The sequence below is a fragment of the Rhodovarius sp. genome (genome assembly GCF_040399605.1).
Taxonomy (GTDB): Bacteria; Pseudomonadota; Alphaproteobacteria; order Acetobacterales; family Acetobacteraceae; genus Rhodovarius; species Rhodovarius crocodyli_A.
In genome coordinates this window covers 1-56863 of sequence record NZ_JBBARU010000001.1, presented here as the reverse complement: position 1 = coordinate 56863, position 56863 = coordinate 1, and the positions used below count along the sequence as shown (strand labels likewise).

General features: G+C 66.2%; 50 protein-coding genes (1 of these 50 cut by a window edge). 32 read left to right on the top strand and 18 right to left on the bottom strand.

From position 1 onward, the window contains the following. A protein-coding gene (mutS, locus tag ABWP84_RS00250; protein WP_353209976.1) for a DNA mismatch repair protein MutS crosses the window boundary here: on the top strand, positions 1–2484 show its 3' portion. 126 nt of this gene lie to the left of the window's left edge; 2484 of the gene's 2610 nt are visible here — the last part of the coding sequence; its start codon lies off the left edge, out of view; it ends in the stop codon at positions 2482–2484. Here mutS and ABWP84_RS00245 read toward each other — a convergent pair. Then, positions 2442–2726 (bottom strand): PGPGW domain-containing protein, encoded by a 285-nt coding sequence (locus ABWP84_RS00245; RefSeq protein ID WP_353209975.1) that lies wholly within the window; start codon positions 2724–2726, stop codon positions 2442–2444. The genes mutS and ABWP84_RS00245 overlap by 43 nt on opposite strands. A gap of 120 nt (positions 2727–2846) precedes the next feature. On the opposite strand from ABWP84_RS00245, the gene ABWP84_RS00240 reads away from it, so the two are divergent. Genes ABWP84_RS00240 through trpS form a run of 3 tightly spaced genes read left to right on the top strand, consistent with a single transcriptional unit; the run spans position 2847 to position 8205 of the window. After that, on the top strand, positions 2847–5612 hold the full coding sequence (locus ABWP84_RS00240) for a [protein-PII] uridylyltransferase (RefSeq protein ID WP_353209974.1): 2766 nt from the start codon (positions 2847–2849) through the stop codon (positions 5610–5612). After that, complete coding sequence (murJ, locus tag ABWP84_RS00235; RefSeq protein ID WP_353209973.1) at positions 5612–7153, top strand: murein biosynthesis integral membrane protein MurJ; 1542 nt, start codon at positions 5612–5614, stop codon at positions 7151–7153. Before ABWP84_RS00240 ends, murJ begins: the two co-directional genes overlap by 1 nt. Positions 7154–7203: 50 nt before the next feature. Beyond that, positions 7204–8205 carry a tryptophan--tRNA ligase gene (gene trpS / locus ABWP84_RS00230; protein ID WP_353209972.1) on the top strand — a complete coding sequence of 334 codons (1002 nt, stop codon included), beginning with the start codon at positions 7204–7206 and terminating at the stop codon, positions 8203–8205. Here trpS and ABWP84_RS00225 read toward each other — a convergent pair whose 3' ends face one another. After that, complete coding sequence (locus ABWP84_RS00225) at positions 8206–9729, bottom strand: bifunctional UDP-sugar hydrolase/5'-nucleotidase (protein ID WP_353209971.1); 1524 nt, start codon at positions 9727–9729, stop codon at positions 8206–8208. It lies immediately after the preceding gene. Positions 9730–9872: 143 nt separating this feature from the next. Between ABWP84_RS00225 and ABWP84_RS00220 the strand changes: the two genes are divergently transcribed. From ABWP84_RS00220 to ABWP84_RS00210, 3 genes are read left to right on the top strand one after another with little or no spacing between them, the layout of a single operon-like run. Further along, positions 9873–10778 (top strand): sulfite exporter TauE/SafE family protein, encoded by a 906-nt coding sequence (locus tag ABWP84_RS00220; protein WP_353209970.1) that lies wholly within the window; start codon positions 9873–9875, stop codon positions 10776–10778. Next, positions 10778–11515, top strand: a complete 738-nt coding sequence (locus tag ABWP84_RS00215) for a TIGR02186 family protein (RefSeq protein ID WP_353209969.1) — start codon at positions 10778–10780, stop codon at positions 11513–11515. Before ABWP84_RS00220 ends, ABWP84_RS00215 begins: the two co-directional genes overlap by 1 nt. After that, entirely contained in the window at positions 11516–11995 is a 480-nt protein-coding gene (locus ABWP84_RS00210) for a universal stress protein (protein WP_353209968.1), read from the top strand. It abuts the gene before it with no gap. Positions 11996–12222: 227 nt separating this feature from the next. Here the strand turns inward: ABWP84_RS00210 and ABWP84_RS00205 are convergent, their stop codons facing one another. From ABWP84_RS00205 to ABWP84_RS00170, 8 genes are all read right to left on the bottom strand, one after another. Beyond that, entirely contained in the window at positions 12223–12846 is a 624-nt protein-coding gene (locus tag ABWP84_RS00205; protein ID WP_353209967.1) for a glutathione S-transferase N-terminal domain-containing protein, read from the bottom strand. A gap of 5 nt (positions 12847–12851) precedes the next feature. Continuing rightward, complete coding sequence (locus ABWP84_RS00200) at positions 12852–13838, bottom strand: tripartite tricarboxylate transporter substrate binding protein (RefSeq protein ID WP_353209966.1); 987 nt, start codon at positions 13836–13838, stop codon at positions 12852–12854. A 129-nt stretch (positions 13839–13967) separates the two neighbouring features. Continuing rightward, complete coding sequence (locus tag ABWP84_RS00195) at positions 13968–15035, bottom strand: OmpA family protein (RefSeq protein ID WP_353209965.1); 1068 nt, start codon at positions 15033–15035, stop codon at positions 13968–13970. A gap of 302 nt (positions 15036–15337) precedes the next feature. Continuing rightward, positions 15338–16498: an OmpA family protein gene (locus ABWP84_RS00190; protein ID WP_353209964.1), complete on the bottom strand. Its 1161-nt coding sequence runs from the start codon at positions 16496–16498 to the stop codon at positions 15338–15340. A gap of 423 nt (positions 16499–16921) precedes the next feature. Next, positions 16922–17989 carry an OmpA family protein gene (locus ABWP84_RS00185; protein ID WP_353209963.1) on the bottom strand — a complete coding sequence of 356 codons (1068 nt, stop codon included), beginning with the start codon at positions 17987–17989 and terminating at the stop codon, positions 16922–16924. 535 nt (positions 17990–18524) lie between these two features. Further along, positions 18525–19622 (bottom strand): OmpA family protein, encoded by a 1098-nt coding sequence (locus tag ABWP84_RS00180; RefSeq protein WP_353209962.1) that lies wholly within the window; start codon positions 19620–19622, stop codon positions 18525–18527. Positions 19623–19821: 199 nt separating this feature from the next. After that, entirely contained in the window at positions 19822–21906 is a 2085-nt protein-coding gene (locus tag ABWP84_RS00175) for an acetate--CoA ligase family protein (RefSeq protein ID WP_353209961.1), read from the bottom strand. Positions 21907–21916: 10 nt separating this feature from the next. Continuing rightward, the gene (locus ABWP84_RS00170; protein ID WP_353209960.1) at positions 21917–23008 is read right to left on the bottom strand and encodes a M20/M25/M40 family metallo-hydrolase; all 1092 of its coding nucleotides are present in this window, start codon (positions 23006–23008) and stop codon (positions 21917–21919) included. Between the two features lie 47 nt (positions 23009–23055). Between ABWP84_RS00170 and ABWP84_RS00165 the strand changes: the two genes are divergently transcribed. The 15 genes from ABWP84_RS00165 (at position 23056) to rutA (ending at position 37239) form a co-directional block, all read left to right on the top strand. Further along, a complete protein-coding gene (locus tag ABWP84_RS00165) occupies positions 23056–24159 on the top strand; it encodes a pyridoxal-phosphate dependent enzyme (protein WP_353209959.1) in 1104 nt (367 codons plus the stop codon). Beyond that, on the top strand, positions 24156–25652 hold the full coding sequence (locus ABWP84_RS00160; RefSeq protein ID WP_353209958.1) for a M81 family metallopeptidase: 1497 nt from the start codon (positions 24156–24158) through the stop codon (positions 25650–25652). Before ABWP84_RS00165 ends, ABWP84_RS00160 begins: the two co-directional genes overlap by 4 nt. Beyond that, positions 25649–26719, top strand: a complete 1071-nt coding sequence (locus tag ABWP84_RS00155; protein WP_353209957.1) for an alanine racemase — start codon at positions 25649–25651, stop codon at positions 26717–26719. Before ABWP84_RS00160 ends, ABWP84_RS00155 begins: the two co-directional genes overlap by 4 nt. After that, entirely contained in the window at positions 26695–27126 is a 432-nt protein-coding gene (locus ABWP84_RS00150; RefSeq protein WP_353209956.1) for a hypothetical protein, read from the top strand. The genes ABWP84_RS00155 and ABWP84_RS00150 overlap by 25 nt, the downstream gene beginning before the upstream one ends. Then, positions 27123–27941, top strand: coding sequence for a heterodisulfide reductase-related iron-sulfur binding cluster (locus ABWP84_RS00145; protein WP_353209955.1), 819 nt, complete (start codon positions 27123–27125; stop codon positions 27939–27941). The genes ABWP84_RS00150 and ABWP84_RS00145 overlap by 4 nt, the downstream gene beginning before the upstream one ends. A 69-nt stretch (positions 27942–28010) precedes the next feature. Next, positions 28011–28691, top strand: coding sequence for a 3-oxoacid CoA-transferase subunit A (locus ABWP84_RS00140; protein WP_353209954.1), 681 nt, complete (start codon positions 28011–28013; stop codon positions 28689–28691). Between the two features lie 210 nt (positions 28692–28901). Then, the gene (locus ABWP84_RS00135; protein ID WP_353209953.1) at positions 28902–29543 is read left to right on the top strand and encodes a 3-oxoacid CoA-transferase subunit B; all 642 of its coding nucleotides are present in this window, start codon (positions 28902–28904) and stop codon (positions 29541–29543) included. Continuing rightward, the gene (locus ABWP84_RS00130) at positions 29540–30595 is read left to right on the top strand and encodes an acyl-CoA dehydrogenase family protein (RefSeq protein WP_353209952.1); all 1056 of its coding nucleotides are present in this window, start codon (positions 29540–29542) and stop codon (positions 30593–30595) included. Before ABWP84_RS00135 ends, ABWP84_RS00130 begins: the two co-directional genes overlap by 4 nt. Further along, the gene (locus ABWP84_RS00125; protein ID WP_353209951.1) at positions 30595–31365 is read left to right on the top strand and encodes an enoyl-CoA hydratase-related protein; all 771 of its coding nucleotides are present in this window, start codon (positions 30595–30597) and stop codon (positions 31363–31365) included. The genes ABWP84_RS00130 and ABWP84_RS00125 overlap by 1 nt, the downstream gene beginning before the upstream one ends. Before the next feature lies 1 nt (position 31366). Beyond that, positions 31367–32533, top strand: coding sequence for an acyl-CoA dehydrogenase family protein (locus tag ABWP84_RS00120; RefSeq protein ID WP_353209950.1), 1167 nt, complete (start codon positions 31367–31369; stop codon positions 32531–32533). Next, entirely contained in the window at positions 32530–33273 is a 744-nt protein-coding gene (locus tag ABWP84_RS00115) for a fumarylacetoacetate hydrolase family protein (protein WP_353209949.1), read from the top strand. The genes ABWP84_RS00120 and ABWP84_RS00115 overlap by 4 nt, the downstream gene beginning before the upstream one ends. A gap of 53 nt (positions 33274–33326) precedes the next feature. Next, the gene (locus ABWP84_RS00110; protein ID WP_353209948.1) at positions 33327–34724 is read left to right on the top strand and encodes an amidase family protein; all 1398 of its coding nucleotides are present in this window, start codon (positions 33327–33329) and stop codon (positions 34722–34724) included. Continuing rightward, entirely contained in the window at positions 34724–35050 is a 327-nt protein-coding gene (locus ABWP84_RS00105; RefSeq protein WP_353209947.1) for a hypothetical protein, read from the top strand. The genes ABWP84_RS00110 and ABWP84_RS00105 overlap by 1 nt, the downstream gene beginning before the upstream one ends. 125 nt (positions 35051–35175) lie before the next feature. Further along, positions 35176–36153: a tripartite tricarboxylate transporter substrate binding protein gene (locus tag ABWP84_RS00100; RefSeq protein WP_353209946.1), complete on the top strand. Its 978-nt coding sequence runs from the start codon at positions 35176–35178 to the stop codon at positions 36151–36153. Between the two features lie 3 nt (positions 36154–36156). Further along, a complete protein-coding gene (gene rutA / locus ABWP84_RS00095; protein ID WP_353209945.1) occupies positions 36157–37239 on the top strand; it encodes a pyrimidine utilization protein A in 1083 nt (360 codons plus the stop codon). Positions 37240–37260: 21 nt separating this feature from the next. Here rutA and hpxZ read toward each other — a convergent pair whose 3' ends face one another. The 4 genes from hpxZ to ABWP84_RS00075 all read right to left on the bottom strand — a co-directional run bounded on the left by hpxZ (position 37261) and on the right by ABWP84_RS00075 (position 41303). Then, positions 37261–37653, bottom strand: coding sequence for an oxalurate catabolism protein HpxZ (hpxZ, locus tag ABWP84_RS00090; RefSeq protein ID WP_353209944.1), 393 nt, complete (start codon positions 37651–37653; stop codon positions 37261–37263). 71 nt (positions 37654–37724) lie between these two features. After that, a complete protein-coding gene (gene clpA / locus ABWP84_RS00085) occupies positions 37725–40088 on the bottom strand; it encodes an ATP-dependent Clp protease ATP-binding subunit ClpA (RefSeq protein ID WP_353209943.1) in 2364 nt (787 codons plus the stop codon). A gap of 81 nt (positions 40089–40169) precedes the next feature. Next, complete coding sequence (gene clpS, locus ABWP84_RS00080; RefSeq protein WP_353209942.1) at positions 40170–40514, bottom strand: ATP-dependent Clp protease adapter ClpS; 345 nt, start codon at positions 40512–40514, stop codon at positions 40170–40172. Positions 40515–40742: 228 nt separating this feature from the next. Then, positions 40743–41303 (bottom strand): phasin family protein, encoded by a 561-nt coding sequence (locus ABWP84_RS00075; RefSeq protein WP_353209941.1) that lies wholly within the window; start codon positions 41301–41303, stop codon positions 40743–40745. 337 nt (positions 41304–41640) lie between these two features. On the opposite strand from ABWP84_RS00075, the gene ABWP84_RS00070 reads away from it, so the two are divergent. Next, complete coding sequence (locus ABWP84_RS00070; protein ID WP_353209940.1) at positions 41641–42807, top strand: serine hydrolase; 1167 nt, start codon at positions 41641–41643, stop codon at positions 42805–42807. Between the two features lie 3 nt (positions 42808–42810). Here ABWP84_RS00070 and ABWP84_RS00065 read toward each other — a convergent pair whose 3' ends face one another. Continuing rightward, positions 42811–43914, bottom strand: a complete 1104-nt coding sequence (locus ABWP84_RS00065) for a DSD1 family PLP-dependent enzyme (protein WP_353209939.1) — start codon at positions 43912–43914, stop codon at positions 42811–42813. A 34-nt stretch (positions 43915–43948) separates the two neighbouring features. Here ABWP84_RS00065 and ABWP84_RS00060 point away from each other — a divergent pair, with 34 nt between their 5' ends. Continuing rightward, positions 43949–45178 (top strand): NAD(P)/FAD-dependent oxidoreductase, encoded by a 1230-nt coding sequence (locus tag ABWP84_RS00060; RefSeq protein WP_353209938.1) that lies wholly within the window; start codon positions 43949–43951, stop codon positions 45176–45178. A 40-nt stretch (positions 45179–45218) separates the two neighbouring features. Here ABWP84_RS00060 and ABWP84_RS00055 read toward each other — a convergent pair whose 3' ends face one another. Together ABWP84_RS00055 and ABWP84_RS00050 are read right to left on the bottom strand one after the other, a co-directional pair. After that, on the bottom strand, positions 45219–46184 hold the full coding sequence (locus tag ABWP84_RS00055) for a tripartite tricarboxylate transporter substrate-binding protein (protein ID WP_353209937.1): 966 nt from the start codon (positions 46182–46184) through the stop codon (positions 45219–45221). A gap of 111 nt (positions 46185–46295) precedes the next feature. After that, positions 46296–46898, bottom strand: a complete 603-nt coding sequence (locus ABWP84_RS00050; RefSeq protein ID WP_353209936.1) for a M35 family metallo-endopeptidase — start codon at positions 46896–46898, stop codon at positions 46296–46298. A 154-nt stretch (positions 46899–47052) separates the two neighbouring features. Here ABWP84_RS00050 and ABWP84_RS00045 point away from each other — a divergent pair, with 154 nt between their 5' ends. From ABWP84_RS00045 to rfbD, 8 genes are all read left to right on the top strand, one after another. Next, the gene (locus tag ABWP84_RS00045) at positions 47053–48048 is read left to right on the top strand and encodes an aspartate-semialdehyde dehydrogenase (RefSeq protein ID WP_353209935.1); all 996 of its coding nucleotides are present in this window, start codon (positions 47053–47055) and stop codon (positions 48046–48048) included. 87 nt (positions 48049–48135) lie between these two features. Continuing rightward, complete coding sequence (purH, locus tag ABWP84_RS00040) at positions 48136–49701, top strand: bifunctional phosphoribosylaminoimidazolecarboxamide formyltransferase/IMP cyclohydrolase (RefSeq protein ID WP_353209934.1); 1566 nt, start codon at positions 48136–48138, stop codon at positions 49699–49701. After that, positions 49698–51164, top strand: coding sequence for a DNA recombination protein RmuC (gene rmuC, locus ABWP84_RS00035; protein WP_353209933.1), 1467 nt, complete (start codon positions 49698–49700; stop codon positions 51162–51164). The genes purH and rmuC overlap by 4 nt, the downstream gene beginning before the upstream one ends. Beyond that, positions 51161–52402, top strand: coding sequence for a nucleoside transporter C-terminal domain-containing protein (locus tag ABWP84_RS00030; protein WP_353209932.1), 1242 nt, complete (start codon positions 51161–51163; stop codon positions 52400–52402). The genes rmuC and ABWP84_RS00030 overlap by 4 nt, the downstream gene beginning before the upstream one ends. Before the next feature lie 8 nt (positions 52403–52410). Beyond that, positions 52411–53739: an aspartate aminotransferase family protein gene (locus ABWP84_RS00025; RefSeq protein WP_353209931.1), complete on the top strand. Its 1329-nt coding sequence runs from the start codon at positions 52411–52413 to the stop codon at positions 53737–53739. An 87-nt stretch (positions 53740–53826) separates the two neighbouring features. Further along, positions 53827–54702 (top strand): glucose-1-phosphate thymidylyltransferase RfbA, encoded by an 876-nt coding sequence (gene rfbA / locus ABWP84_RS00020; protein ID WP_353209930.1) that lies wholly within the window; start codon positions 53827–53829, stop codon positions 54700–54702. Next, a complete protein-coding gene (gene rfbC / locus ABWP84_RS00015) occupies positions 54699–55256 on the top strand; it encodes a dTDP-4-dehydrorhamnose 3,5-epimerase (RefSeq protein WP_353209929.1) in 558 nt (185 codons plus the stop codon). The genes rfbA and rfbC overlap by 4 nt, the downstream gene beginning before the upstream one ends. 4 nt (positions 55257–55260) lie before the next feature. After that, positions 55261–56133, top strand: coding sequence for a dTDP-4-dehydrorhamnose reductase (gene rfbD, locus ABWP84_RS00010; RefSeq protein ID WP_353209928.1), 873 nt, complete (start codon positions 55261–55263; stop codon positions 56131–56133). Positions 56134–56249: 116 nt separating this feature from the next. Here the strand turns inward: rfbD and ABWP84_RS00005 are convergent. Then, positions 56250–56863: hypothetical protein (locus tag ABWP84_RS00005; protein WP_353209927.1), on the bottom strand; the 614-nt coding region annotated here is incomplete at its 5' end.

The window sequence follows — 56863 nt, the reverse complement described above, 5'->3', positions numbered from 1 at the left end:
GCTCTGATCTTCTTCCGCATGGGCGATTTCTACGAAATGTTCTTCGAGGATGCCGAACTCGGCTCCGAGGCGCTCTCCATCGCCATGAGTTTCCGCGGCGAGCATCAGGGCCAGCCGGTGCCCATGTGCGGCGTGCCGCATCACAGCCATGAGGCCTATCTGGCGCGGCTGATCCGCCGTGGCTTTCGCGTCGCCATTTGTGACCAGTTGGAAACGCCCGAGCAGGCCAAGGCCCGCCGCGCCTCCATCATCGCCCGCGGCATCGTGCGCGTGGTCACCCCCGGCACCGTCACCGAGGACAGCCTGCTGGAGGCCTTCCGCCCCGCCTGGCTGCTGGCGCTGGTCGAGGGGGGTGCTGCCTGGCTGGATGTGACCTCCGGCGCTTTCGAGACCGAGGCCGGGGCCGATATCCCCGCCCTGCTGGCCCGGCTGGAACCGGCCGAGGTGATCGCCACCGACGGTTTATGGCCCGACGCCACACCCGCGACGCCCCCGCGCGATGCTCCCGCCCGCCTCGCCGCCGCCTTCGGCGTCTCCACCCTGGAAGGCTTCGGCAGTTTTTCCGCCCCCGAGATCGCCGCCGCCGCCATGGTGCTGGATTATGTCCGCGCCACCCAGAATGGTGCCCTGCCGCATCTCATGCGCCCGGTGCCGCGCGGCACAGCGGGCGTGCTGGCGATGGATGCCGCCACAAGGCGCAGCCTGGAATTGCTGCGCAACGAACGCGGCGACACCCGTTCCACCCTGCTGCACGCGGTGGACCGCACGCTGACCGGCGCCGGCGCGCGCGAATTGGCCGCGCGCATCGCAGCCCCCCTGGCCGAGCGCGCGGCCATTGCGGCGCGGCATGACGCCGTCTCCCACCTCAGCGCCCAACCCGATTTGCGCGCCCGGCTGCGCGCCGCGCTGAAGGGCGCGCCGGATATGGCCCGCGCCCTGGCCCGCCTCAGCCTGGACCGCTTTGCCCCGCGTGACCTGGCCGCGCTGCGCGATGGCCTCGCCCGCGCCGATGCGATGGCCCAGGCGCTTTGCCCCCCGCTGCCGCATCTGCTCGCCCCCGAGGCCCTGCGCCCGCAGAACAGCCCCGCCGCCGAATTGGCCCGCGCCCTGGCCGAGACCCTGCCCGCCCGGCTGGAAGATGGCGGCGTGGTGGCGCCTGGCTATGATGGCGAATTGGATGCGCTGCGCCGGCTGCGCGATGATGCCCGTGGCGCCATCGCCGCCATGCAGATGGAATTGGCCCAGGCCTGGGGCGTGGCCTCGCTGAAAATCCGCCATCATCAGCAAATGGGCTATCTGGCCGAAATGCCGGCCGCCGCTGGGGAAAAACTGCTGCGCGACCCGCCGAAACTCGCCGGCGAATACGCCCCCCAGCACCGCCAGACCATGTCCAGCACCCTGCGTTTTACCTGTGGCGCGCTGGCGGATCTCGACCGCAAGCTGAATGCGGCGGCGGAGCAGGCGGCGTCGCGTGAGCGGGCCATTGCCCAGCATTTGCGAAAACTCTGCCTTGCGGCGGCCCCGGGCATCACCGCCGCCGCAGCTGCCATGGCTGCCATCGATGTCCATGCCGCCGCGGCTGAGTTGGGCTGGACCCGGCCTGAGATGACCGATGGGGTGGATTTCACCATCACCCAGGGCCGCCACCCGGTGGTGGAGGAGGCGCTGCGCCGCGCCCGCGGCCCGGCCTTCGTGCCCAATGACAGCGAGCTTTCCGCCGGCAGCCGCGTTTGCCTGCTGACCGGGCCGAACATGGCCGGCAAATCCACCTATCTGCGGCAGAATGCGCTGATGCTGGTGCTCGCCCAGGCCGGGCTGTTCGTGCCCGCCGAATATGCCCGCATCGGCGTGGCGGACCGGCTCTTCTCGCGCGTTGGCGCATCCGATGATCTGGCCGGCGGGCGTTCCACCTTCATGGTGGAAATGACCGAAACGGCGGCCATCCTCAACCAGGCCGGGCCGCGCAGCTTTGTCATTCTCGATGAGGTGGGGCGCGGCACCGCCACATGGGATGGCCTCGCCATCGCCTGGGCGGTGCTGGAGGCGCTGCATGACCGTCTGCGCGCCCGCACCCTCTTCGCCACCCATTTCCATGAACTCACCGCCCTTGCCGGCAAGCTGCCCGAGCTGCGGCTGGCTACCATGCGGGTGCGGGAATGGAAGGGCCAGGTCGTGTTCCTGCACAGTGTGGGCGTGGGCGCGGCCGAGCGCAGCTGGGGCGTGCATGTGGCCCGACTGGCTGGTGTGCCCCGCACCGTGCTGGCGCGGGCCGAGGCGGTGCTGGCGGCGCTGGAGGCCCGCGCCCGCCAGGGCGGCGGCGCGCTATCGGATGAATTGCCGCTCTTCACCCCCCGCAAGCCGGAACCCGAACACCCCGTGCTGGACGCGCTGGCCGAGATCGACCCCGACGCACTCTCCCCGCGCGACGCGCAGGAGGCGCTCTACCGGTTGCGGGCGCTGCTGGATGGCAGCCGGGCGAGCTGACGCCGGCCCCAGGCGATGAACCTCGTCTCCATCCCATCCATCTTGGCCATCATGGCCGGAAAGCGGCGTTGCAACGGCCCCAGCGCGTTATGCGCCCAGATATATTGTTGCCTGAGCATGAATACCCCCAGCAGCAGGAAAATCATGCCATGCAGAAAAGGCAGGATGACCCCCAGCACGCCAAAGGCAATCAGGCCCCAGCCTGCCAATTTCCGCTTGAAGGAAGGACGAAGATCAACCACACTCCATCACATGGCGGAAATGTGACAATTATGCAATATGGTCATCTTCGTGGCGCAGAACAAACCCATCATGCAAAAATCGCCTATCGCATGGCGGGGTAACGGTTTAATTATCGTAATATGAGGAATACAGCGGCCGAAGCGGTCGCCGCCAGCGGGCCATCCCCTGCGATCCGTGCCGAGGAGGCCGCGCTCATCGCGCGGTTGATCGACACCGCGCCTTTGCCCCGCGATGAGGCACTGGGCGTGCTTCGCCGTGAATTGGGCGCGGTGCAGGCCCGCGTGCAGCAGGCTTTTGAAAGCCGGGAGACCCATGGTCTGGGCGCCGCCCGCCGCCTTTCTGGCCATATGGACGCGATCATCCTCGCCATCCACGCCTATGCCGAGGCGGTGATCCCGCGCGGCCCGGGCGGGCGGGAGGAGGCCTTCGCCCTCGTCGCCACCGGCGGCTATGGCCGCGGCGTGCTGGCGCCCTATTCGGATATCGACCTGCTCTTCCTCACCGGCACCCAGGTGGGCGCGCGCACCGAGCGGCTGGTCGAGTTCATGCTCTATCTGCTGTGGGATCTCGGCCTGAAGGTTGGCCATGCGACGCGCAGCGTGAAGGATTGCCTGGCGCATGCCCGCCGCGACGCCACGATCCAAACCGCGCTGGTCGATGCCCGCTTCATGGCGGGCAATGAGCGCGCCTTCAACAAGTTCAGTGCCGAATTCGGCAAGATGCGCGCGACTGACGGCTTAGGCCCCTTTCTGGCCGCCAAGCGCGCCGAACGCGCCACCCGCCATGCCCGCTATGGCGAAACCCCCTTCATGGTGGAGCCGCATATCAAGGAAGGCCGCGGCGGCCTGCGCGACCTGCAAACGTTATACTGGCTGGCCCGCCACGCCTTCGGTGCGCTGAAAATGCCTGATCTGGTGGGGCCCGAGAGCCCTGGCGGTGGCCTGCTGGTGGAGGGCGAGGCGCGGGCCATCCGCCGCGCCTGGGATTTTCTGTGGACCGTGCGCTTTCACCTGCATTACGTCACCGGCCGGGCGGAAGAGCGCCTGACCTTCGACCTGCAGCCGGTGGTGGCCGCGCGCATGGGCTATGCCCGCCACGGCGCCCAGAACGGCGCCGAGCGGTTCATGAAGCACCTCTTCCTCAATTCCCGCGATGTGGTGCGGCTGAGCAGGGTGCTGGAGCCGGCGATCGAGCGCGCCGCCCTCGGCCCCCCCGCCATCCGCCGCGAGGGTGATGAGAGCCTGGAAGAGGCCGGCTTGGCCTTCGCCGATGGCAAGCTGGTGGCCGCCCCGCCGGATCGTGATTTTTCCCGCGAGCCTGTGCTCATGCTGCGCATCGTGCTCGCGGCGCGGGATAGGGGGCTGGATATCCATCCGCTCGCCATCCGCGCCCTGATCCGCCATGCCCGCCAGGCCGAGCGCCTGCGCGGCGATGCCGAAGCCAATGAACTGTTTCTCGAATTACTGACCGGCAAGGATGCGGCGAAATGGATGGGCCTGCTGAATGAGAGCGGCTTCCTCTCCCGCTTCATGCCCGATTGGGCGCGCATCGTCGGGTTGATGCAATTCGACACCTACCATGTCTTCACCGTCGATGAGCACACCATCCAGGCCATTGGCGTGCTGCAGGAGCTGGAGGCGGGGCTGCTGGAGAATGTGGCCCCGGTGGCGAGCGAGCTGGTGGGCCAGTTGCAATCCCGCCGTGCGCTCTATGTCGCCACCATGCTGCATGACATCGCCAAGGGCCGCGGTGGCGATCATTCCGAACTTGGCGCGCGCATCGCCACCGAGCTTTGTCCCAAGATCGGCCTCTCACCCGAGGAGACCGAGACCGTCTCCTGGCTCGTGCTCCACCATCTGCTGATCAGCCAGACCGCCTTCAAGCGCGACATCGAAGACCCCAAGACCATCCTCGACATTGCCGATGTCGTCCAATCGCCCGAGCGGCTGCGGCTGCTGCTGGTGCTGACGGTGGCCGATATGCGCGCTGTCGGCCCGAAAGTCTGGAATGGCTGGAAGGCCACCCTGCTGCGTGAGGTCTATTGGCGCGTCTCTGAAGTGCTGGCCGGCGGTCTCACCGTGCCCGAGCACGATGTGCGCGTGGCCCGTGCCAAGGAGGCCGTGGCCGAGGCGCTGCTGGGCTGGCCGCAGGCCGATATCGAGAAATACCTCTCCCTCGGCTATCCCGGTTATTGGCTGAGCTTCGATGCCGATACCCATGGCCGCCACGCCAGGATCATCCGTGAGGCCGAGGCGGCGGGCGCGCCGCTCACCGTGCGCTCGGCTGTGCTGGAGGCTCGGGCGGTGACCGAGATCACCGTCTATGCCATCGACCATCCTGGGTTGTTCTCCCGCATTTCCGGTGCTTTGGCGGTGGCCGAGGCCTCAATCGTGGATGCGCGCATCCACACCCTCACCAATGGCATGGCGCTGGACACTTTCTGGGTGCAGGACAGCGCCGGCGGCGCCTTTGACCAGCCAAACCGCCTCTCCCGGCTGGCTCTGCTGATCGAGCATGCGCTGAATGGCCAACTGAAACTGACCCAGGAAATCCGCAAGGTGCGGCGCGAGCCCGCCCGCCTGCGCGCGGTGACGGTGCCCGGCCGCGTGGTGGTGGACAACCACGCCTCAAACACCCACACCGTCATCGAAGTGAATGGCCGCGACCGGCCAGGCCTGCTGCATGATTTGACGGCGGCAATTTCCGAGCAGGGGCTGCAAATCGCCTCGGCCCATATCACCACCTATGGCGTGCGGGCGGTGGACGTCTTCTATGTGAAGGACGTCTTCGGCCTGAAGGTGGATAATGAGCGCAAGCTGACCCCGCTGCGTGCGGCGCTGCTCGATGCGCTGACGCCGCCGGAGCCGGCCATCCCCGCTCACTGATGTTTCGCGCCATCGCCACCGTTGGCGGCTGGACCATGGTCAGCCGCGTGCTGGGGTTTTGCCGCGATATCCTCATCGCCGCCTATCTCGGCGCCGGGCCCATGGCCGATGCCTTTTTCGTCGCCCTCAAACTGCCCAACCTGTTCCGCCGGCTCTTCGGCGAGGGCGCCTTCAACGCCGCCTTCGTCCCCGCCTTCGCCGGCGCGCTGACCCGCCAGGGGCCGGCCGTGGCGCGGCAATTGGCCGAGCGGCTGGCCACGCTCATGGCGCTGTGGCTTTCCGCCATCACCCTAGCCGGCATGGTGTTCATGCCGCAGCTTCTGGCGGTGCTGGCGCCGGGCTTTGCCGGCCGAGGGGCGGAGCAGATGGTTTTGGCGGTGGAGCTGACGCGCATCGTCTTTCCCTATCTCGTCTTCATTTGCCTCACCGCGCTGGTTTCGGGCGTGTTGAATTCCATGGGGCGCTTCACCGCTGCTGCCGCCGCGCCGGTGTTTTTCAACCTGCTTTCCATGGGCGCGCTCTTCGCTCTCTCGCCGTTTACCGCCACACCGGCGCATGCGCTGGCCTGGGGGGTGATGGTCTCGGGCATGGTGCAACTCGCCCTGGTCTGGTGGGCGGCGGCGCAGGCGGGGATGGTGATTTTGCCCGTGCTGCCCCGCCTCTCGCCTGCCGAGACATTGGTGCTGCGCAAAATGGTGCCGGGGCTGCTGGGGGCGGGGGTCACCCAGCTCAATCTGGCGGTGGATGTGATCATTGCCTCGCTGCTGCCGGTGGGCGCGGTCAGCCTGCTTTATTATGCCGACAGGGTGGCGCAATTGCCGCTGGGGGTGATTGGCATTGCCATTTCCACCGCCCTTTTGCCCATGCTGGCCGCACAGCTTTCGGCGGGGAAATCACTCTCGGCGCATCGCTCGATGAATCGTGGCCTGGAGATCACCCTGGCGCTCTGCGTGCCGGCGGCGGTGGCGCTGGCGGTGCTGGCGGCGCCGATCATGAGCGTGCTGTTCCAGCGCGGCGCCTTCACCGCCGCCGATGCCCGCGGCGCGGGCGCTGTGCTGGTGGTCTATGCCCTGGGCCTGCCGGCCTTCGTGCTGGTGAAGGCTTTTGCGCCGGGGTTTTTCGCCCGGGGGGATACCCGCACGCCGGTTGTCATTGGCCTGCTTTGCGTGGCGCTGAACCTCGCCCTGAACCTGTTCTTCCTGGCCACTGGTTGGCTCGGCGCGCCGGGCATAGCGCTGGCCACCGTGGCCTCGGCCTGGGTGAATGCCGCGGCTATGGCCTGGCTGCTGGCCCGGCGCGGGCTTTGGGTGGCGGATAGGCGGCTGCGGCGCGCGGTGCCGCTTGTGCTTGGCGCCTCCGCTGCCATGGGCCTGGTGCTGGGCGGGCTGAGTGCCCTGCTGCCCATGGCGCCGGGGCTTTCCGGTACGCTGCTGCTCGGGCTGGTCTGCGGCCTGGGTGCTGCCACGTATTTCGGCCTCGCCCAGGTCACCGGTGGGCTGGATTTGCGCGCGCTGCGCCGCATGATGCGCCGGACTGCTTGACCCCCGCGCCCGCCTGGGCGAACCCTCTGCCACCAACACATGGACGTATCATGGCGCGAGTCTTTTCCGGCATTCAACCTTCGGGCGTGCCCACGCTAGGCAATTACCTCGGCGCCATCCGCAACTGGGTGCCGATGCAGGACACCGATGAGTGCCTGTTCTGCGTGGTGGATTTGCACGCCATCACCCAGCGGCAGGAACCGGCCGAATTGCTGCGCCAGACCCGCGAAATGGCCGCAGCCCTGATCGCCTGCGGCCTCTCGCCCGATAAATGCGTGCTCTTCGTCCAGAGCCATGTGCCGGCGCATGCCCAACTCGCCTGGGTGTTCAATTGCATCGCCCGGCTGGGCTGGCTGAACCGGATGACGCAGTTCAAGGACAAGGCCGGCAAGGACCGGGAGGCCGCCTCCACCGGCCTCTACGTCTACCCCAACCTCATGGCGGCGGATATTCTCGTCTACCACGCCACCCAGGTGCCGGTGGGCGATGACCAGCGCCAGCATCTCGAACTCGCCAACGACATCGCAGAAAAATTCAACCATGATTATGGCGTTGATTTCTTCCCCCGCATCGAGCCCCTGATTCAGGGCGTGGCCGCCCGCGTGATGAGCCTGCGCGACGGCACCCGCAAAATGAGCAAATCCGACCCTTCGGACCAGTCGCGCATCAACCTCAATGACGATGCCGACACCATCGCCAACAAGATCAAACGCGCCACCACCGACCCTGAATTGCTGCCCGACAATCTGGCCGCGCTGGAGAAGCGGCCAGAGGCGCGCAACCTGGTGGGCATTCTGGCCGCCATCACCGGCCGCACGCAGGAGGACGTGCTGGCCGAGCATGCCGGCCGCGGCTTTGGTGCCTTCAAGCCGGCGCTGACCGAGGCGCTGGTGGCCCATCTCGGCCCGATCCGCGCCGAAATGCTGCGCCTGCTGGAGGACCCCGCCGCGCTGGATGCCGCCCTGCATCAGGGCGCCGAAAAGGCCGAGGCCATCGCCGAGCCCATCCTCAAGCGCGCCTATGAGATTGTGGGTTTCCTGCCCCGCCGGTGACTACCGCCGCGCAATCAGCCAGGTCACCAAGGCTTCCTCCAGGCCCGGGCCCTGGTCATAGGCTTCCAGCGCCTCGTCGCGGAACATGGTGAAGCCATCGCCACCGCGGCGGAGGAAATTATTGGTGGCCACCACATAGGCGCGGGAGGGGTCGATGGGCCGCCATTGGCCGCCCTCCTCCACCTCCACCGCCCCCACACGGCTGCCGGCAGGCGCGCCCTGCAACAGGGTAAAGCGCAGCCCCGCCAATTGCGGGAAGCGCCCGGCCACTGCGGGCCAGCGCGCCACGCCAATCTCCAAAGCGGCCTGGATGGCATGGCCGCGCAGCACCATGCGCGCCACGGTGTTCTGGAAGGGCAAGCTGGTCAGCACATCGCCCCAGGTGACGCTGCCGGCGGGCAGGCCGGCGCGAATGCCGCCGCCATTCATCCAGCCGATCTGCGCATCGGGAATGGCCTGGCGCAGACTCTGCGCCACCAGGGTGCCAATCTCGCAGGGGGAGACGCCACAGGGCGCAGTGTCCAGCATGCGCGGCAATTGCGCCACCGGGCGGCGACGCAACTCTTCCAGCGGCGCGCCCAGGCTGGCGACGAGCGCGGCCACGCCGGCATCCTCCGGCAGATCGCCATGCAACTCGCGCACCGCGCCGCCATGGCCCAGCACCCGGCCATCGGCGGCGATATCAAGGTCAAGCCGGCCCAGATAGCGGCCATGCGCCCCGGCCTGGGCGATGCGCACGCCCCGCGCCATGACGGGATGCGGCCCGGCGGCATCGGCCAGGCCATTGGCCAGCAGCGTGTGCGAATGCCCGCCCAGAATCACATCCACGCCGGGCAGGCTCTCCGCCAGCCGCCGATCGGCGTTGAGGCCCAGATGGCTGAGCAGCACCACGGTGCATGGGCCGCTGCGACGGGCCTCCCAGATCGCCCGCTCGGCGGCCTCGGCGGGGTCGGTGAAGCGGATATCGGGGCCGGGGGATGATATATTCGCGGTATCAGGCGTGGTCAGCCCCACCACGGCCAGGCGGGCACCACCCAGGGCGAATTCCACCCAAGGGCGCACCCGGCCGGCCAGTGCGGCCGAGCGGCTGGCATCCATATTGGCCGAGAGTAACGGGAAGGGCACGGCTTCGGCATAGCCGGCCAGGGTTTCGGGCCCATTGTCGAATTCATGATTGCCAATGGCCATGGCGGCGGTGCCAATGGCGCGCTGCACCGCCGCCTCGGCTAGGCCGCGGTGATGGGTGTAGAACAGGCTGCCCATGAATTGGTCACCGCCATCGAGCAGCATCGCGGCGCGGCCGGCCGAAGCGGCATCGGCCCGCCCCTCGGCCACCGCCGCCGCCAGCCGGGCCGAGCCGCCATAGCAGGGGGCACCCTCGCGGCAGGCGGCGCTATTGCCGGCAATGGCCGAATGGCGGCTGTGGAAGTCGTTCATATGCAGCAGCGCGATGCGCGCCGCCATCTGCGCCTGGGCTGGAGCCAGCGCCGGGAGGGCGAGAAGACCAATGGCACGCCGCTGCATTTTCATTCCCCATACAACCCCGGCAACATGGTGACACGCAAGGTGAAGACGATGACATCATTGCCTGCCCTGACAGCGCCGCATTCATAGGCCCATAAAGGCTTCCTCCCCCCGGACGAGACAACAGCCGGAGTTCCATCGCGATGCAGGTCTATCTGCCCATCGCCGAGATGAGTGTGGATGCCTTCCTGCTGGTCGGCATCGGCTTTGGCGTGGGCTGGCTGTCAGGATTATTCGGCGTGGGTGGCGGGTTTTTGCTCACGCCCGCTCTGCTGCTGCTGGGGATACCGGCGCCGGTGGCGGTGGCCTCGGGCGCCAATCAGGTGCTGGGTGCCTCGACTTCAGGCGTGATCGCCCAATCGCGCCGGGGCAATGTGGATTGGGTGATGGGGGTGGTGCTGGTGGCGGGCGGCCTGTTCGGCAGCATCATCGGCATTCAGCTCTTTGCCTTCCTGCGCGGCGCGGGGCTGGTGGATGCTGTGGTGTCCATCTTCTACGTCGTGGTGCTGGGCGGCGTGGGTTCGCTGATGGTGATGGAGAGCCTGCGCGCCATCCTCCGCCGCCGCGCCGATGCGCCGGCGCGGCTGCACCAGCATTTCTGGATGCATGGGCTGCCCTTCAAAATCCGCTTCCGCAAGTCGCGGCTGTTCATCTCGGTGATTCCGCCGCTGCTGGTGGGGGCGGGCATTGGCCTGCTCTCGGCTATCATGGGCGTGGGCGGCGGCTTCATGCTGGTGCCGGCGATGATTTATCTGCTGGGCATCCCCACGGCGGTGGTGATCGGCACCTCGCTGTTCCAGGTGGTCTGCGTCACCTCGGCGGTGACCATTATGTCCGCCTGGCAATTGGGCAGTGTGGATATCGTGCTGACGCTGCTGCTGCTGCTGGGCGGGGTGTCCGGCGCGCAATTCGGCGCGCAAATGGGCGGGCGGCTCCGCGGCGAGGAGACGCGGGCGCTGCTCGGGCTATTGGTGCTGGCCGTGGCGGCGATGCTGTTCTGGGGCCTGATCGACACGCCGGACCATATGTTCACCCTGGGGCCGGGCTGATGCGCCTTGTGGTCATGCTGCTGCTGCTATGGGGCACCGCCGCCCTGGCGCAGCCCGAGGCGCCGCTGGTGGCGCGGCTGAGCCAGGACAGGGGGGAGGTTTCCACCACCTTCGATGGGGCCTCCATCCTGGTGTTTGGCAGCACCGCCCAGCCCATCGGCCCTGGGGGGGCGGAAATCCTGATCGTGACCACGGGCCCGCAGCAGCCCTTCACCGTGCGGCGGAAGGTGCGGGGGTTGGGGATGTGGTTCAACGGCCCCTCGGCGCGCTTCGCGGCAGTGCCGGCCTTTTATTCGGTGGCGGGCACCCTGCCGGCCTGGCGCCTGCTGCCCGAGGCGCTGCGCAGCCAATACCATCTGGGCCTCGATGTTTTGCCCATGGCCAGCAGCGGCGCCCGCGCGCCGCAATTTCGCGCTGCCCTGCTGTCGCTGAAGCAGGAGGCGGGGCTGTGGCAGGAGGATTCCGCCCCGGTGGAGATCTCCGCCAACCGTCTGTTTCATTCCCGCCTGCCGCTGCCCGCCACCATTCCCGCCGGCGAATACACCGTGCGCGTGCTGCTGGTGGAAAGCCGCCGCGTGGTGGCCGAGCAGGTGCAGCGCTTCGTGGTGGAGCGGGTGGGCACGGCGGCCACCATCGCCGATGTTTCCCGCGGGCAGCCCTTGCTCTATGGAGTGATCTGCGTGGCCCTGGCCGCCCTGGCCGGCTGGCTTGGCAGTATTGTGTTCCGGAGGTCCTGATTGCCTGAAGAATCCCGGCGGAACCGCGTCTTCCTTGTGGTGGTGGATGACAGTGCGGAGCGTGCGGTGGCGCTCACCTATGCCTGCCTGCGGGTGAAGAAATCCGGCGGCCGCGTGGCGCTGCTGCGGGTGCTGGAACCGGCGGGGCAGACGGAATGGGCAGGCGTGGGCGCACTTCTGGCGCAGGAGCGGCGCAGCGAGGCCGAGCAATTGCTAGGTGGGCTGGCAGCGCAGGTGAGAGAGATCACCGGCGGCATGCCCATCTTGCTGATCCGCGAGGGCGACCCGCGCGAGGAATTGCTGAAGCTGATGGCCGAGGACCCGCGAATCTCCATCCTGGTTCTGGCGGCAGCCCCCGGCAATAGTGGCCCCGGCCCGCTGATCGCGGCCCTGACCGGGCGGCACGCCAACCGCATGCGGGTGCCGATGACCATCGTGCCGGCCGGGCTTTCGGCCGAGGAGCTTGAGCGGGTGACGTGAGGCAAGGCATTCATTCCTTGATCTGTCTGCCCATTTATGCAATGTTTACCGGATCATCGCCCAGAGCTGTGGGTGCTGCCCGGGCGTGGCGGATGAATTTGTCCGTAAACAACCATTGTGGTGTTTAGAGCCTGTTCCGTTCGCCTTGGCTCACTGCACAGGCTCTAACCTTTTGTTTGACTAGCATCTTTATCCGCTCAAACGATTCGGTTTGAGCGGATGATGCTCTAGACCACCGCCTCGACGATATTCTGCGGCACCGGGGTGGTGGTGGCGAAGCTGGGGCGGGCCTCCAGCCGGTCACTGAGCGCGGCCAGGGCCGGGTATTCCTTGCGCCAGGGATGCTCGGCGAAGCGCACGGCCAGGTAGCGCAGCACCGTGCCGGTGCAGATCTCAGCCAGGCCGAAGCCCTGGCCAATGCCGCCACTCTCCGCCAGCCGGGCGAGGGCAGCAATGCCGCCATCCACCTTGCGGCGCTGGCGGGCCATCCAGGGCGCGCTTGGGGCTTCGCGCCGGCGTTCGAAGAAGAGCAGGATTGTGGCGTCACACACCCCGTCGCAGATCACCTCGACCTGACGGGCGGCGAGGGCTGCCACGGGGTCGCGCGGCAGCAGGGGTGGCTCGGGGTGCATGACCTCCAGCCACTCCAGAATGAAGCGGCTTTCGTAAATGCCGGTGCCATCGGCGGTGATGAGCACCGGCAGTTTTTCCAGCGGGTTATAGGCTGGGGTCGCAGTATCGGCATGCCAGGGCACTTCGGTCTGCAATTCGAAGGCGATGGATTTTTCGAGCAGCGCGATCCGCACCTTGCGGGCATAGGGCGAGGGGGTGGCGCTGATCAGCCGATACAAGGTGGCTAGTCCACCAGGGCGTTGGAGGAGCGCACGACCTCTCCCCAGGCCACGCGCTCGCTGCGCTGGAACTCGCCCAGCCATTCGGGGGTGCTGGGTTCGGGCACGGCGCCCTGCTGGCGCATCACCTCGATGAAGGCCGGGGCCTTCATCGCCTCACGCACGGCGGCGTTGAGTTGGGCGATGATCGGGGCGGGGGTGCGGGCGGGGGCGTAGATCGCCTTCCAGAGGCCGCTATCGAGCGGCACGCCGAAGCTCTTCACCGTGGGCACGCCGGGGAAGAGGGGCACCTCGGCCGGGGCCAGCACGGCCACGGCGCGCGCGCCGCCACCACGGGTGAGGCTTTCAGCACCACCGGCGGGCAGGGCGAAGCAATCCACCTGGCCGGCCAGAATCGCCTGCATGGCCGGCGCCTGACCGATGAAGGGCACATGCAGCATGCGAACACCCTGCTGCTGGACCATCCGCTCCGTCGCCAAGTGCGGCGTGGAGGCCACGCCCCAGCTGGCATAGGTGATGGCATCGGCGGCCGGGCGGGCGGCGTTGATAAGGTCCTGGAAGGTGCGGATATTCGGCTTGCTCGGGCCGACCACCAGGGTGAAGGGGAATTTGCCGATCAGGCTGATGGGCGCGAAATCGCGATCTGGATCATAGGCCAGGTTGCGATAGGCGTAAGGGTTGATGGCCTGGGTATCGACGATGCCCATCCACAGCGTATGACCATCGGGCGCCGAGCGGGCGGCGGCGGTGGCGCCGAGGCTGCCATTGGCGCCGCCGCGATTCTCAATCACCACGGGCTGGCCCAGCACGGCAGTGAGCGAGGGGGCGATGGCGCGGCAGATGATGTCGTTCAGCCCGCCCGGCGGATAGCCCGAGATGATGCGGACCGTGCGGTCCGGATAAGCCAGCGCAGGCGCGGCAAGGGCAAAGGAAGCGGTGGCGCCCAGCAAGGCGCGGCGATGAATTTTTGGCACAAGGCCCTCCAGGATCATGAGGACCAGCGTTCCCCCTACCAGATGGCCGAGTGGTATGCCAAACGTCAAGCCGGGGGCGGGGTTGCAGACAAAGAAAAGGCCGCCGGAGGGCGGCCTTCCCAATGTGAACCGAGTGGTTCGGCCTGATTACTTCAGGACGATTTCCACGCGGCGGTTCTGCGGCTCGCGCACGCCATCGGCGGTGGGCACCAGGGGGCGGCTTTCGCCGAAGGCCTGGATGACCATTTCGGCGCGTGGCACGCCACGGCGGGTCAGCTCGGCAGCAACGGCTTCAGCGCGGCGCATGGAAAGCGTCTGATTGTAGGCGTCAGAGCCCGAACGGTCCGCATGGCCGGACACTTCGATGCGGGTCGAGCGCACGGTGGTGCGCGCGGTGGCGGCTTCGGCGATGATCTGGCGGGCACGGTCGGTCAGGTCGGCGCGGTTCCAGTCGAAGAAGACCAGATAGGTGCGAGCGACGGTCTGGACCTGAGCAACCGGGGGCGGGGCGAACACGGGGGCGGGGGCGGCGCCGAAATTGTAGCGCAGGCCGAGTATGGCGGAGTGGTTGCCGTTGGTGGGCGAGTAGCTGCGGTTGATGCCCGTGGACGTGCCGTTGACGTTAAAGCGCTGCGATGAATCGAGCACGCCGTAGTAGCGATATTCGAGGGTCACAGCCAAGCCGGGCGCCACGGCCGGCAGGTTGAAGGCTGCACCGGCAATGCCCTGATAGGCGAGGTTGCCATTGGTGCCGTTCGAGCGCGCCGTGGCGCTGCCATTGCTCAGGCCCACCCGGTTCCACCAATTCTGGCCATAGCCAAGGCCAGCGCCCAGATAGGGGAAGATGCTGGGCAGCCCAAAGCCGGTGAGGCTGAATTCATAAAAGCCATTGAGCATGGCGCCATAGGTGGCGAGAGAGCCGGCGCTGCTGCGGGCAATGGTGCTGCCCCCGCTGCTGAGCGATGTGGTGTTGACGTTGTTGTAGCGGTAATTGCCCTCAATCTCGGCGCGGAAGCCATTGCCGAAGCCATAGCCGACGGAGCCCACGGCCGCCCAGCCGGTTTCGGTCTTCACGGTGAGGCCGCCGGCGGTGGCATTGGTGCGAATATTGCCGCCCGCGCCAGCACCGACATAGATGCCAGTGACCGGCTGGGCCTGGGCCAGAGCCGGGAGAGCCAGGATAGTGGCCAGCATCAGGCTATTCTTAAGCTTCATAACAAACCTCTTTGCCGGCCGCGGGCGAGCCCCGCCGTCGCCTTACAAGGTGATTGGATCACCCAGTGGTAGGCTTAGGTCAATGCCACACTAATTAGTGAGGAGGAAGTGATACAGGACGGCAACAGTTTTCGCCCTGGCGTGACATTTTCGGGCTAAAATTTTGGCTGCGGGCCGCTTTTGGTCACCAAAAGGTGAGGTCGGTCAGGCCATTGAAGGTGGACTGCCTCGCGTATGGGCCAAAAAAAGAAAAGGCCGCCCGAAGGCGGCCTCGCCAGTTTAAACCGAGTGGTTCGGCCTGATTACTTCAGGACGATTTCCACGCGGCGGTTCTGCGGCTCGCGCACGCCATCGGCGGTCGGGACCAGCGGGCGGCTTTCGCCGAAGGCCTGGATGACCATTTCGGCGCGCGGCACGCCACGGCGGGTCAGCTCGGCAGCGACGGCTTCAGCGCGGCGCATGGAGAGGGCCTGGTTGTAGGCGTCGGAGCCCGAACGGTCAGCATGGCCGGAGACTTCGATGCGGGTCGAGCGCACGGTGGTGCGAGCGGAGGCCGCTTCGGCGATGATCTGGCGAGCGCGGTCGGTCAGGTCAGCGCGGTTCCAGTCGAAGAACACCAGATAGGTGCGTGCGACGGTCTGAACCGGAGCAGCCGGGGCCGGAGCGGCAACAGCAGCAGGGCGGGCGCCGAAGGAGTAGCGCACGCCAGCCATGATGGACTGGTTGGCAGCCTGAATCTCAGAGCTGGTGCGGGTGCGGGTGGCGCCCGAGGACGACTGCAGCTCGATGCCCGTGGAGAGCGTCGTGTAGTAGCGATACTCGAGGGTCAGCGCCAGGCCGGGGACTTGCTGGCCGAGGCCGAAGGCCACACCGGCGATACCCTGAACGGCCAAGCTGGCATTGTTCGAGGTCACGCTGCCGAGCTGGGTCGCAGCCGGGGCCACAACGCGGTTGGAGACGCCGCGGAGCTGCACGGTGCCGAAGCCAACACCGGCGCCGACATACGGAGAAACCGTCGGCACGCCGAAGGAGGCGAGGTTGAAGTCATAGAAAGCGTTGGCCATGCCGCCGTAATAGATCGCGCGGCCGGAGGCGTTGCTGATGCTGGCGCCGTTGGGCAGGGTCAGCGAGAGAGACTTCACCGGGTTCGAGCGGTAGTTGCCTTCGATCTCGAGGCGGATGCCGTTGCCGAAGCCATAACCGATGGAGCCGACGCCAGTGAAGCCTTCAATGAAGCTCACATTCGCGCGCGGACTCGCGGCGGTGGACGGGGTGACAACAGTGCCGTTCGGCGCGGTGAAGGACGAGGGCAGGCCGGCCGGCACGCTGAAGGTCTTGCTGATGTCGTTGGCGAAGTTTGCGCCAGCGCCAGCGCCGACATAAATGCCGCTGACAGGCTGAGCCTGGGCCAGGACCGGCAGCGCCAGCATCGTGGCAGCCATGAGAGAGGTTCTGAAGTTCACGCCTTGTCTCCTTGTTGGACACCGGATGGATAGGCCCCCGGCTTCTCTGGCCCTCGGTTTCCGTCACAAATTGAATAGGGTCAACATCTGATGCGACAAAACCGGCGGCATGACCGGGAAAGCCTACCGCCTGTGGCTAAAATGCACCACTTTTGCCGCAGTGTGACATCTTTGGTCGTTATCCGGGCGCTGTAGGGCGCGAGGCCCAGCTCGAAACCCGCGCTATCACGTCGCCCGCCGGGTAAAACGATAGTGGGCAGGTTTTGGGTATGGGGCCTGTCTCAGGACTGAGCAAGCTGCTGACAACCGAGCATCGAGGGCCGATAAGATCGAGGGGCAAAGCCCTTTCACTCTTTCTTTTCCTCCCCCACCGGCGTTTTTCCGCAGCCTGCGGGAGCCGCTTGGCCGATACTCGATGTTGCGTCACCGCAGGATGATTTCCACGCGGCGGTTCTGCGGCTCGCGCACGCCATCGGCGGTGGGCACCAGGGGGCGGCTTTCGCCGAAGGCCTGGATGACCATTTCGGTGCGCGGCACGCCATGGCGCGTCAGCTCGGCGGCGACGGCTTCAGCGCGGCGCAAGGAGAGGGCCTGATTGTAAGCGTCGGCGCCCGAACGGTCCGCATGGCCGGAGACTTCGATGCGGGTCGGGCGCGTGGCGGTGCGCGCGGTGGCCGCTTCGGCAATGATCTGGCGGGCGCGGTCGGTCAGGTCGGCGCGGTTCCAGTCGGAGAAGACCAGATAGGTGCGCGCGAGGGTCTGGGCGGCCGCTGCGGGCTCTTGGGCCGGCATGGGCGGCGCTGGGCTTGCCCCAAAGCTGTATCGCAAGCCGAGCAGGGCTGAATGATTGGCACTCTCCGGGGTGTATTTGTTGCGCGAGGGCGTGGTTCCAGTCGCCACGTAATAGCGATACTCCAGCGTCAGCGCGAGACCTGGCACTGTTGCTCCCAGGCTGAAGGAGAGGCCACCTATGGCCTGATAGGCAAAGCTGCCATTATTGCCGGAGAGTTGGGCGCTGGTCAGCCGCAGCCTGCCATTGCTGGGGCTGCTGGCGCGGCTGAAATCGGTGACGCCATAGCCAAAGCCCACGCCGATATAGGGTGAGATGGCCGATACGCCGAGCGCGGCGAGGTTGAACTCATACAAGGCATTGGCCATCCCGCCGTAATGGCTCATGCGGCCGGAGCTGCTGCCGAAGCGCATGCCAGTGGGCAGCGTGACCACAGTGGAGCCGATAGGGCCGGCGCGGTATTGGCCTTCCACTTCGAGGCGGATGCCATTCTGCAAAGCATAGCCGAGGGATGCGACGCCGACGAAGCCGGTCTCGCCGCTGACACTCATGCGGGTGCCATTGGCGGTGCTCTCGGTGATCTGTTCGCGCCAATTGGCGCCCGCAGCTGCGCCAATATAGATGCCGCTGCGTGGCTGGGCCTGGGCGATAGCCGGCAGGCTGAGAATAAGAGCTGCCATGGGGGCGATTCTGACTTTCACGCCGTATCTCCTGAGTGCATGAATGGTGGTGACGCCGTCAGTGCTGGATGCAGGATGGCGGCGCCGGGGGCAGCTCTCATCCCGCATTTTATTATTTGCAAACGCAGTAATGATGTTAAAAATGAAATCATTTTCAATATAATATACAGATTAAAAGCTTCAATATCTCACATGGAATATGTTATTTAGCATATTCCAAAGAAGAAATGGCTCCAGAATAATTTTGTTCGTAACCATATGATTTATTGCCGCGTAAGCAGAATTACATCATCAGGAATACCGAGTTGTCGGGTGATACATTGCAGTATTATGAGATTCTATAGTTTTTCATAAATCGCAATTCACCATTTGAACTCAAAAATACACATGCCGATGTAGGCAGTTGGATGAATTTGCTGGCAGTTTAGATGCCATTGCATAGCCACAGCCGCTCCTCAGCCGGGCGCAAAGCCCAGCGAGGCCCCGGGCGGAGCCAATCAACGCTGCGAAAGCCGTGGCGTGCCCTGTTGCGGCACGCCACGGCACGCCATGCGGCCTATTTCACGATGATTTCCACGCGGCGGTTCTGCGGCTCGCGCACACCATCGGCGCTGGGCACCAGGGGGCGGCTTTCGCCGAAGGCCTGGATGACCATCTCGGTGCGCGGCACGCCCCGGCGGGTCAACTCGGCAGCGACGGCTTCGGCGCGGCGCAAGGAGAGGGCATGATTATAGGCGTCAGAACCGGAGCGGTCGGCATGGCCGGAGACTTCGATGCGGGTCGAGCGCACAGTGGTGCGCGCGGTGGCGGCTTCGGCGATGATCTGGCGGGCGCGGTCGGTCAGATCGGCGCGGTTCCAGTCGAAGAAGACCAGGTAGGTGCGCGCGACGGTCTGGGCCATCGGCACGGGCGCCGGTGCCGGCGGCGCAGGCGGTGGGGTGACGCCGAAGCTGTAGCGTAAACCCAGCAGGGCAGAATGATTGGCATCATTCGGCGTGTAATTGGTGCGCGTGACCGTGTTGCCATTCGAGCTGGTCAGCCGCAGTTCGGAGGCCGTCGTCGCGTAGTAGCGATACTCAAGGGTCAGGGCCAGGCCTGGTACATATTGGCTGAGGCCAAAGGAGAGTCCGGCTATCGCCTGATAGGCGAAGCCGCCGTGATTGGTGGAGACATTGTTGGTTGTCAGCAGCGCGCCGCTATTTGCGCGGGCACCCACACGGCTGACATCGGATACGCCAAAGCCGATACCCGCGCCGATATAGGGCGAGATATAAGGCACGCCGAATGAGGCCAAGCTGAAATCATAAAGAATATTGCCCATGCCGCCATAGGTGCTGATGCGGCCAGATGAACTGCTGCCCTGGGCGCCATTGGGCAGCGTGACCACGGAGGTACCCACCGCATAGGAGCGGTAATTGCCTTCCAACTCGAGGCGCATGCCGTTGCGGAAGGCGTAGCCCACTGAGCCCACGCCGATGAAGCCGGCCTCGGTGCTGACGCTCAACTGGGTGCCGTCGGCGGCGCGTTCGGAGATCTTGTCCCGCCAGGAGCTGCCGGCACCGGCACCGATATAAATTCCACTGGTGGGCTGCGCCTGGCCGAGGGCGGGCAGGGCCAGCATGGTGGCTGCCATGAGGGATGTTCTGAATTTCACGTCTCGTCTCCTTGCTGAACGCCAGGTGGCGCCACCAATTGCTTGGCGCCCTCTGCGTTTCGAAGGTTAGAAACGTGAAAATATCGAACAAAAGCAATATACAACACGATGTAAGGCACAAAAACCCATCTCTTGTGCCTACTAAATCACAATAATTTAAGTGCGATCAGTTATTTTTACTTGCAGCGTAAATTTTTTCTCAATCTGATCGAGAAATTGTCAGAACAGCATCGGCGGCATAACACCCCTCGGGCAGGGCGAAGACCGGGTTGATGTCCACCGCCTCCAAGCGCGGCCCGGCGGCGGTGGCAAAGGCGCTGAGGTTGGAGAGCGTGCCGGCCAAGGCCGCCAAATCCGCCTTCGGCCGGCCGCGGGCGCCATCGAGTAGGGAAAAACCCTTGAGCGAGCGGATCATCCTCTCCGCCTCGGCAGGGCCGAAGGGGCAGCGGCGGAAGGCGACATCCTTCAGCACCTCAATAAAGATGCCACCCAGCCCAACCATGGCGATGGGGCCGAAGACCGGGTCATTGACGATGCCCATGGCCATTTCCGTGCCGCCCTTGATCTGCTTGGCCACCAGCACGCCCTCGATGCGGCCATGCGGTGTGCCGCGCGCGATCAGGGTGGCAAAATTGGCCCGCACGGCGGCGGCATCGGCCACGTCCAGGATCACGCCGCCGATCTCGGATTTATGCAGGATATCGGGCGAGAGAATCTTCATCACCACGGGGAAGCCGAAGCTTTCGGCGGCGCGGACCGCGGCTTCGGCATCGGCGCAGGCGGCCTCGGGCACCGCGGGCACGCCGGCAGCGGCCAGGATGCGCTTGGCCTCGGCCTCGCTCGGGCTTTCGGCCGGTAGGCTCACCTGCGGCAGGGGGGGCTGCGGTGAGGCCTCGGCGGCGAAGGCCTGGCCGTAGAATTCCATCGCATGCAGGGCGGTGACCGCGCGCGTCGGGTCCTCAAAGACCAGGAAGCCGTCGGATTGGTATTCCTGCACCATCTCCGGCGGCGCGATCACGCTCATGCACCACAGCCGGTCGGGGTGTTCGCGCATCACCCGCGTCATCTGGGCGCGGATATGCGGGCCCATGGATTGGCTGCCGCCGGCCTGGGTGAAGAAGCCCAGAATGGAGGTATAGCCGCCATCCACCGCGATGCTTTCGGCGAATTCGCCTATCATGGCTGGCTGGTTGAAGGTCTGCGCCGTGCAATCCACCGGGTTGCGCGGGGCGCAGAAGGAGATTTTGTCCTTCAGCCTGGCCTGGGCCGCCTCGGGCATGGCGGGCATGGCAAAGCCCAGCGCATCGGCGGCATCGGAGATCAGCACCCCAGCGCCGCCGCTCACCGTGAGCACGCCCAGCGTGTTGTGCACCGGGTAGATGCGCTTGGTGGCGGCATAGGCGATGTCCAGCGCCTCCTCGGTGGTGCGGGCGCGCAGCACGCCGAATTCGCGCAGCACCGCCTCGGTCACCGCGTCATCGCCGGCGATGGAGGCGGTGTGGGACTTCGCCGCCTCGCCACCCAGGGCGGAGCGGCCGACCTTCATCATCACGATGGGTTTGCGGTTGCGGCGCGCGAGGTCGAGGGCGGCGAGGAATTTCTCGCTTTCGCGAATGCCCTCGGCATAGGCGCAGATCACATCCACCTCTGGCGCGCCGGCCATCCAGCCCAGCACATCGCCCAGCGAGACATCGGCCTCATTGCCGGTGGTGACGCAAACCGGCGTGCCAAGGAAGCGGTTGCGCGCCACGGAATAGACATGGGTGCCATAGGCGCCCGATTGCGAGGCGATGCCGATCCGCCCGGCGAGCGGCCAGCCGGTCTCGAAGCTTGAAGAGAAGATGGGGTAGAAGCCGATGGCGGCGTTGAACAGGCCCAGGCAATTGGGGCCGAGCATGCGCATGCCATAGCGGCGCACGATCTTGACCAGTTCTTCCTGCTTGGCGGCGCCGGCCTCGTCCATCTCGGCAAAGCCGGCGGTGAACATGATGATGCCCTTGCAGCCGCGCTGGCCCAGCGCCTCCACCGCCGCTATCGCGGCGTCACCGGCCACGGCGATGAGCCCGACATCCGGGGTTGCTGGAAGGGATGCGATATCGGCGAAGGCGGGAATGCCCTGGATCACATCGCGCTTGGGATTCACCGGGTAAATGGTGCCCTGGAAATTCTGGTTCTGCATATAAGCGATGGGCCGCCCGCCGATGCGCGTGCGGTCATCCGAGGCGCCGATGATGGCAATGGAGCGCGGCCGGATCAGCGGATCCAGCGAGGTGAAGTCGGTCATGGGCGTTTCCCTATTCAGCGGCGATTATTCTGCCGAACAGCTCGCACGCCGCTTCCAGATCGGCCAGTGCCACGCATTCATGCGGCGTATGGGCGGTGGCGATGCTGCCCGGGCCGAGCACGACGCATGGTGCCAGGCCCTGCAATTCGCTGGCATCCGTGCCGTAGGGGGCTGTGGTTGCCGGCTGGTTGGTGTGGCGCACGGCGAGGGCGACCAGCGGGTGGTCGAGGGCCAATTCGGGCGGCGCACCCTCGCGCGCCTCGGTCAGGTTCAGCCCGGCGCGGCGGGCGGCGCCGCGCACTGCGTCCAGGATGGGCTGCGGGTCCACGCCGCGGCTGTAGCGGAATTTGATATGCGCGGTGGCGAGCGCGACGGTGACGTTGTTGGCGGTGCCGTGATTGTCGAGCACCAGGTTGAAATCGCTGAAGGGCGGGTCGTAATTCGTGTCCTGCAGGGCGGGGTCGCTGCGCAGGCGTTCGAAAACCGCCTTCATCTCGGCCAGGAAGGGGATCATCGCCCAATTCGCATTGCTGCCCTGGCCGGTGGAGGAATGCGCCTGCACCCCCGTGGCTTCTGCCTTGAATTGGATATGCACGCGGTGGCCGCGCACCGGGATGAGGCTCGTGGGTTCGGCCACGAAGATACCGCGCAGGTTTTGCGCCCGGGCGAGTTCGCTGCGCGCGGCAATGGCCTGGGCGCCGGCCTTGGTGGTTTCCTCATCGGCGGTGAGCAGCAGGGTGGCGCCGATGTTTTTGGGCGCGCGCCGTGCGGCCAGGATGCAGGCGGCAACCGCGCCCTTCATGTCCTGGCTGCCCAGGCCATGGATGATGCCATCCTCGAAGCGGCCGGACCAAGGGTCGCTCTCCCAGCCGGTGGCTGGCACCGTGTCCATATGGCCGGAAAGCCCAAAACCCCCGGCCGGGCCGCGATGGGCGACCAAGGCGCGTTTGGTCACCCCGGCGGCATCGGTATAGTCGATACGCTCGATCTCGAAGCCGGCCAGTTCCGCCTCGATCCGCTCGGCGACGGGGATATTGGAGAGGTTGCTGCGGCTGTCGATGCGCACCAGGGCCTGGGTGAGTTCGAGAAGTTCGGTGTCCATGCCGGGCAGGCTTGCAGCGGCTGCGGCACCGCGCAACCCTGTGGCCCATGTATCTCGACCCCAAATCCGGCCAGACTTGGCCACTCGACCTGCCGCGCTGGTGCGGCGATGCCAAGCAACCCCTGCTGCTGACGCCGCTGCCGGGCATGAGCCGCGATGAGATCGACCGCGGCAAGCGCAGCATATGGCGCTATGCCAAGGCCTTTCCCTTCCTGCCGAAAGCGCCGATTTCGATGGGCGAGGGCTGCACGCCCATCGTTGAGATGGCCATGGGCGGCGGCACCGCGCTGCTGAAATGCGAATGGTTCATGCCCACCGGTTCGTTCAAGGACCGTGGGGCCTCGGTCATGCTATCGCTGCTGCGCGACCAGGGGGTGATGGATGTGCTGGAGGATTCCTCGGGCAATGGCGGTGCTGCGGTCTCGGCCTATGCGGCGGCGGGCGGGATGCAGGCCAAGATCATGGTGCCGGCCAGCACCAGCCCGGCCAAGACCGTGCAATCCCGCGCCGCGGGGGCAACCATCGAACTCGTGCCCGGCAGCAGGCAGGATTGCGCCGATGCCGCCGAGCGCGATGCCGCCAATCGCTTTTATGCCAGCCACAATTGGCACCCCTTCTTCCTGCATGGCACCAAGACCCTGGCCTATGAGCTGTGGGAGGATGGGCTGCCGGACAATGTGATCGTGCCCTGCGGCGCAGGCTCGAATGTGCTTGGCCTGTATATCGGCTTTTCGGAATTGCTGCGGGCTGGGCAGATCACCCGTATGCCGAAGATTTTCGCCGCTCAGCCGGCCAATTGCGGGCCTATCGCCCGTGCCGCGTTGGGCCTGCCGGCGCAATTGGCGCAGCCCACCATCGCCGAAGGCACGGCCATCGCCCAACCTCTGCGGGCCGCCGAATGCATCGCGGCGATGCGGGAGAGTGGCGGCGGTGCCGTGCTGCTGGACGAGGCCGAGATTGCCGAGGCCTCGCTGATGCTGGCCAGGCGCGGCATTTATGTGGAGCCGACCTGCGCCCAAGCGGCGGCGGCGTTTTCACGGCTTTTGGCGGCGGGCAGCATCGCGGCGCGTGAGGCCACGGTGGTGGTATTGACCGGCACGGGCCTCAAGGCCACGCCACGCTACGCCGAATTTCTGGGGGTTTCGATTTGAACGCGCGCATTGCCCTGCTGGGCTTTTCCATTGAGTGCAACCGCTGGGCGCCGGTGGCGCTGCTGCGCGATTTCGAGACACGCTGCCTGCTGCGCGGGGCCGATATCGTGACCGATGCCCGCGCCGCCTCACCCTCGGCCCTGGGCGAAATGCCGGGCTTCGTCACCACCATGGATGCGGCCGGGCCCTGGACGCCCTGCCCGATCATGCTGGCCATGGCCGAGCCGAATGGCCCGGTGGACCAAACCGTTTTTGATGGCTTCATGGCCGAATGGCGCGCCGGGCTGGAGGCGCTGCGCGGCGCCTGTGACGGGGTTTATGCCGTGCTGCATGGCGCCGGGCTGACCACCGGATTATCCGACCCCGAAGCCGCCTTGCAGGCCCTGGTGCGGGAAATTCTGGGCGATGTGCCGTTCATTTGCGGCTATGATCTGCATGGCAATATCTCGGCCGAGAATGTCGCGCTGAATGATGCCTTTGTGGGCTACCGCACCAACCCGCATGTCGATATGCGGCCGCGCGGGGCGGAGGCCGCCCAACTCATGCTGCGCATGCTGGCGGGCGAGCGTTTCATCCGAGCCCATCGTCGCCTGCCGATCATGGCACCGACTGTTTCCATGCTCACCGCCCAGGGGCCCTATGCCGAGGTGATCAATCTGGGCCAGGCCCGCGCGGCGGAGACGCCCAGCATTGCCAATGTCTCGGTGATGGGCGGCTTCGCCTATGGCGATACGCCGTTCAACGGCATGACCATTGTGGTGACGGGCACCGAGCAGCAGGCCGCCGATACCCTGGCCGATGAATTGGCCCAGGCCTGCTGGGAGAGGCGGGAGCGTTTCGTGGCCAGGCTGACCAGCATTGCCGATGCGCTGGCCGGGCTGGCGGCGAGCCCGCTGCCGCTGGCCTTTGCCGATGTGGCGGATAATCCGGGCGGTGGCGGTTCGGGCAATACGATGGAAATCCTGCGGGCCTTCCACGCGGCGGGGGTTCAGGCCGCTGCCTTTGGCTGCATCATCGATGCCGAATTGGCCGCCGAGGCGCATGGGCTGGGCGTGGGTGCGACCTTTACCGCCCGCTTTAACCGTGGCGGGGGTGATGCCTTCAGCAAGCCTTTTGTGGCCGAGGCGGTGGTGCGGGCGCTTTCCGATGGGCAGGTCACCGGCCGGCGCGGGCTTTATGGCGGGGTGGCGATGAATTTGGGCGCCACGGCCTGGTTGCAGATTGGCGGCATCGCCGTTGTGGTGATCAGCAATCGGGCGCAATGCGCCGACCCGGCATTTTTCGAGCATCTGGGCATTGATCTCACGGCGATGCGCGCGGTGGTGGTGAAGTCGCGCGGGCATTTCCGCGCCGGGTTTGACGAGTTCTTCCCGCATGAGCGGGTGGTGGAGGTGGATGGGCCGGGCCTGACCTCGCCCATCTTCCAGCGCTTCGACTGGAAGCATATTCCTCGCCCCATGCTACCCCTTGATGCGGAGGCCTTCTGGCCATGACCCTTGATGACCTGCCCACCCCCTGCCTGGTGCTCGATCTGGGCATTCTCAAGCGTAATCTTGCGCATATGCAGGCGGCGATCACGCGCCACCCCGGCGTGGTGCTGCGGCCGCATATGAAAACCGCCAAGAGCCTGAAGGTTGCCGAATTGGCCGCGCCCGGCTTTGGCCCCATCACCGTCTCGACGCTCGCCGAAGCACAGTATTTCTTCGATGGCGGCTGGCGGGACCAGATCTACGCCGTGGGCATGACGCCGCAAAAGCTGGATCAGGCGGCGGCGCTTGGGCTGAAGGTGATCACCGATGATGCTGATGCCGCGGCCGCCATTGCCGCGCATCCGGGCGATATCCGCGCCCTGGTGGAGATCGATGTCGGCGAGGGCCGTGGCGGCGTGCCGCCCGATGAGGCGCTGGCCCTGGCGCGCATCCTCGGACCCAGGCTGGCGGGGATTTTCACCCATGCCGGCCATTCCTATGCCGGCCGGTCGGAGGAGGATATGCGCCGCATCGCCGAGCAGGAGCGCGGCGGCGCCGCCCATGCCGCCCAGGCGCTGCGTGATGCCGGGATTGCGGTGGATATCGTCTCCCTCGGCTCCTCGCCCACCGCGCTTTATGCGCAGTCGCTGGCCGGCATCACCGAGGTGCGCGCGGGCGTCTATATGTTTGGTGACCTGTTCCAGGCGCAGCTTGGCACCCATGGGCTGGATGATATCGCCATGACGGTGCTGGCCAGCGTGATTGGCCGCAAGCCGGCGCGCGGCGCGGTTTTGCTGGATGCTGGTGGGCTGGCGATGAGCAAGGACCGCTCCACCGCCGCCGCCCCGGTGGATTACGGCTTTGGCCTGATGCTCGATCTCGATGGTACGCCCAGCTTTGGCCAGGCCATTTTGACCCGCACGCATCAGGAACATGGCGAGGTCTCGCCCGCGCCCAACCTGCCGATTGGCGCCAAGGTGCGGGTAGCGCCCAACCACACTTGCATGACCGCGGCGGCGCATCCCTGCTACCACCTGGTGGATGGTGGGCGCGAGGTGATCGCGGTGTGGGACCGGGTGAACGGGTGGTAGAGCCGCGCCACGCGGATTGGGCGGCGCTGCGGGAAGCCGAATCCGTCCGCATGCTGGCGGTCTGCACCGCCTGCGGCGCCTGTTTCGAGGCCTGCCCGATGGTCGCCTATGTGCCGGCCGCGCAGGGTGCCTCGGCCTCTGCCACGGTGCGCGGGGTGCTGGCGATATTGCAGGGTGGTGAGGGTGATGCCGCCGCCCGCGGCTGGGTCGCGGCCTGCACCCGCAGCGCGCTCTGCATTCCCGCCTGCCCGGAGGCGGTGGACCCCATGCTGCTGCTGCGGCTGGCGAAATTCACCGCGCAGGAAAACGGCACCCTCCCGCAGCGCGATGCGAGAGACGCCATGTCACGGGCAAAAGCCTTTGCCCGGCTGGGCTTTTCCGAGACCGAACAAAAGGAGTGGCTATGACCGACGCCCTGTTCTGGTACGGCTGCAACATGACCCGCCATGCGGAGATCATCCGCCTGGGTACCCATATGCTGGCGGCGGTGGGGGTGGCTGCGGCACCAACCGGCGGGCCCTCCGCCTGCTGCGGCAGCCCGAAGGAAAGCAGCCCGCGCATCGCCGAGGGCATGGCCAACCGCACTATGCAGCGCTTCAACCAGAGCGGCGCCAGCCAGGTCATCACCTGGTGCCCGACCTGCCATATGAATCTTGATGACTTCATGGGCGCCACCCAGGGTAAGCAGGCGGAAAGCGCGCATCTGGCCCAGGCGCTGTGGCAGCGGCGCGAGGCGTTGGCGCCTTTGCTGACCCAGACCGTGGCAGGCCGCGTGCTGATCGATATGCATATCGGCAACCGCACCGGGGTGAATGAGGCGGTGCCCGGCCTGCTGCGCCTGATCCCGGGCGTGGCGGTGCTGGAGCACCCCTATCGCGCGCCGAGCTATATGTGTTTCGGCCTGGCCAGCATCCCCGGCGCGCTGGCCGATGCCAAGGCCAATATGCTGGCGGCGATGGCGGCAACGGCGGCTGATACCCTCGTCACCATCTTCCATTCCTGCCATCGCGAGCTGGTCGGGCTGGAGCGAACCCATGGCATTCGCGTGGTGAATTGGGTGCATCTGCTGGCCGAGGGCATGGGCCTAGCCTATCAGGATGAATACAAGGCCTGGCGCAACAGCGATGACCCCGAAGCCGCCATTGGCGCCGAGCGCATCGCCGCCGCAGGTGAGGAGGCGGTGCGCAAGCTGGTGCTGCCGGAACTCACTCGCCCGCGCTGAGCCCGTCTTGCCGCCGCGGCCCGCGCGTAGCACCTTGTACCCAGAAGATTTCGAGGAACGCCTGACCCAATGATCAACAAGATCGTGCAATCCATGGCCGACGCCCTGGCCGGCGTGAAGGACGGCTCCACCGTGCTGATCGGTGGTTTCGGCAAGGTGGGCCAACCCGACGCGCTGATCGAGGCGCTGATCGAGCAGGGTGCCACGGACCTGACCTGCGTGTGCAACAATGCCGGCACCGGCCGGGCGGGGCTGGCGCGGCTGATGGAATTGGGCCGGGTGCGGAAAATCATCTGCTCCTTCCCCCGCAGCGAGGGCTCGGTCGTTTTCGAGGACCTCTACAAGCAGGGCAAGCTTGAACTGGAGATCGTGCCCCAGGGCACCATGGCCGAGCGCATGCGCGCCGCCGGCGCTGGCGTGCCCGCCTTCTACACCGCCACCAGCCACGGCACGCTGCTGGCCCGCGGCAAGGAGGAGCGGGAGTTCAATGGCAAGATGTATGTCATGGAGCACGCGCTGAAGGGCGATGTGGCGCTGGTGGAGGCCTGGGAGGGCGACCGCTGGGGCAACCTTGCCTATCGGGATAGCGGCCGGAATTTCAATCCGGTGATGGCCATGGCGGCGGAAATGACCATCGCCCAGGTGGCGCATCTGCGCGACCTCGGCGAGATTGACCCGGAGAAGGTGCATACGCCGGGGATTTTCGTGCAGCGTGTTGTGCATTTTGACCGGGGTTCGCCTTGGACCTAGGGGAAGCGCTGGGGAAATGAATTTCCCCAGACCCCTTTCTTTTATTTTTATCTGATTGGCGCTGGCTGTTCAGCCGCCGCCAATAATCCAAAAGAAAAAGAAGGGGGTATGGGGGAATTCATTCCCCCATTGTCACCTAGGCCGCGCTAGGCTGATGACAGAGGCTTCCAAACCCGATTAGATTTCGCCCAAGAACCAGGAGGATTTCCCATGCCCTTCAACCGTGACCAGATGGCCGCGCGCGCCGCCGATGACATCCCCGAAGGCTGGGTGGTCAATCTCGGCGTTGGCATGCCCACCAATATCTCCAATAAGGTGCCGTTGGAGCGTGAGGTGATCTTCCAGTCCGAGAATGGCGTGCTGGGCATTGGCCCGGCCCCCGCGCCCGGCCATGAAAACCCCTGGCTGATCAATGCGGGCAAGGGGCTGATCACGCTGCGGCCCGGCGGCTCCTATTGCCACCATGCCGATAGCTTCGCGATGATTCGCGGCGGGCATATAGACCTTTGCGTGCTGGGTGGTTTCGAGGTTGCCGAGAATGGCGACCTGGCCAATTGGGCCACCAGCGAGAATGACACCGCCCCCGCCGTGGGTGGCGCCATGGATCTGGGCGCTGGCGCCAAGCGCCTTTGGGTGCTGATGGACCACACCACCAAGGATGGCCGGCCCAAGCTGGTTGAGGCCTGCGGTTATCCGCTGACCGCGCTGGGCACGGTGAACCGCATCTATACCAATCTCGGCGTTTTCGAGGTGCAGCGCGGCCTGGGCTTCGTGGTGCTCGATCTGGCCCCGGGCGTGACCTTCGAGGAGGCACAGTCGAAGAGCGCGGCCAAGCTGCACCGCCCGTCGTGAGCAGCGCCGCGGGCATCGCGCCCTTTTCCGAGGATCATGCCGAGAGCATCCGCATGGTCCGCGACAGTGCGGCCGGCATCGCCGACGGCGCGGCCCGCGCCCGGGCGCTGCGCTTCACCATGCCGGGTTTTTCCGCCGAGACCTGGCGGCAGATGGGTGAGCTGGGTTGGATTGGCCTGGCGGTGCCTGAAGCCGCTGGCGGCTCAGGCCTGGGCCAGGCCGAAATGTGCGCGCTGAGCGAGGAGCTGGGCCGCGCTTTGGCGCCCGAGCCGCTGATCAATGCCGCCCTTTCCGCCGCCCTGCTGGCTGAGGCGGGCGAGACGGCGGTGCTGGCCAAGCTCCTGGCCGGCGAGGCGGTGGTGCTCACCGCCTGGCAGGACCGTGCCAATACGCTCTCGCCCTGCATCGCGGCCGATGCGACAAGGCGCTTCATCGCCATGGGGGCAGGGGCCACGCATTTCCTCATGCCCGTGGGCGATGGGTTGCAACTCGTGGAGGCCTCGGCCTGCGAAGTGACCCATGAGGCCACCCATGATGGCGGCCACCTGACCACGCTGCGTGCGCCTGCCGGCACCCCTGTGGGTCAGGCGGCGCTGGCACCCGCGCTGGACCGCGCGGCGCTGGCCACCGCCGCCTATCTGCTGGGCGGCATGGAGGCCGGCTTCGCCATGACGCTGGACTACCTGCAAACCCGCCAGCAATTCGGCAAGATCATCGGCACCTTCCAGGCGCTGCAGCACAAGGCGGCGGATACCAAGATGCATATCGCCCTCACCCGGGCGGCAGTCGAACAGGCGGCCGCGGCGCTCGATGCCGGCGTGGCGGGTGATGAGGCGGCGGCGCTGGTCAGCCGGGCCAAGGCCCGCGCCTCTGAGGCAGCGATGCTGGTGGGGCAGGCCTGCGTCCAGCTTTCCGGCGGCATTGGCTATACTGATCAGTATGATGTGGGCCTTTATCTGCGTAAGGCCATGGTGCTGGCGCCGATGTTTGGCGGCGCCGCACTGCACCGCGCCCGCTTCATGGCGCTCAGCCCCGAAACGGAGGATGCGTGATGGATATTCCGGTTATGCGCTGTCTGGCCGAGCGCCAGGGCGATGTGTTGGTGCTGACCATGGATTACCCGGCGCGGCGCAATGCGCTGGCCATGCCGCTGCGCAAGCAGTTGGAAGATGCGCTGGAGGCTGCCTCGGATGATGGCACCCGCGCGGTGGTGTTGACCGGGGCGGGCGGGCATTTCTGCTCGGGCGGCGATATTTCCGGCATGGATGTGAAGGGCCCCTATGATGGGCGCGAGCGCATGCGCCGCACCCATCGGCTGATCAACCTCATGGCCTTCGGCAACCTGCCCATCGTGGCGGCGGTGGAAGGGTTTTGCGTGGGTGCGGGGCTTTCCATGGCCTGCATCGCCGATACCATTGTGGCGGCGGAAACCGCCAAGCTGGGTGCTGGTTTCGGCAAGATCGGCCTGATGGCGGATCTGGGCCTGCCGCATACCCTGCCGCATCGGGTGGGGCCGGCCAAAGCGCGTCAGATCCTGCTCTACCACAAGCAATACACCGCTGCCGAAGCCGCAGCGATGAATTTGGTGGATGAGGTGGTGCCAGAGGGCCAGGCCCTGGCCGTGGCGCTGGAGCGGGCGCATTTCCTGGCCAAACAGGCCCCCGCCGCCATGGCGCTGACCCGGCAGATGCTGGCCACCGGCCTACATGAGGCGCTGGAGACCGAGCGACATTTCCAGGCCTCGCTCTTCACCACCCAGGATTTCCACGAGGGCCGCGCCGCCTTCCTCGGCAAGCGCCAACCCGTCTTCAAGGGGCTGTGACATGAACGCGATTGTCGGCGTTGAGCCTGAGAATCTGGACCTTTTGGATGACGAGACCTTTCGCAGCGTCGTCCGCCGCTGGATTGAAAGCGCCTATCCGGCCGAGCTGCGAAACCCCCCCAAGCGGCTGCATTGGGAGGAGAACCGCCCCTGGTATTTCAAGCTGGCCGAGAAGGGCTGGCTCTGCCCGGGCTGGCCGAGGGAGTTTGGTGGCCTCGGCCTCGGCCCGGCCAAGCAGATCATTTTCACCGAAGAGCTGGAGCGTCACGGCTGCGCCCGCTGCAATGATCACGGCATCATCATGCTGGGGCCGTTGGTCATCAAATACGGCACAGACGCCCAAAAAGCTGATTTCCTACCGAAAATCCTGAGCGGCGAGCATATTTGGTGCCAGGGCTATTCCGAGCCGAATTCGGGCTCTGACCTGGCCTCGCTGCGCACCTCGGCGGTGCTCGATGGCGATGATTACGTGGTCAATGGCCAGAAAATCTGGACCACGCTGGCGCAGGATGCGAACTGGATTTTCCTGCTGGTGCGTACCGATGCCACGGCGAAGAAGCAGGAGGGCATTTCCTTCCTGCTGGTGGATATGAACACGCCGGGCATCACCGTGCGGCCGATCATCAACCTCGAAATGCATGATGAATTCTGCGAGGTGTTTTTCGACAATGTCCGGGTGCCGCGCGCCAATCTGGTGGGCCAGCTCAATAAGGGCTGGGATATGGCCAAGGCGCTGCTCTCCTTTGAGCGCATCTATCTCGGCTCCCCCCGCCAATCCGCCTATGCGCTGACCCGGCTGAAGCAATTGGCCGAGCGGATGGGGGTGTGGGAGGACCCCACCTTCGCCGCCACCTATGCCCGGCACCGCTGTGATCTGGAGGACCTCAAGGCGCTCTACAGCCGCTATGTTGAGGTGCTCAAGCGCGGCCAGCCGCTGGGCGCTGATGTCAGCCAGCTCAAGATCATCCAGTCCGAACTCTTCCAGCGCATCACCGAGACGATGCTGGAGGTGGCGGGCGAATCCGCTGGCCTGATGGAGCCGATGGAGGGCAACCGCAACCTCAACCCCGCCGGGCAATATATCCAGGCCCGGCCGGCGACCATCTATGGCGGCACCAACGAGATTCAGCGCAACATCATCTCGAAGAACGTGCTGGCCCTGCCGTGAAATGGGTTGTCTGGTTTGACGATGGCGCCATCCGCTTCGGCAGTGTCGAAGGTGAGATGGTGCAGCCGCATAGAGGGGATTTCTTCGCCGGCCCCACGCCTGATGGGCCGGCGCTCCCGCTGGGTGCCATCACCCCGGCGGGGCCGTTGCGGCCGAGGAATTTCATTGGGCTGTGGAATAATTTCCATGCGTTGGCAGAAAAGCAGGGCAATGGCATTCCGGAATTCCCGCTCTATTTTCTGAAATCGCCCAGCAGCATCATCGGCCCTGACGCCACCATCACCCCGCCGCCGGGCTATACTGGCAAAATCCTCTATGAGGGCGAGCTGGGCATTGTCATCGGCCGCAACAACAGCATCTTCGGCTATACCATCGTCAATGATGTGACTGCCCTTGATGTGCTCAACGCCGACCCATCCTTCCCACAATGGGCGCGGGCGAAATCCTTCGGCAGTTTTGGCCCGATGGGGCCTTGCATCGTAACCGATATCGACCTCGCCACTGCCCGGGTGAAGGTCGCGCTGAATGGGCGGGTGCGGCAGGATTACCCGCTGGCCGACATGATTTTTCCGCCCGCGCGGATCGTGGAAATGATCGGCGCAGAGGTGGCGCTGGCGCCAGGGGATGTGATCGCCTGCGGCACCTCGCTCGGCGCGCTGCCCATGCGGCCGGGCATGGTGGTGGAGGTGACGATCGATGGCATCGGCACCCTGCGCAACACCATGGCGGGGGGCGAATAGCGCGCCGCCGCGGGCTGTCCTAACCTGTCTCCGCAGCCTGAAGGACCCCGCCCTTGCCCCAGCTCTACGCTCTCTCCGCCACCGAGATCGTCGCCCGCGTCGCGGCCAGGACCCTCTCCGCCCGTGAGGCGACCGAGGCCGCGCTGGCCCGGATGGATGCGGTCAACCCTGCCATCAATGCGGTGGTCAAGCCGCTGCATGATGAGGCGCGCGCCGCCGCCGATGCCGTGGACGCCGCCATCGCCCGCGGCGAGACGCCCGGCATCTTGGCCGGCGTGCCCATCACCGTGAAGGTCAATGTCGACCAGGCTGGGCATGAGACCACCAATGGCCTCTCCATCCAGAAGGACCACAAGGCGGAGGCCGATAATCCGGTCATCGCCAATCTGAAGAAGGCGGGTGCCATCATCATCGGCCGGACCAATACCCCGGCCTTTTCGCTGCGCTGGTTCACCTCCAACAATCTGCATGGCGCAACCAAGAATCCCTGGAACCCCGCCATCACGCCTGGCGGCTCCTCGGGCGGTGCGGGGGCGGCGGTGGCGGCGGGCATTGGCGCGCTGGGCCATGGCACGGATATTGGCGGCTCGGTCCGCTACCCTGCCTATGCGTGTGGCATTCACGGCATCCGCCCCACGCTGGGCCGGGTGCCGGCCTGGAATGCCTCGCTGCCCGAGCGCGATATCGGCGCCCAGTTGATGGCGGTGAGCGGCCCGCTGGCGCGCAGCATTGCCGATCTGCGCCTCTCGCTGGAGGCGATGAGCGCCCCTGATATGCGCGACCCCTGGTACACACCGGTGCCGATGACCGGCCCACCGGCGCCCAAGCGCGCCGCGCTCTGCATCCGCCCCGAGGGCATGAAGGTGGCGCCTGAGGTGGAGGCCGCGCTGCGCGGCGCCGCCCGACGCCTGCAGGATGCCGGGTATACCGTGGTGGAGGTGGATGCCCTGCCGCCGCTGCGTGAGCCCGCCCGGCTGCAATCCCAGCTTTGGCTGACCAGCCTGCCACGCGGCGGCCTGGCCATGGCCCAGCGTGAGGGCGAGCCGGCCTCCCTCGCCATCTATGACTATATGCAGCGGCTGACGCAGCCGGCCGATTTCCACGGCTTCCAGGATGCGCTGACCGCGCGCGCCGGCTTCCTCCGGCAATGGATGATGTTCTTCGAGAAATACCCGGTGGTGATCTGCCCGGTTTCCGGTGAGCTGCCCTTCGCCGACCAGCAGGATGTGCAGAGTTTTGAGGCATTCCAAGCCGTGCTGGAAGCGCAATTGACCCAGGTGGGCCTGCCGCTGATGGGCCTGCCGGGGCTGACCGTCTCCACCGGCATGGTGAGCCGCACCCCGGTGGGCGTACAGCTGCTGGCCGGCCGCTTCCGTGAGGATCTGCTATTTGCCGCCGGTGCGGCAATCGAGGCTGCGGGCACGCCGCATACCCCGGTGGACCCAGCCTGATGCGCGGCTTGTGGCTGCTGCCGCCGCTGTTGCTCGCGGCCTGCGCCGGGCCAGGGCAGGAGCGTAGCTGTGCGGGGGCTTTCACCCTGAGCAATCAGAGCGGCCGCGAGGTGGAGCAGCTCTATGCCGGTAGCCAGCAGGATTTGCTGGAGCCGGGCACCATGCCCAGCGGCGGGCAGCGCAGCTTCTTCGCCGTCAATCCGGTGGCCACGCAGCTTCGCGTGGTCTTTGCCGATGGCCGGGCTGTGGAGCTGGGGCCGGTTAATCTTTGTGCCTTGCCCCGTGTGGTGATCAATGCGGCCGGGCTTTCGGCCAATCCGCCATAAGGCCATGGTTGTGGCACGAAAATTGCTGACCGTTTAACCATTGCGGGAGTTCCAGGAGGGCCTGGGCGTCTTTTGCCTTTAAAATGGGCAAAAGACATTCCCGATAGCGATACGGGAATGCACCGATGAACCGCCGCCAATTTCTTGCCGCCACCGCCGCCACCGGCCTTGCCAGCCCCGCCTTGGCGCAATCCGGCGCCTGGCCGAGCCGAGGCTCCATCCGCCTGATTGCCCAGTTTCCCCCAGGGGGCCTGGTGGATACCATCGCCCGCCTCATGGCGCCTTCACTGAGCCAGGCGCTGGGCCAGACCGTGCTGGTGGAAAACCGCGCCGGCGCTGGCGGGGTGATCGGCACCGATTTCGTCGCCAAGGCTCCGGCCGATGGCTATACCCTTCTGGTCAGCCATGCCTCGGTGCATGTCTTCTCCACCGCGACCCTGCCCACCCTGCCCTTCGACCCGATCACCGACTTCACCTATATGGTGCAGCTGGTCGAGGCGCCGAATGTGCTGCTGGTGAAGGCTGACAGCCCGTATCGCACGCTTGAGCAATATGTGACGGCGGCGCGCACGCGGCCGGTGCGCTTCGGCTCCTCGGGCATCGGCTCGGCTCCGCATCTGCTGGGCGCCATGCTGTCGGATGTGGCGCGCGCGCCCAATCTCGACCATGTGCCCTATCGCGGCTCGGCCCCTGCGCTGCAGGACCTGATGGCCGGCGCCATCGAGAGCTTCGTTGACCCCATCACCACCAATACGGCGATGATGCGCGACGGCACGCTGCGCTGCCTGGGCGTCTCCACCGCAGCCCGCCTGCCCGCCTTCCCCAATGTGCCGACTTTTGCCGAACAGGGCTTTGGCCGCCTGACCTCCGCGCAGTGGCTGGGCCTCTCCGCGCCGAAAAACCTTCCCGCGCCGATTGTGGAGCGGCTGACGGCGCTGGTGCCGGAGATTCTGAAGCAGCCCACACTCGCCGCCCGCTTCGAGGATTTGCAGACCATGCCGCGCAACCCCCCGCTCACCGGCGGCGCCTTTGTGGCCCAGATCCAAAAAGAGATCACTGAATGGACCGCGGTGGCCCGGCAGTTCAACATCTCGGTCTCGTAAGCCATGGATATCGGCGTTTTTATCCCGATCAACAACAATGGCTGGCTGATTTCGGAGAACGCGCCGCAATACATGCCGAGTTTCGAGCTCAACAAGCAGGTCGTGCAAAAGGCCGAAGCCTGCGGCATGGATTTTGCGCTGAGCATGATCAAGCTGCATGGTTTCGGCGGCAAGACCGAGTTCTGGGACCATGGGCTGGAAAGCTTTACCCTCATGGCCGGGCTGGCGGCGGTGACATCGAAGATCCGTCTCTTCGCCTCCACCGCCGTGCTGACCATCCCGCCCGCCATCGTGGCGCGGATGGCGGTGACCATCGACAACATCTCGGGCGGCCGCTTCGGGGTGAACCTCGTCTCCGGCTGGCACAAGATCGAGTACAGCCAGATGGGTCTCTGGCCGGGCGACGCCCATTTCGGCAAGCGCTACGACTACTCGACGGAATACGTCACCATCCTGAAAGAGCTCTGGGAAACCGGCGAGAGCGATTTCAAGGGTGAGTATTTCCAGATGGACCACTGCAAGCTGAGCCCCGGCCCCAGCGCCCGTATTCCCATCGTCTCGGCCGGGCAGTCCGACCGGGGGATGGAGTTCGGCGCCACCTATTGCGACTATAATTTCTGCCTGGGCGAAGGTGTGAATGACCCGCAGCAATGCGCGGAAGTGCCCGCCCTGGTGCTGAAGCACGCGGAAAAGACCGGCCGTCAGGTTGGTGCCTATATGCTCTACATGGTGATCTCGGCCGAGACGGATGAGGCCGCCATGGCGAAATGGGACAGCTACGAAAAGGGTGCTGACCGCGCAGCTATCAACCACCTGCTGGGCAAGGCGGCCGAGGACACCAATACCCAGGCCACCTCCATGGCGGCCGCGGTGCAGCGCAACCCTTCACCGATCAACTTCAACATGGGCACCATCGTGGGCAGCTATGCCACCTGTGCGAAGCTGCTCGACGAGGTGGCGGCGATGCCCGGTGTTGCCGGCATCATGCTGTGCTTCGATGATTTCATCATCGGGATGGATGCCTATGCGGAGAAAATCCAGCCGCTGATGGCCTGCCGGCAGGATAGGCTGGCCGTGGCGGCATAATGGCGTGCGGCCGGGGGCGGCTCAGCCCTCGGCCAGCATGCTCACATGGGCGGCGACGACTTTCCAACCTTCCGTCATGCGCACCCAGGCCTGGCTCTGCCGGCCCTTTTTGCCGCTGGCGACCAGGGTGTATTCCGTATTCGCCACCGCGAAATCGCGGCCGAAGGTGGTGATGCGGGTATTCTCCAGCACCCGCGCCCGGGCGGCGTGCTGCGCCGGGGTGCGGGCGGCGCGAAAGCCCGCAATCTCGGCATGGCTGCGCAGGTTTTCAGCAACGCCGTAGCGCAGTGTCAGCGGGTGCTCCCAGAAGCTGTCATTGAGCACCGCCACGTCATTCTCGGCCAGGCCATTATCATAGCGCTCAAAGGCCGCGGTGACTTCGGCGACGATCTCGGGGATGTTCAGTTCATGCATGGCGGGGCCTCGGCATCGGGGTTTGTTTCACCCCGATGCTGGCTCAGCACGCCGCCGCCGGCAATGCGGCGTCAGCCCGCCGCTTCCGGAGCCTTTTCCGCCTCGCCATCGCCATCGCTTTCCGGCTTGGGCAGGGCACCGGCCGAGGCCTCGAAGAACTCGAAGGTCAGCTTGCCATCGGCAAAGCCCACCTTGACCGAGCCACCCTTGGCCAGCTTGCCGAAGAGAAGTTCCTCGGCCAGCGGCTTCTTCACATGCTCCTGGATGACGCGAGCCAGCGGCCGGGCACCATAGAGCGGGTCGTAGCCACGTTCGGACAGCCATTCCTTGGCGGCGCTGGACAGCTCGATGGTCACGTTGCGGTCCGCCAGTTGGGCCTCCAACTGCATCACGAATTTTTCGACAACCTGCGCCACAATCTCCTGGCTTAGGCCGGCGAAGGGAATCACCGCGTCCAGTCGGTTGCGGAATTCCGGGGTGAACATGCGTTTGATCGCATCCTCATCCTCGCCCTGCCGCGTCGTGCGTTCGAAGCCGATGGTGTTCTTCGCCATGTCGGAGGCGCCGGCATTGGTCGTCATGATCAGGATGACGTTGCGGAAATCGACCGCCTTGCCGTTGTGATCGGTCAGCTTGCCGTGGTCCATCACCTGCAGAAGGATGGCAAAGAGGTCGGGATGCGCCTTCTCGATCTCATCGAGCAGCAGCACGCAATGCGGATGCTGGTCGATGCCATCGGTCAGCAATCCGCCCTGGTCGAAGCCGACATAGCCCGGCGGCGCGCCGATGAGGCGGGAGACGCTGTGCCGCTCCATGTATTCCGACATGTCGAAGCGCAGCAACTCGATGCCCAGCGTCTTGGAAAGCTGCTTCGCCACCTCGGTCTTGCCCACGCCGGTGGGGCCGGAGAAGAGGTAATTGCCAATCGGCTTTTCCGCCTCGCGCAGCCCGGCCCGCGCCAGCTTGATGGCGGCTGAGAGCGCCTCAATCGCCTTATCCTGGCCGAAGACCATGGATTTCAGGTCACGCTCCAGGTTGCGCAGGGTTTCCTTATCGTCCGAGGAGACGCTCTTGGCCGGAATCCGCGCGATCTTGGCGACGACTTCCTCGACATCCTTCAAGGTCACCGTCTTCCGCCGCTTATTCTCAGGCAGCAGCATGCGGCTCGCACCGGCCTCGTCGATCACGTCGATTGCCTTATCGGGGAGTTTGCGGTCATGAATGTATTTGGCCGAAAGCTCCACTGCGGCGCGAATGGCCTCGGGCGTGTAGCGCACCTTGTGGTGCTTCTCGTAATTGGTCTTCAGCCCTTGCAGGATCTTCACCGCGTCTTCGACATTGGGCTCGTTGACGTCGATTTTCTGGAACCGGCGGACCAGCGCGCGGTCCTTCTCGAAATGCTGGCGGTATTCCTTATAGGTGGTGCTGCCGATGCAGCGCATCGTGCCCTGGGCCAGCGCCGGCTTGAGCAGGTTGGAGGCATCCATGGCGCCGCCAGAGGTCGCGCCCGCGCCGATCACCGTGTGAATCTCATCGATGAAGAGGATGGCGCCGGGGTGGTTCTCCAGCTCGTTAACCACGGCCTTCAGCCGCTCCTCGAAATCGCCGCGGTAGCGGGTGCCGGCCAGCAGGCTGCCCATATCGAGCGAGAAGATGGTGCATTTGACCAGCACCTCGGGCACATCGCCCTCGATAATGCGCTTGGCCAGGCCCTCGGCGATCGCGGTCTTGCCCACGCCGGGTTCACCGACATAGAGCGGGTTGTTCTTGGTGCGGCGGCACAGGATCTGGATCGTGCGCTCGATCTCATGGTCGCGGCCGATCAGCGGGTCGATCTTGCCGGCCTGCGCCTTCTTGTTGAGGTTGACGCAATAGGTGGTCAGCGCGTCCTGATTGTTCTTGCCGCCACGGGGCTTTTCCTCCTTCTCCGGCTGCTCGCCATCATTGGCTTCGGCCTTGGAGGTGGGGGCACCTTGCACATTGCGCGAGGCGCTGCGCCCTGGCGCCTTGGCAATGCCGTGGCTGATGAAATTCACCGCATCGAGGCGCGTCATATCCTGCAATTGCAGGAAATACACCGCATGGGATTCGCGTTCAGAGAACAGCGCCACCAGCACATTGGCGCCGCTCACCTCATCACGCCCCGAGCTTTGCACATGGATGGCGGCGCGCTGCACCACGCGCTGGAAGCCGGCGGTGGGTTTGGGGTCACCCGCACGCTCGGTGACCAGGCCGGCCAGGTCCTTGTCGAGAAACTCTGTGAGGTCCCGCTTGAGCTTGTCCACATCCACGCCACAGGCGCGCAGCACCGTGGTGGCGTCCACATCCTCGCCCAGGGCGAGGAGCAGGTGTTCCAGCGTCGCGTATTCGTGGCGGCGGTCATTCGCCAGGGCAAGCGCGCGGTGGAGCGTCTGTTCCAAATTCCGTGATAACATCGGCAACGCTCCTTCGTCTGATCGCTGATAGATGGTGATACTCCCGCCGTTCGTCACGATCTTGACAAGCGACATTGTAAATTACTCTTTCTCAATGGTGCATTGCAGCGGGTGCTGGTTCTGGCGCGCCAGATCCATCACCTGGGTGACCTTCGTCTCGGCCACCTCATAGGTGAACAACCCGCATACCCCCACACCCCTGCGATGGACATGCAACATGATCCTGGTCGCTTCGTCACGGTTTTTCTGAAAGAACCGTTCCAGGACATGCACAACGAATTCCATCGGTGTGTAATCGTCGTTCAGCATCAGGACTTTGTACATCGCCGGCTTTTTGGTCTTCGGCCGGGGCTTGGTGACAACGGTCGTGCCAGTGCCGCCCGCCCCGTTGCCCGGGCCGCCATTGCTGTCCTTGTCGTCGTTCATCCGTACCATGTGTCTGACCATCTCGCCGAACCGGCATTATGCGCTGAGCGCCCGATGCAAGGATATCGGGTGCGCGCCCCCGAACGGAAGGGCATCTCGCTATGCCAGCAAAGAATGATGAAAAGAAAAAGGCCCGCCAGGGTCACGCAGGGCAATTATCCCCAGCGATGACCTTGGCGGGCCGGAATTTTGGCCCGGGCGGCGCGATGGCCGCCCGGATTTCAGGCCTCAGGCCGCGATCGGGCGGGCCATCTTCTCCACGGCCACGCTCACGCGCGCGGAGATCGGCGCGAAGGAGGCCTCGGCCACCTTCATCGCCGCTTCCTGCAGCTTGGTCGCATCGGCCATCGACTTCTCGAAGGCGGTGCGGGCCAAGCTGGCCTGCAGATCAGCCACATCCTTAAGCGAGCGGGCGGAGCTCATCGCCTTCACGCCTTCGAGCGTGTGGTCGGACAGGCCCTGCATGGTGGCCACGACCTGACGGCTGAGATCCTGCACGCCGGTGAAGTAGAGCTGGGCGGCCTTGGTGAAGGCCTCCACATTGCCACGGCTGAAAGCGGCGGCTTCCTCGGCGGCCTTGGTCATGTCGGCGGCGGTCTTCTGCGCCTGCTCCATGCCCTTCTCGAGCACGATGCGGGCCTGGCTGGTGCCGTCTTCGATCAGCTTTTGTGCCTGGGCGGTGCTGTCCTCGATCAGCTTCTGCGCCTGGGCAGAGCTGGCGGCGGCGGCATCGGCGACGAGCTGGGTGACATCGGTGGTGGCGGCAATGGTCTTGGGCTTGGCGGGCATATGATTTCCCCGGCGGACCGGGCCTCTGGCTGTTTTCGGCCGGAGACCCCGGCCAGGGTGATGAAAAGATGCGCTTTGCTGCAATGCAGCACGATCTCTAGATAGGCCAGTCATCCGGCCATTGCAAGTAAAATGGTGCAGTGCACAAAAATCCGTGAAGGGCCGGAATCGCAGCTTTCCACGCCAAAGCAGCCGGCTGAGACAAACCCTTGAACCACCACTTGAAATTTCCCTGGCCAGTTATGCCCAAAGCCATGGACAGCGGCGCAGCCAAGGCGCTACCACTATGAAATCGGCCGCGCTGGGGGGTGCGGGCCGTGAGGCTGTGGGGGCTGGAATGACATTTCGCGCGATCAGGCTGGGCTTGGCATTGGCGTTTTTTGCCGTGGCCATCCCCGCCCATGCCGACATCACGAACAGGGCGAATTATGCCGCGATCCTGCTCGATTCCCGTGGCCAGGTGCTGCATCAGGCCAATGCCGATGAGCCCCGCTTCCCCGCCAGCCTGACCAAGATGATGACGCTGTACATGCTCTTCGAGGCGATGCGCGATGGCCGGGTGCAGCCCGATGCCCGCATCACGATGAGCGCCGAGGCCGCCACCCGCCCGCCCTCCAAGCTGGGCCTGCCCGCAGGCTACTCCCTGGCGCTCGAGGATGCGATCCTCGCCGTCGTTACCCGGTCGGCCAATGATGTGGCCGCGGCAATCGCCGAGCATCTCGGCGGCACCGAGGAGCGTTTCGCCCAGATGATGACCCAGCGCGCCCGCTCGCTGGGCATGACGCGCAGCACCTTCCGCAACGCCTCCGGCCTGCCCGACGCCGAGCAGCGGACCACTGCGCGCGACATGGCCCTGCTCGGCAGCCGCCTGCAGGCCGATTTTCCGCGGCAATACGCCTATTTCAGCACAACGGCCTTCCGCTGGAACAACCGCCAGATTCACAATCACAACCACATGCTCAGCGCCTATGACGGCATGGACGGTATCAAGACCGGCTATACCCGCTGGAGCGGCTTCAACATCGTCACCTCCGCCCGGCGTGATGGTGTGCGTTTGATCGGCGCGGTGATGGGCGGCAGTTCCTGGGTTGAGCGTGACCGGCACATGGCCGAATTGATGGATGATGGCTTCCAGCGCGTCGGCGTGGCGCGGCGCGCCAATAGCTATGACGTGATGCAGACCAATCGCGGCAGCATGGCGCGCGAGGCCCAGCCCCGGGCCCCGGCGGTGCGGATGGCGGCCCAGCCACGGGTCATGGCCAGCGCCCCCCCTGTCCGGCCAGTGGCGCAGCCTCTGGTGCGTGGGCCCCGGCAGCCGCCAACGGTGCTGACCTCCAGCAGCACAAGGCCGCCCGCCACGGCGCAGCAGCAGCAGCAGCGGCAGGCCACCACCCCCGCAGCCAACCGGCCCGCCCAGCCGGCGCGGCCCATGCCGCGGCCCGCTGTTGCGCAGGAACCGCGGCCCTTGACGCCAGCGCCAGGGCGACCGGTGACGCGGACCTGAGCCTCAGGCCATCGCGCCCCGCGCGGCGACCGGCCAGAGACACTCCACCCGGCCCTTTCGCACGCCCACATACCAGTCGTAGCGGTCCACTGTCGGGTCGCAATGCGCCGGCACCAGGCGCAGCTTCTCGCCGCAGTCCGGCCGCGCGCCATCGCCCAGCAAGATCTTGCCGTGCTCGTCCGAAGCACCGACATATTCCAGGCCCGGCCGGCCATGCACCAGCGGATAGCCGCTATCGGTCGGCATCGCCTTATGGCCGGCATCCACCACCGCCACGCCCGGCACCGCCGTGCTCATCACCGTTGCCAGCACGAAGAGCGACTGCCGGAACGGCGGCGCACCCTGGTTGCGGGCATAATCGGCATCCATGAAGGCGTAGGAGCCGGCCTGAATCTCGGTATAGACGCCGCTTGCCGCCTCCTGTGCGAAGGTGCCGGTGCCTGCACCGCCCACGATGGGGCAGGCAAGCCCCTGCTGGCGCAACTGCTCCACCGTGCGCCGAACATCGCCAATGGCGCTATCAATCGCCGCCGCCCGCGCTTCCGGCGCGCGGATATGCTGCGCGCTGCCCTGATAGGCCTGGATGCCGCCAAAGATGAGATGCGGGCTGGCGGCGATGTATTGCGCCAGCGCCACCGCATCCGGCCCTGGCTGCACGCCGCAGCGCGCACCGCCGACATCGATTTCCACCAGCACGGTGATGCGCCGGCCGCAGGCCGCAGCCGCCGCGGCGATGGCATCGACCTGGCCTCGGTCATCGGCGCAGATGCCAACCCGGGAAATGCTGTTCAGCGCCGCCAGCCGCGCCAGCTTGCGCGGGCCCACCACCTCATTGGTGACCAGAATATCCGGAATGCCGCCCCAGGCCAGCACTTCGGCCTCGGCTACTTTCTGCACGCATTGGCCCACCGCGCCGCGCTCCATCTGCAACCGCGCGATCACCGGCGACTTGTGGGTCTTGGTATGGGCGCGCAGCTTGGTGCCGGTGGGGGCCAGGGCGGCGGCCATGGCGTCCAGATTGGCCTCGAAGGCATCGAGGTCGAGCAGCAGGGCGGGGGTATCCACCTCCTGCTCGTGCATGCCGGGTTCGGCGGGGGGTGGCTGCATGGCGAATCTCCTGATCAATCCCCATCTTGCGGCCATGTCGTTCACCAATCCAGATGTGCTGGTCATCGGCGCTGGCGCCGCCGGCATCAGCGCCGCCCGCACCCTTCTCGCCGGCGGGCTCACCTGCCTGGTGCTGGAGGCCGGGCCGCTCCTGGGCGGCCGCGCCAAAACCTGCCTGACCCTGGGCGCGCCCTTCGACCATGGCGCCACCTGGCTGCATGATGCCGATACCAACCCGCTCACCCGCTTCGCCACCGATGCGCTGGACCATGACACGGTGCGCGAGCGGCATTTCTGGATGGGTGACCGCTGGGCCATGCCAGAGGAAATCGCCGCCCATGCCCGGGCCGAGGATGCATTTTTCGCCGCGATGGACGCAGCCGCCGCGCTGCCCGACTGCCCGGTCGCCTCGGTGGTGCCCCAGGGCGGCTTTTGGGATGCCACCATCCGCCACTGGCAGGGCGCGCAAATCCAGGCGCGCGAGGTGGAACTGCTCTCCCTGCATGACCAGATAGAGAATGACCTGGAGGGCCCCAATCTGCTGCCGCGCCAGGGTGTGGGCGCCCTTCTGGCCGGGCTCGCGGCGGCGCTGCCCATCCGGCTGAATGCCCCGGTGGAGAGCCTGGATTGGTCAGGCCCCGGCGTGGTGGCTCGGGGCGGCTTTGGCATGCTGCGCGCCCGGGCGGCGATTGTGACCGTCTCCACCGGGGTGCTGGCCGCAGAGGGCATCCGCTTCACCCCCGCCTTGCCGCCCCGCCACGCCCAGGCGGTGCATGACCTGCCGATGGGACTTTTGACCAAATTCGGCTTTCGTTGCAGCGAAAGGCTGGGCATTGGCCCCTTTCACGGCATCCGCGTGCGGGTGACGCCAGAGAATCCCCGCCCGGCCAGTTGGATCATGTGGCCCTTCGGCGCCGATCACCTGTTTGGCTTTGTCGGTGGTGCGCGCGCCTGGGCGTTGAGCGCGGCCGGGCCGGCCGAGACCGAGGCGGAATTGCGCGCCGAATTCGCCACTATTTTCGGGCCTGGGCATCTCGGCCAGGGGCTGGTGACGGATTGGGGCGAAAACCCTCACTTCCTCGGCAGCTATAGCCAGGCCCGGCCCGGCGCGGCCGGCGCCCGCGCGGTGCTGGCCGAGCCGCTGGGGCCGCTGCTTTTCGCCGGTGAGGCCACGCATCGCGGCCTCGCCGGCACCATCGGCGGCGCCTGGGCCGAGGGTGAGCGCGCCGCGAGATCATTGCTGGACAATCCGCCCGCCGCTTGATGCGCAGGAGCGCAAAGGGCAGGGCGGAGAACCGCCGAGCTTACTCCACCGTCATCCGCAGCTCCCGCACCAGCGGGCGCATCGCTGCCACCTGGCCATGCACCTGGGCGGTGAATTCGGCCGCGCTATTGCCGCCCGGCTCGGCGCCGAGTTCGGTGATCCGGCTGACCACCGCCGGGTGGCGCGCCGCCGCCGCCAGCTCGGCCTGCAGCCGGGCCAGGATGGGCTCGGGGGTGCGGGCGGGCGCGAAGAAGCCATTCCAGCCCAGCATCTCAAGATTGGCGAAACCCTGCTCGCGCACCGTGCCAACCTGGGGCAGGGCGCTGGCGCGGCTGCTGGCCAGCGTTGCTATGGGCCGCAATGTGCCGCCGCGAATATGCCCCAGCGAGGAGGAAAGCTGGTCGCCGCCAAAGGCGATGCGCCCGGCCAGCATTTCTTGCACCAGGGGGGCGGCGCCACGGAAGGGCACATGGTCCATGCGGATATTGGCGTCGCGCTTCAGTACCTCGGCCATGAGGTTGATGGTGCTGCCGGGCCCGGTTGAGCCGTAGAAGGCTGCCGGATTCTGCGCGCGCGCCCAGGCGATGAACTCACCCAGATTCTGCGCCGGCACCTGCGCCCCCACCAGCAGCATCATCGGCACATTGGCGCCGAGCGTGAGGGGGGCAAAGTCGCGCTCGATGGAATGCGGCGCGCGGCCGGCGAATTCCAGCGCGGCCGTCGTGGTGCTGAAGGTGAGGTTGTGGAACAGCAGCGTCTGGCCATCCGGGGCGGCCTTGGCCACCACATCGGCGCCGATCGAGCCACCGCCGCCGCCGCGATTTTCCACCACCACCGAAACCCCGAGCGCTTCCGTCAGCCGCTGCGCATAGAGCCGGGCCAGCAAATCCGTGGTGCCGCCTGCGGGGAAGGGCACGATGATACGCATGGGGCCCGAGGGGCTCCAACCCTGCGCCAGGGCAGGCAGGGCGGGCATGGCCATAAGCAGGCTGCGGCGTGTGGGCATGGAGGTTCTCCGTTGCATTGGCCCCGAAGGGGGCGGGCCATGCTCCGAAGCGGCAGCCCCGCCGTCAACTCCAGAGCGGGCAAAAATCCGCCACCGGGGCCCCGCCGCAGCTCAGCGCCGCAGGCTTTCCACGAAATATTCGTAATTATCGGCGTTGTTCACGGCCGAGGCCGGGTCATCCTTGGCCAGGATCGCAGCACCGCGGATGGAATAGGCCACATCACGGGTGCGGGCGGCGGCGTGGCTCACCTCATGGATGACGATGCCCGCCCGGCTGTCCCAGCCATCGGCGCGGGCGCTGAAGAAGAGCTCACAAAACCCCATCGCGCCCGAGCCGCTCATCGTATAGGCAAAACGCCCGCGCGGGCACATGGCGGGGCTGTTGCAGGCGATTTGCGGCGGGCGCCGGCGCATCAGATAATCGGCGATGATGACCAGGTTGCGGCGCACCGGCGCCACCGGAGCCGCGCCGAACCAGCGGCGGAATTCCGGCAGATTCGGGTTTTCGTCCAGCGCGCGGATGGCGTAACGGGCCATCTGGGTTGCCTCACGAAAGGCGGTTTCGATCTGCATGGCCTCCTGCTGGCTGCAGGTGCCAGGGGCTGGCTGGCCGCCCCAGCCGGGTTTTTGCGGGTATTGCGCATGCGCAGCGCCCGCCAGCAGCAGCCAAGCGCCCCCCACCAGACCCATCCATCGCCGCATCACCACGCCCATCTCCGCTTCCGCCGCCGCTATAAAAGCACATCACGGTGCCGCAGGAAGCGAAGTTTTTGCGCGCGGCTTTTCCCATTTTCGGCCACCAGGCGCTATTTTCCCTTTGCTGGCATTCGGCTAACGGTGCGGCGTTTGAACTTGGGAGAGTGGTGTTATGCGGGTGGGCGTGATCGGTGCCACGGGCGCGGTCGGCAAGGAATTGGTGGAGGTGCTCGCCAAGCGGCATTTTCCGGTGAAGGAGCTGCGGCTCTTCGCCTCCACGCGCTCTGCCGGCACCAAACAATCCACGCCTTGGGGCGATGTGACGATCGAGGCCTATAGCCCCGATGGCGCCCGAAACCTTGACCTGGCGCTGCTCGCGGTCTCGGGCGAATTCGCCCGCGCCCATGCCCGCGCCCTGGCGGCCGAGGGCGTGGCGGTGGTGGATAATTCCTCGGCGCTGCGGCTGGAGGCCGATGTGCCGCTGGTGGTGCCCGAGGTGAATGCCGCCGCCATCGGCCAGCATCGGCTGATCGCCAATCCCAATTGCACCACCGCGATTCTGGTGGTGGCACTCGAGCCGCTGCGCCAGGCCTTTGGCCTGAAGCGCGTCATCGTCTCGACCTATCAGGCCGCAAGCGGCGCGGGTGCCGAGGGCATGGCCGAGCTGGAGCGCGAGACGCGGCGCGTGCTGGTCGAAGGGCAGCCGGCGCAGCATGATGTCTTCGCCCATCCGCTGGCCTTCAACGTCATTCCGCAAATCGATACTTTCCAGCCCAATGGCTACACGCGTGAGGAGATGAAGGTCGCCTGGGAGAGCCGCAAGATCATGGGCATGCCCGATCTTCTCATCTCCTGCACTGCGGTGCGCATCCCCACCTTCCGCGTCCATGCCGAGGCGGTGACGATTGAGACCGAGCGGCCGGTGACGGCCGAAGCCGCGCGCGAAGTGCTCTCCCGCGCGGCGGGGGTGCGGGTGGTGGATGAGCCGGCGGCGCAGCGCTACCCCATGCCGATCACCGCCACCGGGCAGGATGATGTCGAGGCCGGGCGGATCAGGGCCAATCCGGTCTTTGGCGATTGCGGTTTGGATTTTTTCCTGTGCGGCGACCAATTGCTGAAGGGCGCTGCACTCAATGCGGTGCAGATTGCCGAGAAGATGCGGCGGTGACGCTGGACTGGGGGGCGTAGGCGCGGCTTGAGCTTACCCCCCAACGGGTGTTGAAGGCCCATGCATTCGAATAGTGAGGCTGCAGCCATGACCGATACCCTGCCCATCCGCCGCGCGCTGATCTCTGTCAGCGACAAGACCGGCCTGGTCGAATTCGGCCGCTGGCTGGCTGCGCAGGGCGCGGAGATCCTCTCCACCGGCGGCACCGCGAAGGCCCTGCGCGAGGCCTCCGTGCCGGTGAAGGATGTGAGCGAGCATACCGGCTTCCCCGAAATCCTCGATGGCCGGGTGAAGACCCTGGTGCCGCAGGTGCATGGCGGCATTCTGGGCCGGCGGGATGATGCCGCGCATCTGGCGCAAATGGCCGAACACGCCATCGCGCCGATCGATCTGGTGGCGGTGAACCTCTACCCCTTCGAGGCCACGGTGAAGGCCGGCGGGGATTTCGACGCCTGCATCGAGAATATTGATATTGGCGGCCCGGCGATGATCCGCTCGGCAGCCAAAAACCACGCCGATGTGGTGGTGATCACCGAACCCGCGCAGCTTGCCCGGGTGATGGCAGCGGGCGGCAGTACGGCGGTGATGCGGCGTGAATTCGCCGCCGCCGCCTATGCCCGCACCGCGGCCTATGACGCGGCGATTGCCGCCTGGTTCGCCGGCCAACTCGGCCAGGAATTCCCCCCCCGCCTCGCCTTTGCCGGCACCCTCGCCCAGACCCTGCGCTATGGCGAGAACCCGCATCAGCAGGCCGGTTTCTACCTCGACGGCTCGGCGCGGCCTGGCATTGCCACCGCGCGGCAGGTGCAGGGCAAGGCGCTGAGCTTCAACAACCTCAACGACACCGACGCCGCCTTCGAATGCGTGGCCGAGTTCGAGGCGCCGAGTGTGGTGATCGTCAAGCACGCCAACCCCTGCGGCGTGGCCCAGGGGGCGACGCTGAGCGAGGCCTGGGACCTGGCATTGCGCTGCGACCCGGTTTCGGCTTTTGGCGGCATCATTGCCGTCAATCGCCGGCTGGACCGGGCGGCGGCGGAAAAAATGGCCGCAATCTTCTCCGAGGTGGTGATCGCCCCCGAGGCGGATGATGACGCGATCGAGGCCTTTGCCCGCAAGAAAAACCTTCGCCTGTTGCTGACCGGCGGGCTGCCTGATCCGGCCTCGGCCGGGATGGTGTTTCGCAGTGTCGGCGGCGGGTTTTTGGCACAGGGCAGGGATAGCGGCCGGGTGAACGAGGCCGTGCTGCAGGTGGTGACAAAGCGCGCCCCTACGCCCGCTGAACTGGCCGACCTGATCTTCGCCTTCCGCGTGGCCAAACACGTCAAATCCAACGCCATCATCTATGCCAAGGACGGCGCCACGGTGGGCATTGGCGCGGGACAGATGAGCCGGGTGGATTCGTCGCGCATTGCCGCCTGGAAGAGTGGCGAGGCAGCGCGCGCCGCAGGGCTTGAGACCTCGCTGGCGGTGGGCAGTGTAGTCGCCTCGGACGCCTTCTTCCCCTTCGCCGATGGGCTGGAGGCGGCGGCGGCTGCGGGTGCCACGGCGGTGATCCAGCCCGGGGGCTCCATGCGTGATGCCGAGGTGATCGCGGCGGCCGATGCCGCGGGGCTCGCCATGGTGTTCACCGGCATGCGGCATTTCCGGCATTGAGCCTCGATACGCTCCTCATCCTGGCGGCGCTGGCCGTCATTATCCTGCTGCTGGCGCTGCTGCTGCTGCGCAGGCCACCGGCTGACCCGACCCTCGCCCTGTTGCAGGCCGCGCAGGAGCGGCAGGGCGAACGCCTGGGCGCGCTGGGCGGCGATACCCGGGCGGCGCTGGCGGCCGCCAGTGAGGAAAATGGCCGGGTGATCTCCGGCTTTGCGGTGGAACAGACGCGGCAATTGGTGGAGAACCAAAACGCCCTGCAAAGCGCCATCGCCGGGCTGACCGCGCAGCTGGTCAAGTTGCAGACCGAGGCGGCCGAGACCCAGCGCCTGGGTTTTGTCGCCGCGCGCGAAGCCCAGGCCGAGACCGCCGCCATACTGCGCCGCGACCTCGCCGGCGGCATTGGCGAGATCAACACCAATTTCGAAAAGCTGCGCACCGGCATTGTGGAAGCCCAAGCCGCCGCGCAGCAGAAGCTGGCCAGCGAACTGAACACCACGCGCGACCTGATGGAAGCCAAGCTGAAGGAAATGCGCGAGGGCAATGATGCCCGCCTCGCCGAAATCCAGAAAAGCGTGAATGAGCAACTGGCCGAGGCGGTCGAGAAAAAGATGACCGAGAGCTTTGCCCGGGTCATCGACCAATTCGCCGCGCTGCAAAAGGCCATGGGCGATGTCCAGGCCGTCACCACCCAGATCGGCGACATCAAGCGGCTCTTCGGCAATGTGAAAACCCGCGGCGGCTGGGGCGAGACCCAGGTGCGCAGCATGCTCGACGACATTCTGCCGCCCAATAGCTACCAGCAGAACGTTAAGCTGGTGGAGGGCAGCGCCGATGCGGTGGAATTCTGCGTGGTGATGCCCAGCAGCGGCGAGACCCAGGTGCTGCTGCCCATCGACAGCAAATTCCCCACCGAGGATTTCGAACGCCTGCAAGCCGCCTGGGAGGCCGCCGACCCGGTGGCCGAGGCGCAGGCCCGGCGCGGGCTGGAAGTGGCGATTCGCACCCAATCGAAAAAAATCGCCGAAAAATACATCAACCCGCCGCGCACCACGGAATTTGCCGTGCTCTATCTGCCCACCGAAGGGCTTTATGCCGAGGTGGCGCGCATTCCAGGCCTGATTGATGGCATTGGCCGCGACCATCGCATCGTGGTGCTCGGCCCCACCCTTTTGCCGGCCATGTTGCGGACCATCCAGCTTGGCCATGTCACGCTCGCACTCTCCAAAAACGCCGAAAGCGTGAAGGATTTGCTGGGGGCGACGAAGGCCGAGATCGGCAAGATGGATGCGCTCTTCGCCAGCCTGGCCAAGCAGGTCGGCACCGTCGGTACGACCATCGGCCGGGTGCAACAGCGCACCCGGGTTATCGCCAGCAAGCTGCGCAGCGTAGACGCGCTGCCGGGCGAGGAGGCCACGGCCCTGCTGGGCCTGAGCGATGGCACGATAGAAGGCGACGAAGATTGACCCTACAGCTGCAATCCGCCGCCGGCCTGCTGGCGCTGTGTCTCCTGGCCTGGGCCTGTGGCGGGTTTCGCCGGGGTGTGACCCTGAGGGTCGTGGTTGCCGGCCTGGCCGGGCAATTGGCGCTGGGTGCCGCCATGCTGCATGTGGCCCCCTTCCGGGCGGCGTTTTCCTATGTCGGGGATGCGGTCTCGGCGCTGGCGCGGGCCACCACCGCTGGCACCTCGCTGGTCTTTGGTTATCTCGGCGGCGGGCCTTTGCCGTTTGTGGAACCTTTTCCCGGCGCGGCGTTCATCCTGTTTTTCCAGGCGCTGCCTCTTGTGCTGCTGGTCGGCGCGCTCTCCGCGCTGCTGTATCATTGGCGGGTCTTGCCGTTGCTGGTGGGGGTGATGGGCCGGATCGTGACCGCGGGCTTTGGCCTGGGCGGTGCGGCTGGCTTCTCCATCGCCGCCAATGTCTTTGTCGGCATGGTGGAGGCGCCGCTGCTCATCCGCGCCTGGCTGGCGCGGCTGACGCGTTCGGAGATCTTCGTGGTGATGGTGGCCGGGCTGGCCACGATTTCGGGCAATACGCTGGTGGTCTATGCCACGCTGCTGGCGCCGGTGGTGCCGGATGCGGCGGGGCAGTTGCTGGCGGCCTCGCTCATCGCCGCACCTGCCTCGGTGCTTGCTGCCATGCTGATGATCCCGCCCGAGCCGGGCTTCGTGCCCGACCCCGCACAGGCCAAGGCCGCGCCGCTCTACACCTCCTCCATGGAGGCGCTGGTCCAGGGCACCATGGATGGGCTGCAGCTGCTGCTGGGCATCATGGCCACGTTGATCGTCTTCGTCGCCCTGGTGGCCCTGGTGAACCTCGCCATCGAGCCCTTGACGGGGATGAGCCTGCAATCCCTGGCCGGCTGGGTGTTCCGGCCGCTGGCGCTGGCCATGGGCGTGCCCTGGGCGGAATCGGCCATCATCGGCGCCTCGCTGGGGGTGAAGCTGGTGATCAATGAATTCGTGGCCTATCTCAACCTCGCGCAGTCGGGGGGCGCGGGGCTGTCGGAACGCTCGCGGCTGATCCTCACCTATGCGCTCTGCGGCTTCACCAATATCGGCTCGTTGGGGATCATGCTGGGGGGGATGTGTGCGATGTGCCCGGAACGCAGGGCAGATATTGTCGCGCTCGGCTGGCCCAGCCTGCTGGCGGCCACTCTGGCGTGCTGCATGGTGGGTGCTACGGTGGGCATTCTCACGCCATAGGAAGCGTCATGTCGCACCTCGTTCATCGCAATCTTCGCGCCGATCCGCCACTGGCCGCCTCCGGCCAGGGCATCTGGTTGACCGGTGCTGACGGGCATCGGGTGATGGATGGCTCGGGCGGCGCCGCCGTGGCTTGCCTCGGCCATGGCCACCCGCATGTGCTGGCCGCGATGCGCAACCAATTGGACAAGCTCACCTACGCCCATACCAGCCTCTACTCCAATCCGGCGGCCGAGGCGCTGGCGGATATGCTGGTGGGCCACGCCCCGGGCGGCCTGACCCACGCCTATTTCGTCTCCTCCGGCAGTGAGGGGATGGAGGCGGCCATCAAAATGGCGCGGCAGCATTTTGTCGAAGCCGGCCAGCCGGAGCGGTTCCATTTCATTGCCCGGCGGCAGAGCTATCACGGCAATACCCTCGGCGCCCTCGCCATGGGCGGCAATGCCATGCGCCGCGCGCCCTATGCGCCCATCCTGACCGACGCCTTCAGCCATGTCTCGCCCTGCTACGCCTATCGCGACCAAATGTCGGGCGAGAGTGACGCCGCCTATGTCCAGCGCCTGGCCGATGAGCTGGAAGCCGAGTTTGTCCGTGTGGGGCCCAACACCGTTGCCGGTTTCGTGGCCGAGACGGTGGTGGGCGCGACCTTGGGCTGCGTGGCCGCCCTCCCCGGCTATTTCCAGGCCATGAAGGCGGTGTGTGACCGGCATGGCGCGCTGCTCATCCTCGATGAGGTGATGTCCGGCATGGGCCGCTGCGGCAGCCTGCATGCCTGGGAGGCCGAGGGCGTCGCCCCCGATATCCAGGTCATCGCCAAGGGGTTGGGCGGGGGCTACCAGCCCATTGGCGGCATTTTGGTCAATGACCGGGTGCTGGACCCCATCCGCAATGGCTCGGGCGGTTTCATGCATGGCCATACCTATCAGGCCCACCCCATGGCCTGCGCGGCGGCGCTGGCGGTGCAGGAGGTGATCCAGGGCGAAAACCTCATCGACAATGTCCAGACCATGGGCCGGCTGCTGGAGGCGCAATTGACCGAACGCCTGGGCAATCACCGCCATGTCGGCGATATCCGCGGCCGCGGCCTGTTCTGGGCTATCGAATTGGTGGAGGAGCGGGGCAGCAAATCCGTCTTCGACCCGGCGAAAAAGCTCCATGCCCGCATCGGCGCCGAGGCCTATGCGCTGGGCCTGGCCTGCTACCCCATGGGCGGCACCATCGATGGCCGGCGGGGTGACCATGTGCTGCTCGCCCCCCCCTATAATGCCACCGCCGAGGAGATCGGCATGATTGTCGAAAGGTTCGGCGAGGCCGTGGACCGGGCGTTGCTTGGATGATATCGCATCTATCCCAAATGCCAGTATTGGGTTATTCCGGTTCCGGCACCGATGCGGTGCCGCAAGGCTGCGAAAGGATAGCGTAACTTGAAGGGTATTCTTCTCGCTGGCGGATCTGGCACCCGCCTCCACCCCATGACCCTGGCCTGCTCCAAGCAGCTGCTGCCGGTCTATGACAAGCCGATGATCTATTTCCCGCTCGGCACCCTGATGCTGGCGGGTATTCGCGACATCATGCTGATCTCCACGCCGCATGATCTGCCGGGCTTTCAGCGCCTCTTGGGTGATGGTTCAGCCTATGGCGTGAGCATCACCTATGCCGAGCAGCCCTCGCCCGATGGCATCGCCCAGGCCTTCCAGATCGGCGCCGAATGGATTGCCGGCGAGGCCTGCGCCTTGGCGCTGGGTGACAATATTGTTTACGGCGAAGGCCTGTCGGATCAGTTCCAGGCCTGCGCCCGGCGCGCCGAGCAGGGCGAGGCCACGGTTTTCGGCTATCGCGTGGCCGATCCGGAGCGCTATGGCGTGGCCGAGTTCGATGATCAGGGCCGGGTGCTCTCGCTGGAGGAAAAGCCGCTCCGCCCCAAATCCAATTGGGCGGTGATCGGGCTCTATTTCTACGATAAGCGCGTGACGGAATTGGCGGCGTCGCTGAAGCCCTCCGGGCGCGGCGAGCTGGAAATCACCGACCTCAATATCCTTTACATGAAACTGGGCGCGCTGCGCGCCGAACGCCTGGGCCGTGGCACCGCCTGGCTGGATGCCGGCACGCCGGATAGCCTGCTGGAGGCGGGCACCTTTGTGCAGACGGTGCAGCACCGCCAGGGCCTGCAGGTCGGCTGCCCGGAGGAGATCGCCTTCCGCCGCGGTTTCCTCGACGCCGCTGCCCTGCGCGCGCGCGGCACCACCAAGACCGCCTATGGCCGCTACCTGCTCGAACTGGCCGATGGGCAGCACGCATGAACCTCGCCCGCTTCGACATTGCGGGCCCGGTTCTGATCGAGCCGCGCCGCTTTGCCGATTCACGCGGCTTCTTCAGCGAGGTCTGGAAAGCCTCCTCCCACGCCGAAATAGGCATCACCCGCAGCTTCGTGCAGGATAATCACTCCCTCTCGCGGCTGAAGGGCACGGTGCGCGGCCTGCATTTCCAACGCCCGCCCACCGCCCAGGGCAAGCTGGTGCGCTGCGTCCGTGGCGCTATTTTTGATGTGGCTGTGGATATTCGCCCGGGCTCGCCCAGCTTTGGCAGGTTTATCACCGCCGAACTCTCGGCCGAGAATTGGCTGCAACTGTGGATTCCGCCAGGCTTCGCCCATGGCCTTTGCACCCTCACCGAAGATACCGAGGTGCTCTACAAGGTGGATGCGCCCTACGATCCGGCCACCGATTCCGCCATCCGCTTTGATGATCCGGCCATTGCCATCCCCTGGCCGGTCGCGCCCGGCCAGGCCCTGCTCTCCGATAAGGACCGCGCCGCGCCGCTGCTGGCCGAGGCCGCACTGCCGGAGGCCTGGTAGCGCCATGCCGCGCATCCTGGTGGTGGGCCGCACCGGCCAGCTCGGCACCGCTTTGGCCGAGGCGCTGCCTGCCACATCCTGGCCGCACCATCTGATGGAAGCCCCCGAGCTGGATTTGACCCAAGCGGCCTCCATCGCCGCCGCCCTGGCCGCCACCCAGCCGGAATTGGTGATCAACGCCGCCGCCTATACCGCGGTGGATGCGGCCGAGACCCATGTTGAACTGGCCCATGCCATCAACGCCACCGGCCCGGGGCTGCTGGCCCAGGCGGCCGCCGCCGCCGGCGCGGCGATCATCCATATTTCGACCGATTATGTCTTCGATGGCAGCCAGGGCCCCTGGCGTGAGCATGATACGCCCGCACCGCTGGGCGTTTATGGCGCCACCAAGCTGGCGGGCGAGCAGGCGGTGGCGGCGGCCAATCCGCGCCATGCCATTATTCGCACCGCCTGGGTGTGCAGCGCCACCGGCCATAACTTCCTCAAAACCATGCTGCGCCTTGGCGAAACGCACGAAGAATTGCGCGTGGTGGCCGACCAGCAGGGCGCGCCCACCTTCGCCGATGATCTGGCGGCGGCCATCATCACCATGGCGCCACGGGTGGTGGCCGGCCAGGGCACGGGCCTGTTCCACCTCACCGGCGCGCCGGCCACAACATGGCATGGCTTTGCCGAGGCGATCTTTGCCGAGGCCGCAAAGCATGGCCGCAAGGCACCGCTCGTGCATCCCATCACCACGGCGGAATACCCCACCCCGGCCCGCCGGCCGGCCGATAGCCGGCTGGAATGCAGCCGCATCACCGCGCTGCATGGCGTGCAGCCGGCGGATTGGCGGCTATCACTGGCGCGCGCGGTGGAGCGGCTGCTGAAGGAATAAGGGTGGTGCTGTCGGGTGGGCTTGTCTAACCGGCTGCTCAATAACGGAAAGCGAGCGCAGAAAAGATCGAGGGGCAAAGCCCTTTCGCCCTTTCTTTTCCTCCGCCAGCAGCCTGCTTAACGCTGCCGCTCGCCCCGTGCCGAAAGGCCGAGCTGGCGGATAACGCCCGCAGGCCCTTGCACCACCGCCGCCACCAGCCCCAGCCCCAGCAATTCCAATGACAATGGCGCCGCCGGCTTGGCCTGCAACTCCACCACATTGATCTCGCCGCGGATGAAGCGCAGCAGCACCTCGCGCAGCGCCTCCATTGCCGGCTCGGGCCGGGTGGAGGTGAGCAAGCCGGCAATGATCTGGGCATGGAGTTCGCGCACCGCCTGCGTATTGCCGCCCTGCTCACTCGCCAGGGCCTGAAGCGCGCGCTGGTAGAGCGAATGGTCGGCCAGCCGCAGCCTGGCATCGGCTAGGCGCATCCGGCTGAAATCCTGCGCCTGGGCGGCATCGGCCGTTAAACCATCCATGCTCAGGCCCAGGGTCACCGCAGCCACATCGCGCAGCTCCAGCGAGAAGGCCGGCATCACCAGCCTGCCGCTGGCAGCATCATAGCGGGCCCGGAGGGTCAGCCCGGCATTCAGCCGCTCCAGCCCCACCATCGCCAGGAAGGGGGCGGCGACCTCGCTAGGCTCTGCCGTGAGCCCGCGCAGGGTCACGCTGCCCTCGCCCGAGCCCTGGT

Bases quoted from the DNA above. Each gene is read 5' to 3' on its own strand.
- ABWP84_RS00240 (WP_353209974.1), top strand. From the start codon at position 2,847: ATGAGGAATACAGCGGCCGAAGCGGTCGCCGCCAGCGGGCCATCCCCT.
- murJ (WP_353209973.1), top strand. From the start codon at position 5,612: ATGTTTCGCGCCATCGCCACCGTTGGCGGCTGGACCATGGTCAGCCGC.
- trpS (WP_353209972.1), top strand. From the start codon at position 7,204: ATGGCGCGAGTCTTTTCCGGCATTCAACCTTCGGGCGTGCCCACGCTA.
- ABWP84_RS00225 (WP_353209971.1), bottom strand. From the start codon at position 9,729: ATGCAGCGGCGTGCCATTGGTCTTCTCGCCCTCCCGGCGCTGGCTCCA.
- ABWP84_RS00220 (WP_353209970.1), top strand. From the start codon at position 9,873: ATGCAGGTCTATCTGCCCATCGCCGAGATGAGTGTGGATGCCTTCCTG.
- ABWP84_RS00215 (WP_353209969.1), top strand. From the start codon at position 10,778: ATGCGCCTTGTGGTCATGCTGCTGCTGCTATGGGGCACCGCCGCCCTG.
- ABWP84_RS00200 (WP_353209966.1), bottom strand. From the start codon at position 13,838: ATGATCCTGGAGGGCCTTGTGCCAAAAATTCATCGCCGCGCCTTGCTG.
- ABWP84_RS00195 (WP_353209965.1), bottom strand. From the start codon at position 15,035: ATGAAGCTTAAGAATAGCCTGATGCTGGCCACTATCCTGGCTCTCCCG.
- ABWP84_RS00175 (WP_353209961.1), bottom strand. From the start codon at position 21,906: ATGACCGACTTCACCTCGCTGGATCCGCTGATCCGGCCGCGCTCCATT.
- ABWP84_RS00170 (WP_353209960.1), bottom strand. From the start codon at position 23,008: ATGGACACCGAACTTCTCGAACTCACCCAGGCCCTGGTGCGCATCGAC.
- ABWP84_RS00165 (WP_353209959.1), top strand. From the start codon at position 23,056: ATGTATCTCGACCCCAAATCCGGCCAGACTTGGCCACTCGACCTGCCG.
- ABWP84_RS00155 (WP_353209957.1), top strand. From the start codon at position 25,649: ATGACCCTTGATGACCTGCCCACCCCCTGCCTGGTGCTCGATCTGGGC.
- ABWP84_RS00145 (WP_353209955.1), top strand. From the start codon at position 27,123: ATGACCGACGCCCTGTTCTGGTACGGCTGCAACATGACCCGCCATGCG.
- ABWP84_RS00140 (WP_353209954.1), top strand. From the start codon at position 28,011: ATGATCAACAAGATCGTGCAATCCATGGCCGACGCCCTGGCCGGCGTG.
- ABWP84_RS00135 (WP_353209953.1), top strand. From the start codon at position 28,902: ATGCCCTTCAACCGTGACCAGATGGCCGCGCGCGCCGCCGATGACATC.
- ABWP84_RS00125 (WP_353209951.1), top strand. From the start codon at position 30,595: ATGGATATTCCGGTTATGCGCTGTCTGGCCGAGCGCCAGGGCGATGTG.
- ABWP84_RS00120 (WP_353209950.1), top strand. From the start codon at position 31,367: ATGAACGCGATTGTCGGCGTTGAGCCTGAGAATCTGGACCTTTTGGAT.
- ABWP84_RS00105 (WP_353209947.1), top strand. From the start codon at position 34,724: ATGCGCGGCTTGTGGCTGCTGCCGCCGCTGTTGCTCGCGGCCTGCGCC.
- ABWP84_RS00100 (WP_353209946.1), top strand. From the start codon at position 35,176: ATGAACCGCCGCCAATTTCTTGCCGCCACCGCCGCCACCGGCCTTGCC.
- rutA (WP_353209945.1), top strand. From the start codon at position 36,157: ATGGATATCGGCGTTTTTATCCCGATCAACAACAATGGCTGGCTGATT.
- hpxZ (WP_353209944.1), bottom strand. From the start codon at position 37,653: ATGCATGAACTGAACATCCCCGAGATCGTCGCCGAAGTCACCGCGGCC.
- clpA (WP_353209943.1), bottom strand. From the start codon at position 40,088: ATGTTATCACGGAATTTGGAACAGACGCTCCACCGCGCGCTTGCCCTG.
- clpS (WP_353209942.1), bottom strand. From the start codon at position 40,514: ATGAACGACGACAAGGACAGCAATGGCGGCCCGGGCAACGGGGCGGGC.
- ABWP84_RS00075 (WP_353209941.1), bottom strand. From the start codon at position 41,303: ATGCCCGCCAAGCCCAAGACCATTGCCGCCACCACCGATGTCACCCAG.
- ABWP84_RS00070 (WP_353209940.1), top strand. From the start codon at position 41,641: ATGACATTTCGCGCGATCAGGCTGGGCTTGGCATTGGCGTTTTTTGCC.
- ABWP84_RS00065 (WP_353209939.1), bottom strand. From the start codon at position 43,914: ATGCAGCCACCCCCCGCCGAACCCGGCATGCACGAGCAGGAGGTGGAT.
- ABWP84_RS00060 (WP_353209938.1), top strand. From the start codon at position 43,949: ATGTCGTTCACCAATCCAGATGTGCTGGTCATCGGCGCTGGCGCCGCC.
- ABWP84_RS00055 (WP_353209937.1), bottom strand. From the start codon at position 46,184: ATGCCCACACGCCGCAGCCTGCTTATGGCCATGCCCGCCCTGCCTGCC.
- ABWP84_RS00050 (WP_353209936.1), bottom strand. From the start codon at position 46,898: ATGGGCGTGGTGATGCGGCGATGGATGGGTCTGGTGGGGGGCGCTTGG.
- ABWP84_RS00045 (WP_353209935.1), top strand. From the start codon at position 47,053: ATGCGGGTGGGCGTGATCGGTGCCACGGGCGCGGTCGGCAAGGAATTG.
- purH (WP_353209934.1), top strand. From the start codon at position 48,136: ATGACCGATACCCTGCCCATCCGCCGCGCGCTGATCTCTGTCAGCGAC.
- ABWP84_RS00025 (WP_353209931.1), top strand. From the start codon at position 52,411: ATGTCGCACCTCGTTCATCGCAATCTTCGCGCCGATCCGCCACTGGCC.
- rfbC (WP_353209929.1), top strand. From the start codon at position 54,699: ATGAACCTCGCCCGCTTCGACATTGCGGGCCCGGTTCTGATCGAGCCG.
- rfbD (WP_353209928.1), top strand. From the start codon at position 55,261: ATGCCGCGCATCCTGGTGGTGGGCCGCACCGGCCAGCTCGGCACCGCT.